51 protein-coding genes, 2 tRNA genes, 1 other RNA gene and 1 pseudogene (1 of these 55 running past the window's edge) are annotated in these 57671 nt (G+C 71.5%); 12 read left to right on the top strand and 43 right to left on the bottom strand.

The window, feature by feature from the left end:
• Positions 1 to 88: the end of a tetratricopeptide repeat protein gene (locus VE614_RS33295; protein ID WP_324946020.1), read on the top strand. It extends 1340 nt beyond the left edge of the window; only the last 88 of its 1428 coding nucleotides appear in the window; its start codon lies beyond the left edge, outside the window; the stop codon is at positions 86 to 88.
• Between the two features lie 34 nt (positions 89 to 122).
• On the opposite strand, the gene hppD is transcribed toward VE614_RS33295, so the two are convergent.
• A complete protein-coding gene (gene hppD, locus VE614_RS33290; RefSeq protein WP_324946017.1) occupies positions 123 to 1268 on the bottom strand; it encodes a 4-hydroxyphenylpyruvate dioxygenase in 1146 nt (381 codons plus the stop codon).
• A gap of 122 nt (positions 1269 to 1390) precedes the next feature.
• Between hppD and VE614_RS33285 the strand changes: the two genes are divergently transcribed.
• The 5 genes from VE614_RS33285 to VE614_RS33265 are packed head-to-tail and all read left to right on the top strand — an operon-like array spanning position 1391 to position 5592.
• On the top strand, positions 1391 to 1876 hold the full coding sequence (locus VE614_RS33285; RefSeq protein ID WP_324946014.1) for an Lrp/AsnC family transcriptional regulator: 486 nt from the start codon (positions 1391 to 1393) through the stop codon (positions 1874 to 1876).
• Positions 1877 to 1894: 18 nt separating this feature from the next.
• Positions 1895 to 2542, top strand: a complete 648-nt coding sequence (locus tag VE614_RS33280; RefSeq protein ID WP_324946011.1) for an ABC transporter permease — start codon at positions 1895 to 1897, stop codon at positions 2540 to 2542.
• The gene (locus VE614_RS33275; RefSeq protein ID WP_324946009.1) at positions 2535 to 3776 is read left to right on the top strand and encodes a betaine/proline/choline family ABC transporter ATP-binding protein; all 1242 of its coding nucleotides are present in this window, start codon (positions 2535 to 2537) and stop codon (positions 3774 to 3776) included. The genes VE614_RS33280 and VE614_RS33275 overlap by 8 nt, the downstream gene beginning before the upstream one ends.
• On the top strand, positions 3773 to 4633 hold the full coding sequence (locus VE614_RS33270; protein WP_324946006.1) for an ABC transporter permease: 861 nt from the start codon (positions 3773 to 3775) through the stop codon (positions 4631 to 4633). Before VE614_RS33275 ends, VE614_RS33270 begins: the two co-directional genes overlap by 4 nt.
• Positions 4630 to 5592 (top strand): glycine betaine ABC transporter substrate-binding protein, encoded by a 963-nt coding sequence (locus VE614_RS33265; protein WP_324946003.1) that lies wholly within the window; start codon positions 4630 to 4632, stop codon positions 5590 to 5592. The genes VE614_RS33270 and VE614_RS33265 overlap by 4 nt, the downstream gene beginning before the upstream one ends.
• Before the next feature lie 5 nt (positions 5593 to 5597).
• Here the strand turns inward: VE614_RS33265 and VE614_RS33260 are convergent, their stop codons facing one another.
• The 4 genes from VE614_RS33260 to VE614_RS33245 form a co-directional block, all read right to left on the bottom strand.
• The gene (locus VE614_RS33260) at positions 5598 to 6386 is read right to left on the bottom strand and encodes a S16 family serine protease (protein WP_324946000.1); all 789 of its coding nucleotides are present in this window, start codon (positions 6384 to 6386) and stop codon (positions 5598 to 5600) included.
• A 75-nt stretch (positions 6387 to 6461) separates the two neighbouring features.
• Positions 6462 to 7103: an IclR family transcriptional regulator gene (locus VE614_RS33255; protein ID WP_324945998.1), complete on the bottom strand. Its 642-nt coding sequence runs from the start codon at positions 7101 to 7103 to the stop codon at positions 6462 to 6464.
• Between the two features lie 304 nt (positions 7104 to 7407).
• Entirely contained in the window at positions 7408 to 9207 is a 1800-nt protein-coding gene (locus VE614_RS33250) for a DEAD/DEAH box helicase (protein WP_324945995.1), read from the bottom strand.
• A gap of 148 nt (positions 9208 to 9355) precedes the next feature.
• Positions 9356 to 10813, bottom strand: coding sequence for an MFS transporter (locus VE614_RS33245; protein WP_324945992.1), 1458 nt, complete (start codon positions 10811 to 10813; stop codon positions 9356 to 9358).
• 195 nt (positions 10814 to 11008) lie between these two features.
• Here VE614_RS33245 and VE614_RS33240 point away from each other — a divergent pair.
• Both VE614_RS33240 and VE614_RS33235 read left to right on the top strand, forming a co-directional pair.
• A tRNA-OTHER gene (locus VE614_RS33240) sits at positions 11009 to 11106 on the top strand.
• Positions 11107 to 11124: 18 nt separating this feature from the next.
• Positions 11125 to 11199: transfer RNA gene (locus VE614_RS33235), tRNA-Cys, on the top strand.
• Positions 11200 to 11255: 56 nt separating this feature from the next.
• Here the strand turns inward: VE614_RS33235 and VE614_RS33230 are convergent.
• From VE614_RS33230 to VE614_RS33180, 11 genes and pseudogenes are all read right to left on the bottom strand, one after another.
• Positions 11256 to 12023, bottom strand: coding sequence for a hypothetical protein (locus tag VE614_RS33230; RefSeq protein WP_324945989.1), 768 nt, complete (start codon positions 12021 to 12023; stop codon positions 11256 to 11258).
• A 173-nt stretch (positions 12024 to 12196) separates the two neighbouring features.
• Positions 12197 to 12679 (bottom strand): annotated as a pseudogene (locus tag VE614_RS33225) (SUKH-4 family immunity protein); the annotation flags it as partial.
• A gap of 96 nt (positions 12680 to 12775) precedes the next feature.
• A complete protein-coding gene (locus tag VE614_RS33220) occupies positions 12776 to 15100 on the bottom strand; it encodes a xanthine dehydrogenase family protein molybdopterin-binding subunit (RefSeq protein WP_324945986.1) in 2325 nt (774 codons plus the stop codon).
• Positions 15097 to 16818 carry a 2Fe-2S iron-sulfur cluster-binding protein gene (locus VE614_RS33215; RefSeq protein WP_324945983.1) on the bottom strand — a complete coding sequence of 574 codons (1722 nt, stop codon included), beginning with the start codon at positions 16816 to 16818 and terminating at the stop codon, positions 15097 to 15099. The genes VE614_RS33220 and VE614_RS33215 overlap by 4 nt, the downstream gene beginning before the upstream one ends.
• The gene (locus VE614_RS33210; RefSeq protein ID WP_324945978.1) at positions 16815 to 17708 is read right to left on the bottom strand and encodes an FAD binding domain-containing protein; all 894 of its coding nucleotides are present in this window, start codon (positions 17706 to 17708) and stop codon (positions 16815 to 16817) included. The genes VE614_RS33215 and VE614_RS33210 overlap by 4 nt, the downstream gene beginning before the upstream one ends.
• A gap of 301 nt (positions 17709 to 18009) precedes the next feature.
• The gene (locus tag VE614_RS33205; protein WP_324945975.1) at positions 18010 to 19638 is read right to left on the bottom strand and encodes a beta-N-acetylhexosaminidase; all 1629 of its coding nucleotides are present in this window, start codon (positions 19636 to 19638) and stop codon (positions 18010 to 18012) included.
• A 1-nt stretch (position 19639) separates the two neighbouring features.
• On the bottom strand, positions 19640 to 20491 hold the full coding sequence (locus tag VE614_RS33200) for a carbohydrate ABC transporter permease (protein WP_324945972.1): 852 nt from the start codon (positions 20489 to 20491) through the stop codon (positions 19640 to 19642).
• Complete coding sequence (locus tag VE614_RS33195; RefSeq protein ID WP_324945969.1) at positions 20488 to 21405, bottom strand: sugar ABC transporter permease; 918 nt, start codon at positions 21403 to 21405, stop codon at positions 20488 to 20490. Before VE614_RS33195 ends, VE614_RS33200 begins: the two co-directional genes overlap by 4 nt.
• Before the next feature lie 41 nt (positions 21406 to 21446).
• Positions 21447 to 22739 (bottom strand): extracellular solute-binding protein, encoded by a 1293-nt coding sequence (locus VE614_RS33190; RefSeq protein WP_324945966.1) that lies wholly within the window; start codon positions 22737 to 22739, stop codon positions 21447 to 21449.
• A gap of 199 nt (positions 22740 to 22938) precedes the next feature.
• Positions 22939 to 23226: a DUF3039 domain-containing protein gene (locus tag VE614_RS33185; RefSeq protein WP_274239322.1), complete on the bottom strand. Its 288-nt coding sequence runs from the start codon at positions 23224 to 23226 to the stop codon at positions 22939 to 22941.
• A 30-nt stretch (positions 23227 to 23256) separates the two neighbouring features.
• Positions 23257 to 23829, bottom strand: coding sequence for a YqgE/AlgH family protein (locus VE614_RS33180; protein WP_324945960.1), 573 nt, complete (start codon positions 23827 to 23829; stop codon positions 23257 to 23259).
• Between the two features lie 299 nt (positions 23830 to 24128).
• On the opposite strand from VE614_RS33180, the gene murA reads away from it, so the two are divergent.
• Entirely contained in the window at positions 24129 to 25469 is a 1341-nt protein-coding gene (murA, locus tag VE614_RS33175; protein ID WP_324945957.1) for a UDP-N-acetylglucosamine 1-carboxyvinyltransferase, read from the top strand.
• Positions 25470 to 25632: 163 nt separating this feature from the next.
• On the opposite strand, the gene VE614_RS33170 is transcribed toward murA, so the two are convergent.
• The 20 genes from VE614_RS33170 to VE614_RS33075 form a co-directional block, all read right to left on the bottom strand.
• Positions 25633 to 25914: an HU family DNA-binding protein gene (locus VE614_RS33170; protein ID WP_003990598.1), complete on the bottom strand. Its 282-nt coding sequence runs from the start codon at positions 25912 to 25914 to the stop codon at positions 25633 to 25635.
• 382 nt (positions 25915 to 26296) lie between these two features.
• Complete coding sequence (locus tag VE614_RS33165) at positions 26297 to 27712, bottom strand: NAD-dependent malic enzyme (RefSeq protein WP_324945953.1); 1416 nt, start codon at positions 27710 to 27712, stop codon at positions 26297 to 26299.
• Between the two features lie 378 nt (positions 27713 to 28090).
• Positions 28091 to 30409: a HelD family protein gene (locus VE614_RS33160; protein WP_324945950.1), complete on the bottom strand. Its 2319-nt coding sequence runs from the start codon at positions 30407 to 30409 to the stop codon at positions 28091 to 28093.
• Positions 30410 to 30627: 218 nt separating this feature from the next.
• Complete coding sequence (locus VE614_RS33155; RefSeq protein ID WP_324945945.1) at positions 30628 to 31413, bottom strand: zf-HC2 domain-containing protein; 786 nt, start codon at positions 31411 to 31413, stop codon at positions 30628 to 30630.
• 50 nt (positions 31414 to 31463) lie between these two features.
• Positions 31464 to 31988, bottom strand: coding sequence for a sigma-70 family RNA polymerase sigma factor (locus VE614_RS33150; protein WP_318275539.1), 525 nt, complete (start codon positions 31986 to 31988; stop codon positions 31464 to 31466).
• 276 nt (positions 31989 to 32264) lie between these two features.
• The gene (locus tag VE614_RS33145; protein ID WP_324945938.1) at positions 32265 to 32876 is read right to left on the bottom strand and encodes a CGNR zinc finger domain-containing protein; all 612 of its coding nucleotides are present in this window, start codon (positions 32874 to 32876) and stop codon (positions 32265 to 32267) included.
• A 200-nt stretch (positions 32877 to 33076) separates the two neighbouring features.
• The gene (locus VE614_RS33140) at positions 33077 to 34252 is read right to left on the bottom strand and encodes a uroporphyrinogen-III synthase (protein ID WP_324945934.1); all 1176 of its coding nucleotides are present in this window, start codon (positions 34250 to 34252) and stop codon (positions 33077 to 33079) included.
• Between the two features lie 99 nt (positions 34253 to 34351).
• Positions 34352 to 35761 carry a nitrate/nitrite transporter gene (locus VE614_RS33135; protein WP_324945931.1) on the bottom strand — a complete coding sequence of 470 codons (1410 nt, stop codon included), beginning with the start codon at positions 35759 to 35761 and terminating at the stop codon, positions 34352 to 34354.
• A gap of 147 nt (positions 35762 to 35908) precedes the next feature.
• Complete coding sequence (locus tag VE614_RS33130) at positions 35909 to 36697, bottom strand: hypothetical protein (protein ID WP_324945928.1); 789 nt, start codon at positions 36695 to 36697, stop codon at positions 35909 to 35911.
• Positions 36698 to 36775: 78 nt separating this feature from the next.
• Positions 36776 to 37459 carry a contact-dependent growth inhibition system immunity protein gene (locus VE614_RS33125; protein ID WP_324945924.1) on the bottom strand — a complete coding sequence of 228 codons (684 nt, stop codon included), beginning with the start codon at positions 37457 to 37459 and terminating at the stop codon, positions 36776 to 36778.
• 11 nt (positions 37460 to 37470) lie between these two features.
• The gene (locus VE614_RS33120; protein ID WP_324945921.1) at positions 37471 to 37776 is read right to left on the bottom strand and encodes an RNase A-like domain-containing protein; all 306 of its coding nucleotides are present in this window, start codon (positions 37774 to 37776) and stop codon (positions 37471 to 37473) included.
• Positions 37777 to 37804: 28 nt separating this feature from the next.
• Positions 37805 to 38476 (bottom strand): hypothetical protein, encoded by a 672-nt coding sequence (locus VE614_RS33115; protein ID WP_324945918.1) that lies wholly within the window; start codon positions 38474 to 38476, stop codon positions 37805 to 37807.
• Positions 38477 to 38528: 52 nt separating this feature from the next.
• A complete protein-coding gene (locus VE614_RS33110; protein WP_324945915.1) occupies positions 38529 to 40256 on the bottom strand; it encodes an RNase A-like domain-containing protein in 1728 nt (575 codons plus the stop codon).
• Positions 40256 to 40570 (bottom strand): WXG100 family type VII secretion target, encoded by a 315-nt coding sequence (locus tag VE614_RS33105; RefSeq protein WP_324945912.1) that lies wholly within the window; start codon positions 40568 to 40570, stop codon positions 40256 to 40258. The genes VE614_RS33110 and VE614_RS33105 overlap by 1 nt, the downstream gene beginning before the upstream one ends.
• A 59-nt stretch (positions 40571 to 40629) precedes the next feature.
• Positions 40630 to 41064, bottom strand: coding sequence for a WXG100 family type VII secretion target (locus VE614_RS33100; protein WP_414719684.1), 435 nt, complete (start codon positions 41062 to 41064; stop codon positions 40630 to 40632).
• A gap of 205 nt (positions 41065 to 41269) precedes the next feature.
• Positions 41270 to 42100, bottom strand: a complete 831-nt coding sequence (nadE, locus tag VE614_RS33095) for an ammonia-dependent NAD(+) synthetase (RefSeq protein WP_324945909.1) — start codon at positions 42098 to 42100, stop codon at positions 41270 to 41272.
• A gap of 308 nt (positions 42101 to 42408) precedes the next feature.
• Positions 42409 to 43695 (bottom strand): acyltransferase, encoded by a 1287-nt coding sequence (locus tag VE614_RS33090; RefSeq protein WP_324945905.1) that lies wholly within the window; start codon positions 43693 to 43695, stop codon positions 42409 to 42411.
• Positions 43692 to 45887 carry a glycosyltransferase gene (locus VE614_RS33085; protein ID WP_324945902.1) on the bottom strand — a complete coding sequence of 732 codons (2196 nt, stop codon included), beginning with the start codon at positions 45885 to 45887 and terminating at the stop codon, positions 43692 to 43694. The genes VE614_RS33090 and VE614_RS33085 overlap by 4 nt, the downstream gene beginning before the upstream one ends.
• Positions 45887 to 46675 (bottom strand): hypothetical protein, encoded by a 789-nt coding sequence (locus VE614_RS33080; RefSeq protein WP_324945899.1) that lies wholly within the window; start codon positions 46673 to 46675, stop codon positions 45887 to 45889. The genes VE614_RS33085 and VE614_RS33080 overlap by 1 nt, the downstream gene beginning before the upstream one ends.
• 733 nt (positions 46676 to 47408) lie before the next feature.
• Positions 47409 to 48431: a LysR family transcriptional regulator gene (locus VE614_RS33075; protein ID WP_324945897.1), complete on the bottom strand. Its 1023-nt coding sequence runs from the start codon at positions 48429 to 48431 to the stop codon at positions 47409 to 47411.
• A gap of 83 nt (positions 48432 to 48514) precedes the next feature.
• On the opposite strand from VE614_RS33075, the gene VE614_RS33070 reads away from it, so the two are divergent.
• Both VE614_RS33070 and VE614_RS33065 read left to right on the top strand, forming a co-directional pair.
• Positions 48515 to 49708, top strand: a complete 1194-nt coding sequence (locus VE614_RS33070; protein ID WP_324945894.1) for an MFS transporter — start codon at positions 48515 to 48517, stop codon at positions 49706 to 49708.
• Positions 49709 to 49841: 133 nt separating this feature from the next.
• Entirely contained in the window at positions 49842 to 50855 is a 1014-nt protein-coding gene (locus VE614_RS33065) for a LacI family DNA-binding transcriptional regulator (RefSeq protein ID WP_324945891.1), read from the top strand.
• Between the two features lie 117 nt (positions 50856 to 50972).
• Here VE614_RS33065 and ssrA read toward each other — a convergent pair.
• The 5 genes from ssrA to ftsE form a co-directional block, all read right to left on the bottom strand.
• Positions 50973 to 51372: a transfer-messenger RNA gene (ssrA, locus tag VE614_RS33060) on the bottom strand.
• 116 nt (positions 51373 to 51488) lie between these two features.
• Positions 51489 to 51968 carry an SsrA-binding protein SmpB gene (gene smpB, locus VE614_RS33055; RefSeq protein WP_324945887.1) on the bottom strand — a complete coding sequence of 160 codons (480 nt, stop codon included), beginning with the start codon at positions 51966 to 51968 and terminating at the stop codon, positions 51489 to 51491.
• A gap of 84 nt (positions 51969 to 52052) precedes the next feature.
• On the bottom strand, positions 52053 to 53213 hold the full coding sequence (locus VE614_RS33050) for a S41 family peptidase (protein WP_324945883.1): 1161 nt from the start codon (positions 53211 to 53213) through the stop codon (positions 52053 to 52055).
• A 68-nt stretch (positions 53214 to 53281) separates the two neighbouring features.
• Complete coding sequence (ftsX, locus tag VE614_RS33045) at positions 53282 to 54199, bottom strand: permease-like cell division protein FtsX (protein WP_086171127.1); 918 nt, start codon at positions 54197 to 54199, stop codon at positions 53282 to 53284.
• Positions 54200 to 54231: 32 nt separating this feature from the next.
• Positions 54232 to 54921: a cell division ATP-binding protein FtsE gene (gene ftsE, locus VE614_RS33040; RefSeq protein WP_086171128.1), complete on the bottom strand. Its 690-nt coding sequence runs from the start codon at positions 54919 to 54921 to the stop codon at positions 54232 to 54234.
• A 304-nt stretch (positions 54922 to 55225) separates the two neighbouring features.
• Between ftsE and VE614_RS33035 the strand changes: the two genes are divergently transcribed.
• Positions 55226 to 55417, top strand: coding sequence for a hypothetical protein (locus tag VE614_RS33035; RefSeq protein WP_324945879.1), 192 nt, complete (start codon positions 55226 to 55228; stop codon positions 55415 to 55417).
• An 85-nt stretch (positions 55418 to 55502) separates the two neighbouring features.
• Here VE614_RS33035 and VE614_RS33030 read toward each other — a convergent pair whose 3' ends face one another.
• On the bottom strand, positions 55503 to 56156 hold the full coding sequence (locus VE614_RS33030; protein WP_324945876.1) for an LPXTG cell wall anchor domain-containing protein: 654 nt from the start codon (positions 56154 to 56156) through the stop codon (positions 55503 to 55505).
• Positions 56157 to 56437: 281 nt separating this feature from the next.
• Entirely contained in the window at positions 56438 to 57556 is a 1119-nt protein-coding gene (prfB, locus tag VE614_RS33025) for a peptide chain release factor 2 (protein ID WP_324945873.1), read from the bottom strand.
• Positions 57557 to 57671: the final 115 nt, after the last annotated feature.

The raw sequence follows: 57671 nt of genomic DNA, 5'->3' as shown, positions 1-57671 counted from the left end.
GCTGCACGCCCCGCTCGCCCGGGCCGCGCTGAAGCGGCTGGGCGAGCCGTCGGACCGGCTGCCGCGCGGAGTGCGGGCGCCGGACTGATCCGGGCCGGGGGTTCCTGGCCGGAGGCCCCGGGTCAGAGGTTGCCGCGCTTGGCCTGCTCGCGTTCGATCGCCTCGAACAGGGCCTTGAAGTTGCCCTTGCCGAAGCCCATCGAGCCATGGCGCTCGATGATCTCGAAGAACACGGTCGGGCGGTCCTGGACCGGCTTGGTGAAGATCTGCAGCAGGTAGCCGTCCTCGTCGCGGTCGGCGAGGATCTTCAGCTCGCGCAGCGTCTCGATCGGCACCCGGGTGTCGCCGACCCACTCGCCGAGGGTGTCGTAGTACGAGTCCGGGGTGTCCAGGAACCGCACACCGGCCGCGCGCATGGTGCGCACGGTGGCCACGATGTCGTTGGTGTTCAGCGCGATGTGCTGGACGCCGGCGCCGCCGTAGAACTCCAGGTACTCGTCGATCTGCGACTTCTTCTTGGCGATCGCGGGCTCGTTGATCGGGAACTTGACCTTCAGCGTGCCGTCGGCCACCACCTTCGACATCAGCGCGCTGTACTCGGTCGCGATGTCGTCGCCCACGAACTCCTTCATGTTCGTGAAGCCCATGACCTTGTTGTAGAAGCCGACCCACTCGTTCATCCGGCCGAGTTCCACGTTGCCGACGCAGTGGTCGATGGCCTGGAAGGTGCGCTGGGCGGGCGGCTCGACGATCGGGTCGGCGGCGACGTAGCCGGGCAGGTAGGGGCCGTCGTAGCCGGTGCGCTCGACGAGGGTGTGGCGGGTCTCGCCGTAGGTGGCGATCGCGGCGAGGACGACCGTGCCGTGCTCGTCCTTCACCTCGTACGGCTCGGCGACCGAGCGCGCCCCGTGCTCGACGGCGTAGGCGTACGCCGCCCGCGCGTCCGGCACCTCGATGGCGAGGTCGATGACGCCGTCGCCGTGCTGGGCCACGTGCTCGGCCAGGAAGTGGCCCCAGTCGGTGGCGGGCTTGATGACGGAGGTGAGGACGAAGCGCGCGGAGCCGTTCTCCAGGACGTAGCTGGCGGTCTCGCGGCTGCCGTTCTCCGGTCCGGAGTAGGCGACCAGCTTCATGCCGAAGGCGGTGGAGTAGTAGTGCGCCGCCTGCTTGGCGTTGCCCACGGCGAAGACGACCGCGTCCATTCCCTTGACCGGGAAGGGGTCGGCCTGCCGGGCGGTGTCGGGAGTGTGGTGTGTGGTCTGCGTCATAGCCGAAGCGTGGCTCCGCTCTGCAAGGTGCGCAATAGTTTGGGTTTCTGCTGGGCAATGTGACCAGTGCAGGGTCCGTTTCTGCGGGCTGTCTGTACAGGATGACCACTGGAGGAGCCGCCGTGGCGATCGATCATCTGGACGGCCGCATCATCGTGCTGCTCGCGCGCGAGCCACGCATCGGCGTGCTGGAGATGTCCCGGCGCCTCGGCGTCGCGCGCGGCACCGTGCAGGCCCGCCTGGACCGGCTTCAGTCGAACGGAGTCATCCGCGGATTCGGTCCGCAGGTGGATCCCGCGGCCCTCGGCTACCCCGTGACCGCCTTCGCCACGCTGGAGATCCGGCAGGGCCAAGGAGCCGACGTACGGGCCCACTTGGCGACCGTGCCGGAGGTGCTGGAACTGCACACCACCACCGGCACCAACGACATGCTGTGCCGCCTGGTGGCCCGCTCCAACGCCGATCTCCAGCGGGTGATCGACCGGGTTGTCGGTTTTGATGGCATCGTCCGGGCCTCCACCGCGATCGTCATGGAGAACCCCGTTCCGCTGCGGATCATCCCGCTGGTGGAGCAGGCGGCGCAGGAGGACCCCCGAGGGATGACCTAGCCGTTGGGATGAGGCGATGTGAACTTCTGGGAGTACCTGGGCAATCGCCACCAGCAGCTGCTCACCGACGCCGGGCAGCACGCCAGCGCCGTCTTCCAGTGCATGGTCGTGGCCACCGTCCTCGGTGTGCTGATCGGTGTCGTCACCTATCGCACCGAGTGGGCCGGCAACCTGGCCACCACCGCCACCTCCACCATCCTCACCATCCCGTCGCTGGCCATGATCGGTCTGCTCGTCCCGATCGTCGGCCTGGGCGTGCCGCCGACGGTCATCGCCCTCACCCTCTACGGGCTGCTGCCGATCGTGCGGAACTCGATCGTCGGCCTGCGCGGTGTCGATCCCGCGCTGGTCGACGCCGCGACCGGCATCGGCATGTCCCGGCTGTCCCGGCTGGTGCGGGTGGAGCTGCCGCTGGCCTGGCCGCCGATCCTCACCGGCATCCGGGTCTCGACGCAGATGCTGATGGGCATCGCCGCCATCGCCGCCTACGCCTCCGGACCCGGCCTCGGCAACGAGATCTTCCGCGGGATCGCCTCCCTGGGCAGCAAGAACGCGCTGAACCAGGTGCTCGCGGGCACCCTCGGGATCATCGTCCTCGCCCTGCTCTTCGATGCCGCGTACGTCCTGATCGGACGGCTGACCATCCCGAGGGGGATCCGTGCCTGAGAACACCGTGAGCGGCGGCGCGACGATCGAGCTGGAGAACCTGACCAAGCGCTACCCCGGCAACCCCGCCCCGTCCGTGGACAACGTCAGCATGGAGATCGGCGCGGGCGAGACGGTGATCTTCGTGGGGCCGTCCGGCTGCGGCAAGTCGACCACCCTGAAGATGATCAATCGGCTGATCGAGCCGACCAGCGGCCGGATCCGCATCAACGGCGAGGACGTCACCGACATCGACCCGGTGAAACTGCGCCGCAAGGTCGGCTACGCCATCCAGTCCGCCGGACTCTTCCCGCACATGACCGTCGCCCAGAACATCGGCATCGTCCCGAAGATGGTCGGCTGGTCCACGTCGCGGATCCGCGACCGGGTCGAGGAACTGCTCGACCTCGTCGGCCTGGACCCCGGCGAGTTCCAGGGCCGCTACCCGCGCCAGCTCTCCGGCGGCCAGCAGCAGCGCGTCGGTGTGGCCCGGGCACTGGCCGCCGACCCGCCCGTACTGCTGATGGACGAGCCGTTCGGCGCGGTCGACCCGATCACCCGCGACCACCTCCAGGACGAGCTGATCCGGCTCCAGCACGAGCTGCACAAGACGATCGTGTTCGTCACCCACGACTTCGACGAGGCGATCAAGCTCGGCGACCGGATCGCCGTACTGCGCGAACGCTCGCACATCGCCCAGTTCGACACCCCGGAGGCGATCCTCACCAACCCGGCGGACGACTTCGTCTCCGGCTTCGTCGGCGCGGGCGCCGCGCTGAAACGCCTCAACCTCACCCGGGTGCGGGACGTGGAGATCACCGACTATCCGACGGTGACCGTCGACGACCCGCTCCAGGACATCTTCGACAGGCTGCGCCGCAGCGGCACCAACGAGATCCTGCTGCTGGACAAGCGGGGCCGCCCCTACAAGTGGCTGCGCCGTGGCGACCTGATGCGGGCCAAGGGCTCCCTGGCCCGCGCCGGCACCCTGGTGCACGACACGGTGACCCGGGAGGCCACCCTGCGCGACGCCCTGGAGGCGGTGCTCACCGACAACGCCGGGCGGGTCGCGGTGACCGGCCGGCGCGGCGAGTACACCGGCGTCGTCGACATGGAGACCCTGATGAACTCCGTGCACGAGCTGCTGGAGGCCGACCGGCTCGACGCGATGGAGCACCGGCACGAACTGGAGGAGGCCCGCGAAGAGCTGACCCACGCCGAGCAGGAGGGCCACGAAGGGGAGGCGAAGGCGTGACGACCGCACCCGACCGCGGGCCCCGCCCGGAGGGCGAGCACGAGGTCAGAGGGCTGCCCTTCCGGGACGACGGCGAGGCCGAACTGGAGCCGGTGCCGCATCTGCGGCCCGCGCGGCCCCGCCGGATCGGCTGGCGCAAGCTGACCATCGTGCCCGCCTTCCTGGTGGCCATGCTGCTGGCGACCTGGCTCTGGTTCGACCAGGCCGACCTCGACACCATCTCCGAGAACGCCCTGTCCGGCGGCCAGGTCTCCCAAGCGCTCTGGCAGCACGTCCAGCTGACGGTGATCTCCACCTTCTTCGTGCTGATCATCGCCATCCCGCTGGGCGTCCTGCTGACCCGGAAGGCCTTCCGCAAGGGCGCCCCGGTGGCGATGGCGCTGGCCAACATCGGCCAGGCCACCCCCGCGATCGGCCTGCTCGCGCTGCTGGTGATCTGGCTCGGCATCGGCCGCCGGTCGGCCCTGATCGGCATCATCGTCTACGCCGTGCTGCCGGTCCTCTCCAACACCATCGCCGGTCTCAAGGCGAACGACCCGACGCTGCTGGAGGCGGCCCGCGGCATCGGCATGTCCCCGCTGGGCGTGCTCGTCAGGGTGGAACTCCCGCTCGCCGTCCCGCTGATCCTGGCGGGCGTGCGCACCGCCCTCGTGCTGAACGTGGGCACGGCGACCCTGGCGACGTTCGGGGGCGGCGGCGGCCTCGGCGTCCTGATCACCACCGGCATCACCAACCAGCGCATGCCGGTGCTGCTGCTGGGCTCGATCCTCACCATCGCCCTGGCCCTGCTGGTGGACTGGCTGGCCTCCCTGGCCGAGCTGCTGCTGCGGCCCCGGGGCCTGGAGGTGGGCACATGAGACGGCCCTGCCTCCTGCTCGCCGGACTGCTGGTGGCCGCCTCCGGATGCGGTCTGACCAGTGGCTCCCCCATGGTCGACGACGTACGGCCCGGCTCCATCGGGCAGGGCGAGCCCCTCAAGGGCGCCGATCTCACCGTGACGTCCAAGTCGTTCACCGAACAGCTCATCCTCGGCGCGATCATCGGCATCGCCTTCCAGGCGGCCGGCGCGGAGGTCCTCGACCGGACGGGCATCCAGGGCTCCATCGGCTCCCGCGAGGCCGTGCGCGGCGGTGACGCGGACGCCGTGTACGAGTACACCGGCACCGCCTGGATCACCTACCTCGGCAACAAGGAGCCCATCCCCGACCCGCGGCAGCAGTGGCGGGCGGTGCGCGACGCCGACCGGAAGAACGGCCTGACCTGGCTGGCCCCGTCCTCCCTCAACAACACGTACGCCCTGGCGATGAACCAGGCCAACTTCGAGAAGTACGGCACGAAGACGCTCTCGGACGTGGCCGCGCTGGCGAAGAAGGACCCCGGCGCGGTGACCCTGTGCGTCGAGGGCGAGTTCGCCAACCGGGCGGACGGGCTGCCGGGCATGCAGAAGGAGTACGGGATGAGCGTCCCGGCCGGCCGCATCACCCAGATGGACACCGGCATCATCTACACCCAGGCCGCCAAGGGCAGTTGCACCTACGGCGAGGTCTTCACCACCGACGGGCGGGTCAAGTCCATGAACCTGGTGGTGATGGAGGACGACAAGAAGTTCTTCCCCAACTACAACGCGGCCCCGGTGATCAACACCAGGACGCTGAAGGAGTGGCCCGCGATCGCGGACATCCTCGACCCGATCACGGAGAAGCTGAACAACGACGTGGCGCAGACCCTCAACGCCAAGGTCGACGTGGACGGCGAGGACCCCCACCAGGTCGCGCTGGACTGGCTGGTGGCGGAGGGGTTCGTGAAGGAGGGCTGACGGTTTCAGCAGGAGGGGACGGGCCGGCCGGACTCCAGCGCGACGAGGGACTGCACGGCGCCCTTCAGCGTGGTCACCGGAATCAGCCGCAGCCCCTTCGGCAACTCCGCCTGCGCGTCCGAGCACTCGGCCTCCGGCACCAGGAACACGGTCGCGCCGTCCCGCCGCGCGGCCTGTGTCTTGAGCGCCACCCCGCCCACCGCGCCGACCTCGCCGTCCGCGGTGATGGTGCCGGTGCCGGCGATCGTACGGCCGCCGGTGAGGTCGCCGCCGCGGCCGTTGCCGTCCAGCTTGTCGACGATGCCCAGCGAGAACAGCAGACCCGCGCTGGGCCCGCCGACGTCCTTCAGCTCCAGTTCCACCTCGATGCCGTCGTCGGCGCGGCCGAGATAGTTCAGCGCGGCGGCGGTCGCCGCGTCCTGCGACTCCCTCATCTGCTCCGCGTTGTACTTCTCGATCTCCTTGACGCTGTCACCGCTCGGATAGACCGCGTCCAGCGGCATCACGGCCCGGTCGGCCCGGAACCACCCGTCGACCACGTCCCCCAGCGACACCCGCGCGTCCGGGCCGGTCGCCACGATGGTCGTCATCCGCAGCTCACCCCGCGTGTCCCGGCTGGGCGCCCCCGAGATGGTGATCACCGGGGTCCCCTTGTCCTTCCCCAGCACATCCGCGGTCGTCCCCGGCTGCGCCACCGAGAACGGCAACGGCGCGAACACCGCCGTGGCGACAAGCCCCACCACCGGCAGAGCACAGACAGCGAGGGCCTGGGGGCGCGAGAGACGAGAGAGCACGGAGCCAATCTAACCTGCGTCACCCGCGTCGCCCGCGGGCGGTGGCGCCGCCTGGGGCGGCACCGGCCGGCACGGCTACCGCAGCGCCTCCGCGACCTCCCGGGCCGCCTCGACGACCCGTGTCCCGACCCGCTCGGGCACGGCGTCGGCGAGCATCACGACACCCACGCTCCCCTCCACCCCGGTGACGCCGAGCAACGGCGCCGCCGCCCCACTCGCCCCGGCCTCCAGCTCGCCGTGCGTCAACGTGTACCCGGGATCCCCGGCCGGCTTCGCCCGCGCGGACAGGATCGCCTTCCCCGCGGCCCCCCGGTCCAGCGGATGCCGGAACCCGGCCCGATACGCCACGTGATAATCCGTCCACGTCGGCTCCACCACCGCGACGGCCAGCGCCTCCGCCCCGTCGACCAGCGTCAGATGCGCCGTCGCCCCGATGTCCTCCGCCAGCGACCGCAGCGCCGGCAGCGCCGCCTCCCGCACCAGCGGGTGCACCTGCCGGCCCAGCCCCAGCACACCCAGCCCCACCCGGGCACGCCCGCCCAGGTCACGTCGTACGAGTGCGTGCTGCTCCAGCGTGGCCAGCAACCGGTATACCACCGTCCGGTTCACACCCAGTTTGGTGGACAGCTCGGTGACGGTCAGCCCGTGGTCCGTGTCGGCCAGCAGCTTGAGGACCCGCAGTCCCCGGTCGAGCGTCTGAGAGGTCTCCGCGGTCACGACGCCCACTCCTTAAGTGGTGAGGTCGGCAGCCCCCTCGCGGCGGATGCGTCGCCGAGTCCCGTCAGCGACGCGCTTCAGAGGCTGCCGATCGGCCGGCGGCCCGGCCTGTACCGAGCCGCGTCGCTTCACGGCTGCGCTCCGCGGCGGCGCTGCCACGGGGCGTGTGCGTAGCGGGACAGTAGCGAGCCGGTTCGCTGAGCGGAAGGCTCCGTCCAGAATCCGGGCAGTGGCCGATATGACCTGCCGCGATATGTCCCGATTCGTACGGCGTGCGGGAGAACCTCTCAAGCCCCCGGCGGGGCTACCGCATCCGCGTGGCCCACTCCTGCACCTTGGCGATCCGCTGCCGCAGCTGCCCGGCCGTCGCCTCCGCGGCCGGCGGCCCGCCGCAGACCCGGCGCAGCTCGGTGTGGATCACCCCGTGCGGCTTGCCGCTCTGATGGACGTACGCGCCGACCATCGTGTTGAGCTGCCGCCGCAGCTCCATCATCTCCTTGTGGGAGACCACGGGCCGCCGCTCGGCGGGCAGCTCCAGCAGGTCCGCCTCGGTGTCCGGCTTCTTCTTGCTGTGCGCGATCTGCCGCGCCTGCCGCTTCTGCAGCAGCAACTGCACCTGCTCGGGTTCGAGGAGCCCCGGAATACCGAGGTAGTCCTGCTCCTCCTCGCTGCCCGGGTGGGCCTGCATGCCGAACTCGGCGCCGTTGTACATGACCCGGTCGAAGACGGCGTCGGACTCCAGCGCCTCGAAGGGCAGCATGTCCTGCTCGCCGGTGTCCTCGTCCTGCTGCTTCTCCGCCTCCTGGAGGAGCTTCTCCTCCTCGGCGTACGGGTCCTCCTCGCCGTCCTTCTTCGGCTTGTCGAGGACGTGGTCGCGCTCGCGCTCCATCTCGTTGGCGAAGCCGAGGAGGTCGGGCACGGTCGGCAGGAACACCGACGCGGTCTCGCCGCGGCGGCGCGACCGCACGAAGCGTCCGACGGCCTGGGCGAAGAACAGCGGTGTGGAGATCGTCGTCGCGTACACGCCGACCGCGAGGCGCGGCACGTCGACGCCCTCGGACACCATCCGGACGGCGACCATCCACCGGTCGGTGCTGTTGCTGAACTCGTCGATCCGGCTGGACGCGCCCGCGTCGTCGGAGAGGACGAGGGTCGCCTTGTGGCCGGTGATGTCCCGGATGAGCTTGGCGTAGGCGCGGGCCGACTCCTGGTCGGAGGCGATGACGAGGGCGCCCGCGTCCGGGATCGCCTTCCTGACCTCGGTGAGGCGCTGGTCGGCGGCGCGCAGGACGGCCGGCATCCAGTCACCGCGCGGATCCAGCGCCGTGCGCCAGGCCTGGCTGATCGCGTCCTTGGTCATCGGCTCGCCGAGCCGCGCCTCGATCTCGTCGCCGGCCTTGGTCCGCCAGCGCATGTTGCCGCTGTAGGAGAGGAAGATGACGGGGCGGACGACGCCGTCGGCGAGCGCGGAGCCGTAGCCGTACGTGTAGTCGGCCGACGACCGGCGGATACCGTCCGCCCCCTCCTCGTACGTCACGAAGGGGATCGGGTTGGTGTCGGAGCGGAACGGCGTACCGGTCAGCGCCAGGCGCCGGGTCGCCGGCTCGAACGCCTCCAGGCACGCCTCGCCCCAGGACTTGCTGTCACCGGCGTGGTGGATCTCGTCGAGGATGACGAGGGTCTTGCGCTGCTCGACCCGGTTGCGGTGCAGCATGGGCCGCACTCCCACACCGGCATACGTCACGGCCACGCCGTGGTACTCCCGGCCCAGCGGGCCCGCGCTGTACTCCGGGTCCAGCTTGATCCCTATCCGCGCGGCGGCCTCGGCCCACTGCTTCTTCAGATGCTCGGTGGGGGCGACCACGGTCACCTGCTGCACGACGTGGTGGTGCAGCAGCCAGGACGCCAGCGTCAGCGCGAAGGTCGTCTTGCCGGCGCCCGGGGTGGCGACCGCCAGGAAGTCACGCGGCTGCTCCTGGACGTACTTCTCCATCGCCCCCTGCTGCCAGGCACGCAGCTTGCTGGCGGTGCCCCAGGGGGCGCGGCCGGGAAAGGCAGGTGAGAGGTGGTGCGAGGAGGAGGACGAGGCGGCGGTGGTAGTCACGGTCTCCGGGGTGGGGGTAGGACGGCTCGGCTACGTATGACAACCGGGCCACCCTACCGGCGGCCCGGCACCGTCAACGCGCGAACGAGGCCGGGTCGCCCGAGGGTGGGACCCACGTCACAACACCCTCGGTGACACCGCCTGTCACTCACCGCTCCCGCAGCCGTGTCGTCACCCACGCGCCCGCCAGCGCCACCCCCGCCATGGGCAGGAAGACCGCGGCGAACGCGGCCGGATGGGAGGCCGCGCCGGCGGCCCCGGCGGTGGCGTGGGCGACCGTGCCGCCGCCCAGCGCGGCGAAGGCGGCGCCGCCGATCGCGAGGAGGATCACATTCGACAGGCCGTCGGAGATCTGGAGGGCGGCGGAGTTGGTGCCCGCCTCCTCGGGGGCGGACAGCTGCAGCAGCAGCACACTGGTGGAGGAGATCACCAGGCCCATGCCGAAGCAGCCGAAACCCCAGGCGACGGCGACCGTCCACACCGGCACCGCGTCGATCAGCACGCTCGGCGCGCTCGCGATGGCCGCCGCCGCCAGCACCATGCCCAGCGTCATCAGCCGCTCCCGGTACGGCTCCACGCGGGGTCGCGACTGAACCCAGGAGCCGAGCGCCCAAGTGGCTCCGCCCGCCGCCAGCGAGAACCCGGCGAGCGTCGGCGACAGGCCGCGCTGGGTGACCAGCATCAGCGGCACGAAGGAGTCCGCCGCGATGAACGAGCCCGCCGCGACACCGCGCAGCAGCACCACCGAGGGCAGCCCGCGCGCCGCCCGGTAGGTGCCGCGCGGCAGCAGTCCGAGCGCCGCCGGGACCAGCAGCGCGGCACCGACGGCGCCGGGCAGCAGGGAGAACCAGCGCAGGTCCTGGGCGGCGTACTGGAGGAGTCCGGCGCCCAGCGAGATGCCGAGCGCCAGCCGGATGCGGCGGCCGTCGGAGGAGGCGTCCCGGTCCGGGCCGCCGACCGGGCCGGACGCCAGGCGCCGGATCTGCGGCAGCGCGAGCGCCAGCGGCAGCACGACGAGGACCGGCATGCCGAGGAACACCCAGCGCCAGCCGAGGTGCTCGGTGACCGCGCCGGCGGCCAGCGGCCCGACGACCGACGGCACGACCCAGCTCGCGGCGAACGCGGCCATGATCGCGGGTCGCAGCCGCTCGGGGTAGGCGCGGCTGACGATCACATACAGCGCGACGATCACCAGTCCGCCGCCGAGGCCCTGCACGGCCCGCCCGAGGATGAACAGCCACATCGCCCCGGACGTCCCGGACAGCAGCAGCCCCACCGCGAAACCGGTGATACCACAGGTCAGCGGGGCCAGTGGGCCGCGCCGGTCGGACCACTGACCGGCGAGCACCATCGCGAACAGGCTGGTCGTGAAGTATCCGGAGAACGCGAACGCGTACAGCGACACCCCGTCCAGCTCGCGCGCCGCGACCGGCATCGCGGTCCCGACTGCGGTCGCCTCGAAGGCGATCAGCAGGGTGACGGAGACGATGCCGATGCTCAGCGCCCGATACGGCCGGCCGAGCACGCCGTCGGTCGGCGACTGCGGTATGTCGACGGGGTCTGCTGCGTCCGCGACGTCGGAGTCGCGTGGATTCGGGGCGGCCATGCCCGCCAGGGTAAGGGGCTCGGCGGCAGTTGACCCCTGTCGGGAGACGGTGATCTCCTCCGCCGTTGGTCCTACGCCCCCTGCCACCGCCTCCCGTCACGCCCCCGCGTGAACGGCGTATGGCAGTCATGTTGCGGCCCCCGGCGAACCCTTGAGCCCTTTGCCGCCCCGCCCGTACGGTCGAGTCAACACGTTGGCCGTGTGCCCGAGTGGTTCAGGGACTCGCCTGCACCGCGTACATCAGCGAGCTCCGCTCGCGGGGAGTTACGCGGGTTCGATTCCCGCCACGGCCACGTGAGTGAGTTGGTCATGGCCGTGTGCCCGAGTGGTTCAGGGACTCGCCTGCAAAGCGAGTTACGCGGGTTCGATTCCCGCCACGGCCTCCACGAAAGTCAGGCAGGCAGGGGCGACACGCATGAGTGCCGCCCCTTTCACCGGTCTGTCAGCTGGTGTATCCGCTGACCTGCCTCAGCCTGTAGCCCTGTTCGACAAGCTCATTGAACTTCCCTTGGTATCCCGATGGATCGAGACCGTGGAAGGCAACGAACGGCGGTCCCTCACGCTGCTCGAACACCCCCGCATAACGAACCCCACCCCCATCCCCGTAACCACTCACATGCGTCGGCCGGAACCCCTGCCCCACAAGCTCATCGAACCGCGCCTGATACCCCGCCGGATCGAGACCGTGGAAGGCAAACCATGAGGGGCCTACAGCGCGTTCCCAGACTCCTGCGAACCGATCACCCTCCACGGACACCGCGCTCGATGTCGTGCAGGCGATACCTTCGTCGCCGACCGTGCAGTACCCGTTCTCCAGCGTGTACGTGACTTCCGCGTCTCCCCCCTCTCCCCCGGTGTGCAGAATGGTGAAACCGGTCAAGGGGAACGGTGTCGCGGCTGGCGTCACGTTCTCGTGGTACTCGTTACTGCCGCTGAACGGGTTGTTCCAGTGGACGTAGATGTCACCGATGCGTACGCCGTCTATGTCCTCGATCTGGTACCGGACCCGCCCCTCGGTGCCTGTCAGGAGACCGTTGGATTCGGACTCCCACTCACCGAAGTCTCCGATCATCAGCGGAGGCTTGGTGACCCACTCCCCGTGCTCGAGCTCCATCGAGGTACGCCTGAGGTTCAGGGGTTCCGCACGATCGGGCATCCACCACAGAAGAGCGCGATTCACCAACCTGACCCGCGTGGACCTGGCGGCCATGATGAGCACCTTCTTCCAGGACGTTCCACTGATTCCAACCTACGCTTCAGGGAACGCACTCGCTCGCCGGAGACCGCCTGCCTCCGGCGAGCTGGTTGAAGTTGCGACTTTCCGGCGGATCCGGGGCGGATCGGAAAGAGCGCCGCCCTCCGGCACCCTTACGCGGGTTCGATTCCCGCCACGGCCTCCAGTCCTTCCCTTGTCTCCGTGCCGTTGGTGCGCAACAGGCAGAGGGCCAGGACCAGTTCGGAGACATCCCGGTTCAGGGGGTCCAGGCGGGCCTCCGGTTCGGTCCAGCGGAGGATCTCGCCGGACGTGCCGTCCACCACCAGGCCCGCGTCGCCGATCAGGCGGCCGAGGCGTATCAACCGGTCCGCGTCCCGCGGGAGTCGGTCCAGGGGGAAGCCGCCCGTGTACTCCTCGTCCGTGTAGTACTCGGTGAGCGTCGGCAGCGGCAGGTCCGTGTCCAGGGAGAACAGGACCTCGTCCGCGGGCAGGCCCGTCTCGCGGAGGAAGCGGCGGGTCGGTTCATGGGTGAGCGTCGCGGGGAAGTCGACGTCCTCGAAGCGAGCCACGCGGCCCCGGCCGAACTCCTGGTCCAGCAGGCGCGAGGACAGGTCGAGGGCGAGGCCCGATGCGGTGGCCGGGGTGCTGATCGCCGTGACGACGGCGCCGGTCGTGCTCATGGGAAGAACCCTACGCGGCGCCACTGACAACGCCCCCGACCAGGCCGAATCCGGCGTATCCGGGGCTTACTGCGCCATCACGACCGCCGCCTGCGGCCGGATCGGCAGCCGGTTCACCGGGCGGCCCGTCGCCGCCCGTACCGCCGACGCGATCGCCGCCGGCGACGCCACCACCGGCACCGCGCTGACCGCCTTCGCGCCGAACGGCGCGACCACGTCCCGCTCCTCGACCAGTTTCACGATCCGGATGTCCGGCGCGTCCAGAGCCGTCGGCAGGGCGTAGCCGGTGAGATCGGGGTGCCGTATCACCCCGCGCGGGGTGCGCAGGTTCTCGGTGAGCGCGATGCCGACGCCCTGGGTGACGCCCGCCTCGATCCGGGCCGCCAGCTGGGCGGGGTTCAGCACCCGGCCGACATCCTGGGCGACCGCCAGCTCCACCACCCGGACGGCGCCCAGCTCGATGTCGACGTCGACCACCGCGCGGATCGCGCAGAAGGCGAGGCCCACGAAGGCATCGCCCTGCCCGGCGTCGTCCAGCGGCTCGGTGGGGTGCGGGCGGCACTGCGCGGTCGCCCACAGCTCCTTGCCGTCCAGGGCCTCGGTGACGGTGGTCGACAGGACCCCGTCATACGAGGTGATCTTGCCGTCGGCGATCTGCAGCAGCTCGGTGGACATGCCGAACTTCTGGGCCAGCGGCTGGAGCAGCTGGGCGCGGACCATCTTGGCGGCCCGCTCCACCGCGCCGCCCGACACCCAGGTGTGACGGCCCCGGCAGCCCGCCCCGGCAGGTGGCTGGTCGGTGTCCACCGGCGCCACGTGCACGTCGTCGACGCCCAGGATCTCCTGGACGATCTGCCGGGCCAGGGTGGTGAAGCCCTGGCCGGTCTCGACGGCCGCGCAGAGCACGGTCGCCACCCCGTCCTGGACCTTGACCGTGGCCGTGGAGACCTCGTCGGCGCCCTCCGCGCCGAGCATGTGCACCATGCCCAGGCCGTACCCCACGCCCCGCCGCACGGCGCCCGGTTCGCCCGCGCCCTCGGGGCCGCCGGGCAGCAGCCACTCCTCCTCGGGAGTGTCCTTCGGCAGCGGCGGGAGCGGGAAGTCGCGGACCGCCTGGAGGAGTTCGGCGACCGGCGCGGGACAGGTCACGGTCTGGCCGGTGGGCAGCACGTCGCCGGTCGCCATGACGTTGCGCAGCCGCAGCTCCGCCGGTTCGATGCCGAGCTTCTTGGCGAGCTTGTCCATCTGCGCCTCGTACGCCGCGCAGACCTGCATCGCGCCCTCGCCGCGCACATGGCCGGAGGGCGGGTTGTTGGTGCGCACGGCCCAGCCCTCGATGAAGGCGTTGGGGACGACGTAGGGGCCGCAGGCGAACGACACGGCCGCCGCCAGCGCGTCCGCCGAGGTGTCCGCGTACGCGCCCGCGTCCAGCAGGATCTGCGCCTCGACCTTCACCAGCCGGCCCTCGGCGTCCGCGTGGTGGCGGTAGCGCAGCAGGGTGGGGTGCCGGTGGACGTGGCCCAGGAAGGACTCCTCCCGCGTGGCGGTCAGTTTCACCGGGCAGCCGGTCTTCAGGGCGAGCAGCCCGAGCGGCAGCTGGAAGCCCTGGTCCTCGCGGTCGGCGGTGGCGCCGGGAACGCCGGTGACGACGACCTTGACGCGCTCGGGCTCCAGGCCGAAGGCGGCGGCGGCCGTGTCGCGGTCGCCGTGCGGGTCGGTGGAGGCCACGTACAGCTCGACGCCGCCGTCCGGGCGCGGCACGGCGAGGCCCGCCTCGGCTCCGATGGGCGCGGGGTCCTGGCGGCCGATGCGGTACAGGCCCTCGACGACGACCTCGCCGGCCGCCTCCGGGTCGCCGTGGCGCAGCGGGATGTGCCGGATCAGATTGCCGTCGGGGTGCAGCGGCTCGGCCTCGAAGGCCTGCTCCGGGTCGGTCACCGGGTCGAGCAGCTCGTACTCGACGATGACGGCCGCGGCGGCCATCCGCGCGGTGTCCGGGTGGTCGGCGGCGACGGCGGCGATGGGCTCGCCGTGGTGGCGGACGACCTCGGAGGCGAAGACCGGGCGGTCGGCCTTGCCCCGGCCGTACAGCGGGCTGCCGGGCACGTCCTCGTGGGTGACGACCGCGCGGACGCCGGGCATCGCGCGCGCGTGCGTGGTGTCGATGGACGTGATCCTCGCGCGCGCGTGCGGGGCGCGCAGCACGGCCGCCCACAGCAGGCCCTCGGCCCACAGGTCGGCCGCGTACGGGAAGGTGCCCTCGGTCTTCGCGCGCGCGTCGGCGGCGGGCAGGGAAGAGCCGAGGCCGTGCGGGATCGGCTCCGGGGCGGGGCCGCCCTCCGCGGTGCCGGCCGCGGTGGCGGTGGTCGCGGTGGCGGCTTCGTTGCTCACGCCTGGCCTCCGTCCTGCGGGTCGTACGGCTGGTTCTGCTGCTGGTTGTGCGGCTTCTCGCGCGGCTCGAACGCCGAGGGGTGGACGCCGCCGGCGCCCGGGCCCGCCTGGTGCGGGATACGGGCCTCGTCGGCGCCGGGCTCGCCCGGGTCACCCGCGGTGTGCGCGTCGCGCTCGGCGACGACCTCCTGGACGGCGTCGACGACGGCCCGGTAGCCGGAGCAGCGGCACAGGTTGCCGCACAGCGCCTGGCGGGTCTCCAGCTCGGTCGGTGCCGGGTTGCCCTCCAGCAGGTCGTGCACGGTCATCGCCATGCCGGGCACGCAGAACCCGCACTGCACCGCGCCGCACCGGGCGAGCGCCCGCTGCACGTCCGAGGGCTGCCCGTCGACGGCCAGGCCCTCGACGGTGCGCACCTCGCTGCCGGCGGCGGTCACGGCGGGCACCAGACAGGAGGCCACGAGCCGCCCGTCGACCTGGACGTTGCACGCTCCGCACTCGCCCTGCGAGCAGCCGTCCTTGGCGCCCGCGAGGCCGAGCCGTTCGCGCAGCACGTACAGCAGCGACTCGCCGATCCACGCGTCGGTGACGGGCCGGTCGCTGCCGTTGACGCGCAGCACGTAGGAGGCGAGGGGGTGTTCGTCGTGCGGCGGGGCGGGGGGTTCCTCGGCGGGCCCGGCGGAATCCTGTCCGGCTGCCCGGTCCCGCGCCGCGGCGTCGGGCTCGGCGGACGACGGGGTGTCCTCCGCGGACGCGGCCTCCGGCCGCTCCTCGGCTTCCGCCGCCCGTCCGGCCTCCGGGGGCGCCTCCGCAGAGCCCTCAGCCGGGCCCTCGGCGCCCGTGGAGGCCTCCACGGCGCCTCGGGGGCCTTCGGCATCCTCGGAAGCCTTAACGGCCCCGGAAGCCGCCTCCACGGCCTCCGTGGCCGCCATGGGCTCCACGGGCTCCACGGGCTCCGCGGCGTACGTCCCCTGCGCGGGTGTCGGCTCCGGGTGCGCGAACTCCGGGTGCGCGGACTCGGGGTGGTTCTGCTCCGGGTGGGTCCGCTCGCCGTAGGCCTGCTCGGGCAGCTCCGGCTCGTGCGGCGCCGGCCCGGGCTGCGGTCCCGTGGCCTGGCGGGCCCACGCCTGCCCCGCGCCTTCCGTCGCCCAGGGCGCGGGGGCGCCGCCGGGCAGGGTCGCGGGCGGGGTGCCGCCCCACTGCTCGACCAGGGCGGAGGTGGTGAACTCGCCGGACTCGTCCGGAAGGTCGCCCCCCGCGACGGGGATCGACCACTGGCCGGTGACGTCGTGGCCGGGTGCGGACGGCGCCGCGGCCGCCGGAGCGGTCCCGGCCGTGTCCTCGTACGTCTCGTACGTCCACTGCCCGGTCGCCCCGGGGTCGTACGTGAACCGGTCGTGCCCGGCGTCCTGCTGCCGCGCCGTGTTCGGGTCGGGCCACTGGGCGCCGACCGCGGGCATGCTCCAGGTGCCGGTGGCCGCCGGGTCGGTGCCCGCGGTGGTGGCCGGGGTGACCGTTATGGGCGGCGGCACATAGCCGTGCCCGGGTGCGGCGAGCGGGCTCTCGGAGGAGGCGAGCAGCGCGTCGATGCCGCCTTCGGGGAGCTTCACGAACGCGGTGGCGCCGTCGTCGTAGTCACCCTGGGGCAGCGGGTCCCAGCGGCCGCCGCCCTGGGGGGCGCCCTGTCCGTGCCGGTCTCCGTGCTGGTCGTCGGTCACGACAGCGCCCTCCCCAGTGCTCGTCGGGCCAGCGCGGCGACGGTGCGCCGCAGGTGCAGTACGGCGGGCGGCAGCGGCTGGACGGTGCCGTCCTCGGTGGGTGCCGGATCGGGGATGCAGGCCGCGGCGACGTACTCGCCGAAGGCCCGCAGCGCCTCGGGCACGATCGCCCGGTCGTTGTCCCAGTCGATGAGCTGGGCGACCCACTGCTCGGCCTCCAGGGGCCGCAGCGGCATCGGCGCTATGGCGCCCACGGCGCAACGGACTCCGCGCCGCGCGGGGTCGAGGACCAGGGCGACGGAGGCGACGGCCCGGCCGGGGCCGGTGCGGCCGGTCGCCTTCAGGAAGACCTGCGGGGCGTGCAGCAGCGGCACGCGCACGTAGCCGATGAGTTCCCCGCCGCGCAGCATGTCCATCCCGGCCAGCAGGTGCGACACCGGGATCTCCCGGCGGGCCCCGCCCGGACCGGCGATGATCAGGGTCGCCTCCAGGGCGGCCAGCACCGGCAGCGCGTCGCCGGTGGGGGCGGCGGAGGCGATGTTGCCGCCCAGGGTGCCCGCGTTGCGGATGTGCGGCGGGCCCGCGGCGCGCGCGGCGGCGGCGAGCGCGGGGATGAGGGCGGCGAAGTCGGGGCGGCCCATGCGCGCGTGCGTGAGGCCCGCGCCGAGCAGGGCGTGACCGTCCAGGTACTGCCAGCCGCGGATCTCGCTGATCCGGCCGAGGCCGACCAGTCCGGCGGGCCTGAGCTGACCGGAGTTGACGGCGGTCATCAGGTCGGTGCCGCCCGCCACCGGGACCGCGGCGGGCATCGCGCTGAGCGCCGCCACGGCCTCGTCGAGTGTGGCGGGCAGGGTGACGGCCTGCGCCGCCTGCGGTGCGTGCGTGGTCAAACCGGCTGCCCCTTCCCGCTGCCCACCTGGTCCCGCCTGTGCTGCCGTACGGTACGTGCTGACAGGGCGGACGTGGCAACTCTGGCACATCTTCGCAGGGCCCGAACGCGGGGGTCCGCTAGGAGGCATTCGCCCACCTCACCAGGGAGATGCCCCGTTTTCAGGCAGCTGATCCGGTGTGCGCGAATTGCCCCTCTTCGGTGAAGCCGTCGGCGTTTTCCCATTTATCTGTTCGGGGCGGCCCGTCTGCTGTTCGGGGCGGGCCGCCCACCTGTTCGGGAGCCCGGGCGGGGCCGGGCGGCTACCTGTTGGGAGGCGGGCCGTCGATCGGGCGCCCGAGCACGCCCGGCCGCCGTTGCCACGGCCGCGGCCCGGTGGGCGGCCGGTAGGCCACGCCGAGGGCGTCGAGCCGCCGGTAGTGGGCGGTCATCCGCCGCTCGAAACCGGCGAAGTCCCGCTCGGGCGGGGCGGGCAGCGTGCTCCAGGCGACCTCGGCGAAGGCGGCGAGCCTCGGGAAGGCCTGGTAGTCCACGCGCGCGGCGTCCTCCATCACCTCGGTCCACACGTTGGCCTGGGTGCCCAGCACATGCCGGGCCTCCTCGGGCGTCAACTCCGGGGGGACCGGCTCGAACCGGAAGACGTCCTCCAGGGTGCGGACGTACCCGATGGGGACCGGCTCGTCGGCGCCCGCGTCCTGCCGGTGGTCCAGGTAGACGTGCTGCTCCGGGCACATGACCACGTCATGTCCCGCGCGCGCGGCCGTCACCCCGCCCGCGTAGCCGCGCCACGACGACACGGCCGCCCCCGGCGCGAGTCCGCCCTCCAGGATCTCGTCCCAGCCGATGAGCCGGCGCCCCCGCGCGGTCAGCCACCGGTCGAAATGGCCGATGAACCACGCCTGGAGCCCCTCCTCCCCGGCCAGCCCGAGTTCCTTCACGCGCGCCCGCGCGACGGCCGACCGCCGCCACTGGTCCTTGGGGCATTCGTCACCCCCGACATGAATGAACCGCGAGGGGAACAGCTCCAGCACTTCCTCGAAGACCCCTTCGTAGAAGCGCAGGGTGTTGTCGGTGGGGGCGAGGACGTGGGGAGAGATCCCCCAGTCGTCCCAGACGGAGAGCGCGGTGGTGTCGATGACATCGGTGTTCCCGAGTTCCGGATACGCGGCGATGGCGGCCTGCGAGTGGCCCGGCACGTCGATTTCCGGGACGACGGTGATATGCCGCTCGGCGGCGTAGGCGACGATCTCCCGGATGTCGTCCTGGGTGTAGTGGCCACCGTGCGGCTTCTCCTCCCACAGCGGTGAGGCCCGGTGACCGAATTTCGTCCGCGCCCGCCAGGCGCCGACCTCGGTCAGCCGGGGGTACTCGCGGATCTCGATCCGCCAGCCCTGGTCGTCGGTCAAGTGGAAGTGGAGGACGTTGAGTTTGTGCGCGGCCATCAGATCGAGGTAGCGCAGCACACCGTCCTTCGGCAGAAAGTGCCGGGCGACGTCGAGCATCAGGCCGCGCCAGCGGAAACGGGGGGCGTCCTCGATCACGACCATGGGCACGTCCCACTCCCGGCGAGCCGGATCGACCGGCGCCCGCCGGAAGGCGTCGGGGCCCAGCAGCTGACGGAAGGTCTGCGCGCCCCAGAAGACACCGGCCGCGCTGCCGCCGTCGACGCGGATCGCGTGCCCGTCGACGACCAGGCGGTACGCCTCGGGTGCCAGCTCCGGGTCCACGCGCAGCACGATGCCGTTGTCGTCGCGGCCCTCGGCGAACGGCAGTCCGGTGGCGGCGCCCACGGTGCCCCGCAGCCAGCGCGCCACCCCCTCGGTGCCGGGCTCCGCGCGCAGCACGGTCTCCTCGTCCAGCGGGAACGCCCCCCGCGCGGGCGGCACCCAGCGGCCCTTACGGGGAGCCGGGATCAGATCCTCGAAGCCCATGTCAGTCCTTCACCGCTCCGCCCAGTCCGGAGACCAGCCGTCGCTGTACGAGTACGAAGAAGATCAGCACCGGAATCGTCATCACCGTGGACGCCGCCATCACGCCGCCCCAGTCGGGATCGTCCGGCTTGTAGAAGACCAGCAGGGCCATCGGCAGCGTCGACTGCGAGGTGTCGCTGATGATGAACGACTTGGCGAACAGGAAGTCGTTCCAGGCCGAGATGAAGGAGAACACACTGGTGGCCACGAGCCCCGGGAAGACGAGCGGGAAAAGAATCCGCCACATGAATCGCGCCCGGCTCGCCCCGTCGATGTACGCGGCCTCCTCCAGCGCCTCCGGGACCGCCTTCACAAACCCCCGCAGCATCCAGATCGCGAACGGCAGCGAGAAGGCGATGTGGGGCAGGATCAGTGACCCGAGAGTGTTCAACTGACCGGCGTCCCGCATGAGGAAGAACAGGGGGATGGTGAGCGCTTCCACGGGCACCATCTGGGCCACCAGAAACATGATCAGCAAGGTGGTCCGGAAGCGGAACCGGAATCGTGTCACGGCGGTCGCCGCGAGAAACGCGATCAACGCCGAGGCGATCACCACGGTGCCGGCGACGAGCAGACTGTTGAGGAAGTAACGGCCGAATTCCTGCTGTCCGAAGACCCGCCGGAAGGAATCCAGCGAGGGCGCGAGCGTCCAGGGACGCGGCTCGCTCGACTCGATCTCCCCGGCCGGCCGGAAGGCGCTCAGCACCATCCAGTACAGCGGGAACGCCACCACGGCCGCCACCAGCAGCGCCGACGCCTCGGCGGCCAGCCGCCAGGGACGCCGTACGCGTACGAGAACTCTCGCGGAATTCACAGCTTCTCCCCCTGCCCGCGCAGCAGCCGCAGATACCCGAGCGTCACCGCGAGCAGGATCAGCAGCATCACCACGCCGATCGCCGAACCGAGGCTGTACTCGGAGGAGGCGAACGCCCGCTGGTAGGCGTAGACGTTGAGCACCAGGTTCTGCCCGGCGATACCGCCGCCGTTCGTCATCACGTAGATCTGGGTGAAGACCTTGAAGTCCCAGATGACCGACTGGATGGTCACGATCGCCAGGATCGGCCGGAGCATCGGCGCGAGCACCGACCGCCAGATCCGCCACTGGGAGGCACCGTCCAGCGCGGCGGCCTCCAGCACCTCGGACGGCACCGCGCGGATGCCCGCGTACACCGTCACCATCACGAACGGGAAGGAACACCACACCACTTCGAGCAGCACCAGCAGGAACGCGCTGTAGCGGCCGTACGTCCAGGAGTGGCCGCCGAGCCCGAGCACCCGGTTCACCGGCCCGAAGTCCGGGTCGAACAGCAGCAGCCACACCGTCGACCCGGTCACCGCCGGGGTGGCCCACGCCCCCAGCGCGGCCAGCATCAGCACCAGCCGGGGCAGCGCCCGCACCCGGGTGAGCAGCACGGCGAGCGCACAGCCCACGGCGAGCGTGCACACCACACAGGCGGCGGCGAACAGCACGGTCGCCAGCAGCACGCGCCAGAACTGCTCGTCGCGGAACAGGGCGCGGTAGTTGCCCAGCCCCCGGAAGGAGGTCGGCTCCCCTCCACTGACCTGCGCCTGCGTGTACTCCAGCAGCGAAATCAGCCCGAGCTGGCAGACGGGGTAGACGAGCAACCCACCGAGAACCACGAGCGCGGGCGCCAGATACAGCCACGGCACGCTCCCACCCGCCCAGGGACGCGCGGAACTGCGCGACGAGCCACTGCGGGGCCGCACGCGCCGACGCACAGCACCCCCCACCGCCGTAGGCACACCCCTCACCCCGCGGAGCCGAACGCGTCGTTCATCCTCTTCGCCGCGTCCCGGGACGCGGCCCCCACGTCCTTCCGCCCGCTGACGATCTCCTGGAACATCGTCGGCAGCACCAGCGAGGAGTCGATCCGCGCCCAGGCGGGCGAGACGGGCACGAACTTCGCCCCGGCGGCCAGCGTCGCCACGAAGGGCTTCACGAACGGCTCCCTGGCCGCCGCCTCCCGCCGTACGTCGGTGAAGGTCGGCAGGAAGCCCATCGCGTCGAAGAGTTCGCCCTGGGTCCGCTTGGACGCGAGCCGTTTCATCAGGTCGACGGCGAGGGTGCGGTGCGAGGTGCTCTTCAGGACGCCGATGTTGTTGCCGCCCGCGAAGGCGGGCGCGATCTCCCCGGATTTCACTCCGGGGAGCGGTACGACGGCGTACTTGCCCTTGACGGCGCCCGCCTCGACGGCCGCGTGGCTGAAGTCCCCGCCGATCGCCATGCCCGCCTTGCCGGCGGCGAAGGCGGTGATCGTGTCGTTGCCGGTCATGCCGGCGCACTTGGCGGCGGGGCAGTTGTGGTCGCCGAAGAGGGAGGTGTAGGCCGTGATGCCGCGCCGCGCGGCGGGGCTGTCGACGGCGGCGGTGTACGAGCCGCCCGTGCCGGCGGCGAGTTCGCCGCCGTGGGCCCAGAGGAACGGCAGGGCGCCGTAGGTGTACGCGCCGCCGACGACGAGACCGTACAGATCCGGCCGGGCGGCCCGGATCCGCCGCGCTGTGCCGGCCAGCTCGTCCAGGGTCCTGGGCACTTCGAGACCGAGGCCGGCGAAGACGTCCGTGCGGTAGTAGAGCGCGCGGACGCCGACGAAGAACGGGGCGCCGTAGACCTTGCCATCGACCGTCACCGACTGCCGGGCGGCCGGGTCGGTGTCCCTCGCCTCGTCCCAGGCGGTCACGTCCCGGGTGACGTCGGCCAGTCCGCCGTCCCGTACGTATCCGGCGGTGTCGGTGTTGCCGTACTCGATGACGTCGGGGGCGGACGCGGGGTCGTTGAAGGCGGCCTTGACGCGCTGGGCCCGGGTCTCGACGGGGATGTACTCGACCTGGACCTCGACGCCGTCGTGGGCCTTCTCGAAGCGGTTCACGACCGCGTCGACGACCCGTTCCTTGGGCCGGTTGTCGACCTCCTGGAAGAGCCAGACCCGCAGGGTGCCGGTCTTCTCGTCCTCCCCGGAGGCGGAGGTGCCGGTGGTCTGTGGGGCGCAGGCGGTGGCGGCCAGGACGGCGAGGAGCACGGCCAGCCGGGCGGGGAGCTTCATGCAGCAGCCTCCGAGCGTTGCAACATATGCAATGGATGTTTCGCTCTGCACAACATCAGGGAGGGTAAGGAGTACATGAACATGCCGACAAGAGGTCTCCACCACTTCGTGACACACGTCGACACGCACGAAGGCCCCCGGAGCACGCCTCAGCGCACCCGGGGGCCTCGCGGAACGTCAGCAGGACCAGGCGGACGGGTTACTTGTCGCCCTTGCCCTTGCCCTTGTCGTCGCCACCGGCGCCCATGGACTCGTAGATCTCCTTGCACATGGGACACACGGGGTACTTCTTCGGGTCGCGGCCCGGCACCCACACCTTGCCGCACAGCGCCACGACGGGGGTGCCGTCGAGGGCGCTCGCCATGATCTTGTCCTTCTGGACGTAGTGGGCGAAGCGCTCGTGATCACCGTCGCCGTGCGACACCTGCGGCGTCGGCTCTACGAGGGTCCCCGTACCAGTCCCGCGCTCGGGCTCGAGAGTGCTCATGGAACCCAAGAGTACTGAAGCTCACATGCTTCAGTTGAGCGACGGGTCGTCCGGATACGTGGCCACCATCGCCAGTTCGTTGCGCTGGCGGCGCAGCACCTCCCGCCAGAGTCTCTCCGGGGCAGGGGAGGACACGTCCCCCGGCTCCGACTCGACCACGTACCAGGCGCCCTCCACCAGCTCGTCCTCCAGCTGGCCGGGGCCCCAGCCCGCGTACCCGGCGAAGATCCGCAGCGAGCCGAGAGCGGAGGCGAGCAGCTCCGGCGGCGCCTCCAGGTCGACCAGGCCGATCGCCCCGTGCACCCGGCGCCAGCCCAGTGGGGCGGCGTCCCCGGAGGCCCCGCCCGGGACGACGGCGACCCCGAGGGCCGAGTCCAGTGACACCGGGCCGCCCTGGAAGACCACACCGGGCTCGCCGGCCAGGTCCGCCCAGCCCTCCAGGATGTCGCCCACGCCCACCGGCGTCGGACGGTTGAGGACGACACCGAGGGAGCCCTCCTCGTCGTGGTCGAGAAGGAGCACCACCGCACGGTCGAAGTTCGGGTCCGCCAGGGCGGGCGTGGCCACGAGCAGCCGCCCTGTGAGCGAGGACACCTCGGTCATGCCAGACATGATCCCGCATCTTCCCCCTGCGTGGGGAGGCAATCCGGACGCCCGGATGAGGGCAGCCAGGGCGCACCGGCGCGCCCCGCGCGCACGGTGGCGTCCACGGCCCCCGGGGTCCCTGCCCCGGCCGCCCGCGCCCCACCGCGCCGGTGACCCCATGTGCCCGGCGGGGAACGGTTCGTGTTGTGACACAGCTATGACGTACCGGGGCGGCACTTGGGCTTACAGGAGTGGGGTCCGCGGCGATTACTCTGTCTCTCCTGCCCTGCCTCCCACTCCAACGGAACGCGAGATTCATGACCGTCAACGACGATGTCCTGCTTGTCCACGGCGGAACCCCGCTGCAGGGCGAGATCCGTGTCCGCGGCGCGAAGAACCTCGTGCCGAAGGCCATGGTCGCCGCGCTGCTGGGCAGCGCTCCCAGCCGGCTGCGCAACGTTCCGGACATCCGCGACGTGCGCGTCGTCCGCGGGCTGCTGCAGCTGCACGGGGTGACGGTCCGGCCGGGCGAGGAGCCGGGCGAGCTGGTGCTCGACCCGACGCACGTCGAGAGCGCCAACGTGGCTGACATCGATGCCCACGCCGGTTCCAGCCGCATCCCGATCCTCTTCTGCGGCCCGCTCCTGCACCGCCTCGGCCACGCCTTCATCCCGGGCCTGGGCGGCTGCGACATCGGCGGGCGGCCCATCGACTTCCACTTCGACGTGCTGCGCCAGTTCGGCGCGACGATCGAGAAGCGGGCCGACGGCCAGTACCTGGAGGCCCCGCAGCGGCTGCGCGGCACCAAGATCCGGCTGCCGTACCCGTCCGTCGGCGCGACCGAGCAGGTGCTGCTGACCGCGGTGCTCGCGGAAGGCGTGACGGAACTCTCGAACGCGGCCGTCGAGCCGGAGATCGAGGACCTGATCTGCGTCCTGCAGAAGATGGGCGCCATCATCGCGATGGACACCGACCGCACGATCCGCATCACCGGTGTGGACAAGCTGGGCGGCTACACCCACCGCGCCCTCCCGGACCGCCTGGAGGCCGCCTCCTGGGCGTCCGCGGCGCTGGCCACCGAGGGCGACATCTACGTCCGCGGCGCCCTGCAGCGCTCGATGATGACGTTCCTGAACACCTACCGGAAGGTGGGTGGCGCCTTCGAGATCGACGACGAGGGCATCCGCTTCTGGCACCCGGGCGGGCAGTTGAAGTCCATCGCCCTGGAGACGGACGTGCACCCCGGTTTCCAGACCGACTGGCAGCAGCCGCTGGTCGTCGCCCTCACCCAGGCCACGGGACTGTCCATCATCCACGAGACGGTCTACGAGTCCCGGCTCGGCTTCACCTCCGCGCTGAACCAGATGGGCGCCCACATCCAGCTCTACCGCGAGTGCCTGGGCGGCTCCGACTGCCGCTTCGGCCAGCGCAACTTCCTGCACTCCGCGGTCGTCTCCGGACCGACCCGGCTCCAGGGCGCCGACCTGGTCATCCCGGACCTGCGCGGCGGCTTCTCGTACCTGATCGCGGCCCTGGCCGCCCAGGGCACGTCCCGCGTCCACGGCATCGAGCTGATCAACCGCGGCTACGAGAACTTCATGGAGAAGCTCGTGGAACTGGGTGCGAAGGTCGAACTGCCGGGCAAGCCCCTCGGCTGACCCCACCAGCGCAAACGCCGATGGGGCGGTCACCCGGACTCCCGGGTGACCGCCCCATCGGCGTTTGCTACGAGGCCCCGAAAGGGGCGCGGGGAACTGCGCGACCAGCCAGAGGCGGCCGGCAGTCGCCCACGGCGCCCACCACAACGGCGCTCGGGCGGGCTTACTTGCCCTTGGCGGCTTCCTTCAGCTTGGAGCCCGCGGAGACCTTCACGCTGTAGCCGGCCGGAATCTGGATCGGCTCGCCGGTCTGCGGGTTGCGCGCGGTGCGAGCGGCACGGTGGGTGCGCTCGAAGGTCAGGAAGCCGGGGATGGTGACCTTCTCGTCGCCCTTGGAGACGATGTCGCCGACGACGTCGGCGAACGCGGCCAGCACGGCGTCGGCGTCCTTGCGGGTCACCTCGGCGCGGTCGGCCAGCGCGGCCACCAGCTCACTGCGGTTCATGTTGTTACTCCCGTGTTCTTCTTGCTGTTGGGGCGTGCCACGCGGCGGAGCCGCTGTCGGGCACAGCGAGGCCGATGCTGCCAGGGCCCTCGGACGGCCCCCGGACCCGGGTCCGCCGTAGGACACTCGCGACGCCTTGGGGGTGCCCCCTGGACGAAGTCCTTGGGGGAGCATCCTGCCCCTACCTGCGGCGGGAAAGCCAATCCGGCACCCGTAGGAGTCGTGAGAACACCCTTGGGAGTCACACGAAAAGCGCCACTGACCGGCCGTCCACCCGAGTGGGCGGCCGACGGCCCGCTCACCCTAGAGGGCGGCCGGGGCCGCGAGGTTCCACGACGCGCCGTGATCCCGGCGCATCGTGGCGATCCTCACAGCGGGAGGGTCAGGCGGTGGCGCCCGCCGCCTTCGCCGCGTCGCGCACCGCGCCCGCCACGGCGCCCGCGACCTTGTCGTTGAAGACGGACGGGATGATGTAGTTCGGGTTCAGCTCGTCCTCGGTGACGACGTCCGCGAGGGCCTTGGCGGCGGCGAGCATCATCTCGGTGTTCACCGTGCGGGACTGGGCGTCCAGCAGGCCGCGGAAGACGCCCGGGAAGACCAGCACGTTGTTGATCTGGTTCGGGAAGTCGGAGCGGCCGGTGGCCACAACTGCGGCCGTCTGGCGGGCGATTGCGGGGTCGACCTCGGGGTCGGGGTTCGCGAGCGCGAACACGATGGCGTCGTCGGCCATGGCGGCCACGTCGTCGCCGTCGAGGACGTTCGGGGCGGAGACGCCGATGAAGACGTCGGCGTCGCGCACGGCCTCCCTGAGGGTGCCGGTGATGCCCTCGGGGTTGGTGTTGTCGGCGATCCAGCGCAGCGCCGAGTCGGGGGCGGCGTCGACCAGGTCCTCGCGGCCGGCGTGCACCACGCCGTGGATGTCGGCGACGACGGCGTGCTTGACGCCGGCGGCGAGCAGCAGCTTGAGGATGGCCGTACCGGCCGCGCCGGCGCCGGACATGACGACGCGCACGTCGCCAACTCCCTTGCCCACCACGCGCAGTGCGTTGGTGAGGGCGGCGAGCACGACGATCGCGGTGCCGTGCTGGTCGTCGTGGAAGACGGGGATGTCGAGGGCCTCGCGCAGCCGGGCCTCGATCTCGAAGCAGCGGGGCGCGGAGATGTCCTCCAGGTTGATGCCGGCGAAGCCGGGGGCGATCGCCTTGACGATCTCGACGATGGCGTCGGTGTCCTGGGTGTCGAGGCAGATCGGCCAGGCGTCGATGCCGGCGAACCGCTTGAACAGGGCCGCCTTGCCCTCCATGACGGGCAGCGCGGCCTTGGGGCCGATGTTGCCCAGGCCCAGCACGGCGGAACCGTCCGTCACGACCGCAACGGAGTTGCGCTTGATGGTGAGGCGGCGGGCGTCCTCGGGGTTCTCGGCGATCGCCATGCAGACGCGGGCCACGCCCGGCGTGTAGACCATGGAGAGGTCGTCACGGTTGCGGATGGGGTGTTTCGACGCCATCTCGATCTTGCCGCCGAGGTGCATCAGGAACGTACGGTCGGAAACCTTGCCGAGCGTGACGCCCTCGATGCCGCGCAGCTGCTCGACGATCTGGTCGGCGTGCGCGGTCGACGTGGCGGCGATCGTCACGTCGATACGGAGCTTCTCGTGGCCGGACGCGGTGACGTCGAGGCCGGTCACCGAGCCTCCGGAGGACTCCACGGCGGTGGTGAGCTGCGAGACGGCGGTTCCGCTCGCGGGCACCTCCAGCCGGATGGTCATCGAGTAGGAGACGCTGGGCGCCGTTGCCATGGCCGACTTCCTCTGCTTTCACCGTGTCGCGAAGTTGTGCCGTCCGATCGTCGCACCTACCAACGAGTAGGCAGTAGTCACCCCGGATTGCGGACGTTTTGTTCACAGGGCGACGCGACTTTCGGAAAACATCTTCCACGATACGAGAATCGATCAGCCAGTGCCAGGGCAACAAAGAGGCCCACGTCACATCGGACGTGGGCCTCTTCGTACGTTCATGACACCGACCCGCCATGCTCGCCTCGCGGCAAGTGGTCGCTCGTAGCGACGAAGGTTGGGCCCGGGGGCTTGGATCGGGCCGGTGTCACATCCAGGCTAACAAACGATCCCGGACGGCCATTCCCCTCGCGGGGAAAACACTCCGCGCCCACCACAGGCTCAGTCCCGGAGCAGGTCCGGCACCCCCGTCGCGTCCGGCTCGTCGCGCTCCCCGGAGACCACCGTCAGCTGCTGGGTGGCCCGGGTCAGGGCCACGTAGAGCACCCTGAGGCCCGCCGGGGACTCGTCGGCGATCTCCGCCGGGGAGACGACCACCGTCGCGTCGTACTCCAGGCCCTTCGCCTCCAGGCTGCCGAGCGCCACCACCCGGTCGCCGAGCCCGGCCAGCCAGCGCCGCGCCTCCTCGCGCCGGTTCATGGCGACGACCACGCCGATCGTGCCGTCGACCCGCTCCAGCAGCCGCGCCGCCTCCTCGCGGACGGTCTCCCCCAGTGACTCCCGTACGACCGTGAAGCGCGGCTCCACGCCCGTCGAGCGCACGGCCGACGGCGACTGTGAGCCCGGCATCGCCAGCGCCAGCACCTTCGCCGCCAGCTCGGCGATCTCGGCCGGGTTGCGGTAGTTCACGGTGAGCCGGAAGCGGCGGCGCGGGCGGGTGCCCAGGGCCTCGTCACGGGCCGCGGCCGCCTCGTCCGGGTCGGACCAGGACGACTGCGCCGGGTCGCCGACGACCGTCCAGGTGGCGTGCCGGCCGCGGCGGCCGACCATGCGCCACTGCATCGGCGTGAGGTCCTGCGCCTCGTCGACGATGATGTGCGCGTACTCCACCCGCTCCTGCGCCAGCCGCTCGGCGCGCTCGCGCTGCGACTCCTCGCGCACCGGCATCAGCTCCTCCAGGCCGGTGAGCTGGTCCAGCGGGTCCAGCTCGCGCTTCTTCCGGGGGCGGGCCGGGGCGCCGAGGAGGGCGTTCAGCTCGTCGAGGAGCGCGATGTCGTGCACGGAGTGACCGTCCCGCCGCAGGGAGCGGGCGACCTTGCGGACCTCGCCGGGGTTCAGCACCCGCCGGGACCAGCGGCCCAGCCGCTTCTCGTCGGCCATCGCGGCCAGCACGCCGGCCGGGGTCAGCTCCGGCCACCAGGCGTCGAGGAAGCCGATGAAGGAGTCCTCGCTCGTCACGTCCTCGTCGAAGGAGGAGCGCAGCTCGGCGGCCAGCTCCGGATCGGTGTGCCGGCCGGCGGCGCCCGACTTCTGCCACAGGGCGTCGAGCAGCAGCTTGCGGGCGCGCGGGCGGAGCAGGTTGACGGGCGCCGTGCCGCCGAGGGCGGCCTGGCGGATCCGGCCCAGCTCCTCGGCCTCCAGCTCCAGCCGCCGGCCGAAGGCGACGACCCGGAGCCGGTCGGGCGAATCGTTCCGTTCCAGCGCGCCGCGCGCGGCCTTCCGCAGCACCTTGAGCATGCGGGAGGAGCCCTTGGCGCGGGCCACGGCCGGGGAGTCGTACACGGTCGCCTCGGCGCCGACGGCGTCCACGGCGAGGGAGCCGATGGCGCGGATCGCGACCTGGCCCTCCTCGCCCAGCGAGGGCAGCACGCCCTCGGTGTACGCCACCAGCAGCGGGGTCGGCGAGACGATCAGGATGCCGCCCGCGTACCGGCGCCGGTCCTGGTAGAGCAGGTAGGCGGCGCGGTGCAGCGCGACGGCGGTCTTCCCCGTTCCCGGGCCGCCCTCCACGTACGTCACCGAGGCGGCGGGGGCGCGGATCACCAGGTCCTGCTCGGCCTGGATGGAGGCGACGATGTCCCGCATGGTGTGGCTGCGGGCCTGGCCGAGCGCGGCCATCAGGGCGCCGTCGCCGATCACCGGCAGCTCGTGCCCGTCCAGGAACGCCTTCAGCTCGGGGCGCATCAGGTCGTCCTCGACACCGAGCACCCTGCGGCCCTTGGAGCGGATGACGCGGCGGCGTACGACCCGCCCCGGCTCCAGGGGGGTGGACCGGTAGAAGGGCGCGGCGGCCGGGGCCCGCCAGTCGATGACCAGCGGGGAGTAGTCCTCGTCGAGAACGCCGATCCGGCCGATGTGCAGGGTCTCGGCGATGTCGGCGGTGTTGTCGTGGCGTACCGCCCCCTCGGCGGGCTCCACCGAGGTGTACGCGCCGTCGGGACCCTTCTTGCCGTCCTTCCCGAGCAGCAGGTCGATCCGGCCGAACAGGAAGTCCTCGAACTCGTTGTTCAGCCGGTTGAGGTGGACGCCCGCGCGGAAGACCTGCGCGTCCCGCTCGGCGAGCGCGCCGGGCGTGCCGACCTGGCCGCGGCGGGCCGCGTCCTGCATGAGGAACTCCGCCTCGTGGATCTTCTCCTCCAGGCGGCGGTACACCTTGTCCAGGTGCTCCTGTTCGACGCAGATCTCGCGATCGCGTACGGAGTCGTGACCGGTGTCCTGAACCGGGTCGACCGCGGAAGTCTGCTGAGCCTGTGCGGCCACCGGGCCCCCTTCTGACGTGCTGGGCAGCCGTCCACCGTACGCGAAGGGGGTGGCCTTCGGCTACGGGGGCGCCTACCGAGGAGGGGGGTTCCGTCCGGCGGCGGGCGCGGGTGTGTCGTGGCTGGTCGCGCCCGCGCGGCGGAGCCGCACATCCCTACAGCCCCGCGCGCCCCTGGGGGGGCGCACCTGCGCGGACCGGCGACCAGCCGCACCCGGTGTTACGCGTCCACCTCCACCAACCGCTTGCCCTCGAAGGTCATGACCTCGAAGTGGTCGATCTCCTCCGGCGTGAACGCGGCGCCGCCGTGCACGTACAGCGGCTGCTTGGCCTGGTCGGTGGTGGCGCCCGGGATGCCGTAGCCCCAGTCCGGCACCGACCAGGAGGTGACCGTCTCGCGTTCGCCGTTCTTGCCGACGGCGATCAGGGAGCACTTCAGCGGGCCCTTGACGTTCTTCAGCTCCAGGACCGCGTGGGTGCCCCAGGCCTTCTTCTCCAGCGCCACGGTCGCGCTGACCTGGGTGCCGGGGTCGGTGGCGGTGACCTTGTCGTCGATCTCGTCGAAGGACGCCTTGGCGGGGCTGGTGGCGTGGGCGGAGACCGGCCGGCCGCCGCCGCCGTCGCCCCCGCTGGTCGCCACGGCGACGAACGGTCCGCCGACGATCAGCGCGGCCGCCGCCGCGACCATGTAGAAACCGCGCCGGCGCTTCTGCGCGCGGCGCTCGGCGACCTCGTCGACGAGTCTCTCCGCCAGCCGTGGGCTGGGCTTGGCGGAGAGGGACTCGCCAATCGCGGGCGTGCCGGCGCCGGGCAGGTCGGCGAGCGCCGCGAGCATCGGCTCCATCCCGGCCAGCTCGTCGAGCTGCTGGGCGCACCACTCGCAGGTCGCGAGATGCGCTTCGAAAGCGGTTGCTTCGGCGTCGTCGAGAATCCCGAGGGCGTAGGCGCCGACGGTCTCGTGTTCGTTCGGGCCCGTGGGTCCCTGTGGCCCCTGAGATCCCTGCATGGGGCCAGACATACCCGGACCCCCCGCGCCGTATCCCCCGTACCCACTCATCACGCCGTCACCCCCCGCTCCTCCAGTGCCAGCTTCATCGAACGCAGTGCGTAGAAGACCCGGGAGCGCACGGTGCCACTCGGTATCCCCAGGGTCTGAGCCGCCTCATTGACGGTACGCCCCTTGAAGTACGTCTCGACGAGCACCTCCCGGTGTGCCGGGGTCAGGTCGTCGAGCGCGTCCGACAGCGTCATCAGCCACAGCGCCTTGTCGATCTCGTCCTCCGCGGGGATGACCTCCAGCGGCGACGGGTCGACCTCCTGCGGCCGGGCCTGCCGGCTGCGGTGGCCGTCGATGACGATGCGCCGGGCGACCGTCACCAGCCAGGGGCGTACCGATCCGGTCGCTCGGTTGAGCTGACCGGCGTTCTTCCAGGCACGGATGAGCGTTTCCTGCACGACGTCCTCGGCGCGCTGCCGGTCTCCGGCGACCAGGCGCAGCACATAGGCGAGCAGGGGTCCGGCGTGCTCCCGGTACAGCGCGCGCATCAGCTCCTCGTCGGGCTCCGAGGGCTGCGCGGACATGCGATGTCGGGCCCTCGTTCCACGTTCCTTGGCCACGACGGAATCCTTGCGCACGCCCACCTCCGATGTCCGGGGGTTCCCCCAGCCGGTCGCTCAACGACGGGTACGCACGCGACGCGTGGGGTGTTCAAAGCGGGGCGACAGATTTCTGCGCGGTGCCGCGACGAGGCGGACATGCCGCCGCAATTCCCCCCTACGGCCTCTACATTTCCCCCACGCGGTCAAGGGCGGGCGGGGAGGGCCGTGTTGGCCCCGCGGGGGTCCGTGTCACGTGCGTCACTCCGGCAGCGGGGCACTGGTGAGCGCGGCCCGGCGCCGGTGCCGCGCCACCCGCTCGCGGTTCCCGCACACCTCGCTGGAGCACCAGCGCCTGCGCCGCCCGCGCGAGGTGTCGAGGTAGACGATCGGGCAGTTGTCGCCCGCGCACTGCCGCAGACAGGCCCGCGCGGCGGGGTCGGTGAGCAGTTCCACGGCGTCCCGGGCGACCGCCGCGAGCAGCGCGGGACATTCGGGCGGGCGGTCCAGCCGCCGCACGAGCGTGCCGTCCTCGGCGCGCACCGCGCGCGGGGCCGGCGGCGCGGCGCGGGCTGTCTCGTTGAGGCGGGCGAGCGCGCGGTCGTACCCGGTTCCGTTCCCTGCGGGCCGCAGCGCCCCGCGCACCAACGGATCGATCCGGGCGCGCAGTTCGCGGAAACACAGCAGCCAGGAGGCGTCCGCGTGCCCGAGCGGGGTGCCCGGCGGCACCAGTCCGGCCCCGGTGATCCAGGCGCGCAGCACGTCCACCGAGTCCAGCCGTTCGCCCGGATGCGTGGTCGCCAGCAGGTCGAGACAGCTCCGCCCGGCGTCGAACCGCAACTCGGGGGTGTCCGTGGCCGTACCCAGTGCCATGCGCCTGTCACCGCCTAGGGGTCACCTGGGTGTTCCCTCCTACAGTGCCTGCCCGCTTTCCCGGCCGGAACCCCTGAAGCGGCCACGGACCACACGCGGATGGGCGGATCGGACGCCGGGCGATGTACGGGCCGGACGCCGGGCGATGTACGGATCAGGCCCGGGCCGGTGCACGGATCAGGCGCCGGGCAGGGTACGGATCAGGCGTCCGCGTACTTGGCGTCGGCCGCCGGGTCGAGGGCCAGGCGGTAGCCGCGCTTGACGACGGTCTGGATCAGCTTCGGCGCGCCGAGGGCCGTGCGGAGGCGGGCCATCGCCGTCTCCACGGCATGCTCGTCGCGTCCGGCGCCGGGCAGCGCGCGCAGCAGGTCCGCGCGGGCCACCACCCAGCCCGGCCGCCGCGACAGGGCCCGCAGCAGGGACATCCCGGCGGGCGGCACCGGCCGTAGCGCGCCGTCGACCAGGACCGCGTGCCCGCGGATCTCCACCCGATGCCCGGCGACCGGCAACGCCCGGGAGCGGGCGGGCAGTTCCTGGCAGAGCAGCTGGACGAGCGGGCCCAGCCGGAAGCGTTCGGGCTGCACGGTCTCCACGCCGTGGGCCTGGAGCGGCAGCGCGGTGACCGGTCCGACGCAGGCCGGGAGGACGTCGTGCTGGAGCGCGGTCAGCAGTTCGGGCAGCAGCCCGCGCTCCTCGGCGCGGTTGAGCAGGGACTGGGCGGCCGGCGCGCTGGTGAAGGTGACCGCGTCCACGCCCCGCGAGACCGCGGCGTCCAGCAGCCGGTCCACGGGCGACAGGTCCTCCGGCGGCATCCACCGGTACACCGGCACCCCGACCACCTCGGCGCCCGCCGCCCGCAGCGACTCCACGAACCCGGGCAGCGGCTCACCGTGCAGCTGTACGGCGATCCGGCGCCCCTCGACTCCCTCTTCGAGCAGCCGGTCCAGCACCTCGGCCATCGACTCGGAGGACGGCGACCACTCCTCGGTCAGCCCGGCCGCCCGGATCGCGCCCTTCACCTTCGGCCCGCGGGCCAGCAGTTCCACACCCCGCAGCCGCTCCAGCAGCGACTCGCCCAGCCCCCAGCCGTCGGCGGCCTCGACCCACCCCCGGAAGCCGATGGCGGTGGTGGCCACCACCACGTCCGGTACCCGGCCGAGCAGATCCTTCGTGGCGGACAGCAGCTCGCTGTCGTCGGAGAGCGGCACGATCCGCAAGGCCGGGGCGTGCAGGACCGCTGCTCCGCGCCGCTGAAGCAGCGCCCCCAGCTCATCGGCCCGGCGCGCGGCCGTCACTCCCACGGTGAACCCGGCGAGGGGCCCGTGTTCGGCCCGCGTCCGGGTCCCGTTGTCCGGTCCCTGCTGTTCCTCGTACATAAACTCTCGTCCCGCACTCGAGTTGCCGCACCTACATGCCGCCGAGCCTGTCAACGCCGCGTGACAGGCTCGGTTCGGCTCGATGTCGCCGGTGTTACGTCACACCTCGGCGTAGCTGAGCTGCGGCTTCTTCTGGGTGGTCGCCTCCGACGCGGGGGTACGGCCCGCGGGGCGGCGAAGGTATACGGACCAGGTGACCACGAAGCAGGCCGCGTACCAGACCAGGAAGGCGACGAAGGCGCCGGTGCCGGTGCCGTAGGAGAGGAAGGACTGGCGGAAGGCCATGTTGATGCCGACCCCGCCCAGCGCGCCGACCGCGCCGATCAGGCCCATCGACGCCCCGGACAGCCGTCGCCCGTAGGCCGCGGCCTCCTCCCCGCGCAGCCCCCTGGCGAGGGCCTTGGCGTGGAAGATGCCGGGGATCATCTTGAAGGTGGACCCGTTCCCGAGCCCGCTGAGCACGAACAGCACCACGAACACGGGCACGAACAGCGCGAGTGTCTTCTGCATGCTGGCGTAGACGAGGACGGCGGTCGCGGCGCCCATGCCGACGTAGTTGCACAGGCTGATGCGGGCCCCGCCGTAGCGGTCGGCGAGCCAGCCGCCGAGCGGCCGGATCAGGGAGCCGAGCAGCGGGCCGATGAAGGTGAGATAGGCGGCCTGGAGCGGCGTACGCCCGAACTGGTTGGTGAGCACCTGCCCGAAGGCGAAGGAGTACCCGATGAACGACCCGAACGTCCCGATGTAGAGGAACGACATGATCCAGGTGTGCGCGTCCTTCGCGGCGTCCCTGGCGGCCCCGGTGTCGTTCTTCACCTTCTCCAGGTTGTCCATGAAGAGCGCGGCGAGGACGGCGGCGGCGAGGATGAGCGGGATGTAGATCCCCAGCAGCACGCGCGGCCCGCCGCTCGCCCCGATGATGGCGAGCGCGACGAGCTGGATGACCGGCACGCCGATGTTGCCGCCGCCCGCGTTCAGCCCGAGCGCCCATCCCTTCTTCCTGAGCGGGAAGAAGGCGTTGATGTTGGTCATGGAGGAGGCGAAGTTGCCGCCGCCGACACCGGCCAGCAGGCCGACGAGGAGGAAGGTGGAGAAGGAGGTCCCCGGCTCCATCACGGTGAACGCGGCGATCGTCGGGATGAGCAGCATGGCCGCCGAGATGACCGTCCAGTTGCGCCCGCCGAAGATCGCGACGGCGAAGGTGTAGGGAACGCGGACGACCGCTCCGACCAGGGTGACGACCGAGGTCAGCAGGAACTTGTCGGCCGGCGTGAGCCCGTACTCCGGGCCCATGAACAGCACCAGCACCGACCACATGGTCCAGATCGAGAACCCGATGTGCTCGGAGAGCACGGAGAAGAGCAGGTTCCGCCGGGCGATCCTCTCCCCCTTCTCCTTCCAGAAGGTCTCGTCCTCCGGATCCCACTCCTGGATCCAGCGCCCGCCCCTGCCGGGGGACGGACCCCTGCCGGGGGACGGGGGTGCGGGGGCTGAACTAGGGGCCGTCATGACGCCTCCACGGTGCTCCGGGCTGGGGTACGTCCCGAAGGTAGGGAGGGCGCGTTTCCGGACTGTGGCTGTGGGTGACCGGAAAGGAACTTTGCTCTCACCCCGGGGGGAGGGGGGATGAGAGGTCGTCTGCGGCGGGGGCGGTGATCAGTGGGCCGGGGGCTGCTGGGCGTACGGCGGGTGGGGCTGCTGGGGTGGGTAGGGCTGGTGGGCGTAAGGGCCGGGGGCGGCGTACGGCTGCTGCGGCGGGTGGGGCTGGCCGTACGGCTGCTGGGGCAAAGAGGACTGCCGGCCGTATGGCTGCTGAGGCGCGTAGGGCTGGGCGAACGGGTTCCCGTGCCCCGGCAGGTAGCCGCCCGGCGGCAGATACCGCACCCGCCCGCTCTCGTCGGTGACCGGCGTGAACCCGGCGGCCTGGAGCCGCGCCGCGAACTTCGCGTTGCGCCGCCGGTTGAAGAAGAACCCGAAACCGGTGACGCCCATGAGGACCGCCCAGAGGATCCCCGCCCACAGCAGCGCGCCGGACCCGTCCTGCACGCCGACGGCGACGGACCCGGCGGTGGCACCCAGGGCGGCGAGGAGCAGCCGCCTCTCGACGCCGTTCCCCGTGAGGTCGAAGTTGATCCGCGCCTTGAGCAGCTCCAGCGCGTCCGGCACGAACGGCGGCAGCGAGACCCCGTCCCCCGCGTTCGGGTACTGCGCCCAGTTCTGCGCGGCCCGCGTGCGGGCGTACGGCGACGGATCGGGCACGATCAGCATCACGAGGGCGCTGTTGTTGGCCCCGCCCTGCCGTACGTCGGCGTACTCGTAGCCGAACTGCTGGGCCACGAAGGCGAGCCGGGCGAGCTTCTTCACGGACGCCATGCCGCTCGTGACCTGGACGGGCTCTCCGCTCGCCATCAGCCGCAGCATGCTCTGTATCTGCCGCTTGCTCACCTGGACCCACTTCCCGCGCCACTTCGGTCACGCTGTTCACTTCCGCAACGCGGGGCAGTTTTCCACACGGGCACGCGACTACAGAACCGGCGGCCCGTACTCGGCGATCGGCTGCGCCAGCCGGTCAGCGGCATACGCCAGCCAGCCGCTCGGGGTGTACGGGGCAGGCGGGTCCACCTCCATGCCCAGCTCGCCGAGGGCCAGCGCATAGCTGGTCTCGTCGAGGTCGAGGGCGAGGAGCTCGTGCAGCTCACCGACGAGCCGGGCGACGACGCGCGGATCGGTGGCGGTCCTGTAGTCGGTGACCGCCGTGTCATGGTCCGCGAACTCGTCGGGCATGTCCTGCGAGAACCAGCCCCCGAGGAACTGGCCCAGCTCCGGGAAGCGGGCGTGCCACTCCCAGTGGGTGGCGGGCGGGGCGGGCGGCGGCACCTCGCCCTGCTCGACGCTGCGCCGGAGGTGGTCGGCGAGCGTGAACAGCCACTCCTGGACCTCGCCCTCCGGGAGGCCCACGTCGGGGATGGCGTAGAACTCGCCCAGCCGCAGCCGGAGCCGTCCGGGCGGGTTCTCGGCGTACTCCCGCACCTGGCGCTCGGCGACGGCCAGTGCCCAGGGCCGGGTGTGCCAGGTGTGCCGGAGATACGCCGTCAGGGCCTCACCGGGCGCCTCCGGGGTGTCGTCCGCCGGCTGCCCGGTGTACGCGCGGATCACCTGGTCCAGTTCGCCGTAGCGGCGGTCGTGTTCGAGAGGGCTGAGCGGCACGGGTCGGGCCTTCACAGGTAGACGGGGAACGTGGCGTGGACAACGAAGCCGTGCGGGGCCGAGGCGTCCCGCCGGAGCACGACCCGCGCGGCCCGCACGTCGACGGGCTCCCGCCCCGCCAGCATCATCGCCTGCAGCAGCACCCGGCCGACCGGCTCGGGCCGCGAGGGCCAGGACGCCTCGATGGTCAGGCGCGGGCGGGTGCCCTGGGCGAGCCAGCGGTGGATCAGCTGCTCGTTGGCGGTGACGACCTGCTGAGTGGCCCACTGGGCGGTTTCGCGGTCGGGATAGGTGGCGGACCGGTTCACGGACGGCATGGCGGACGGACCTCTGGTGGATGTCGGGTCAGGGCAGGGCGACGTGTTCCCGCCGCATGTGGTCGTCGACGGCCTGGAGCAGCTGACGCAGCGCCTGGGGGGTCGCCCAGCCGACGACCGGAGACAGGCCGTCCTGCATGGCCCGCTCTCCCGGGAAGAGTACGAGGGCCGACTGGGCCTCCGCGGCGAGCGGGGCCAGGAACTCACCGCAGTAGGGATGTTCCGAATCGATCGCCGCTTCCAGGGATTCCGCCAGGGTCGGGAATTCTCCCCCGTACACCCAGTTGACTCCGAATCCGGAGAGCTGGGCAAATCTCACGTCGATCTCCCAGCGGGACAAAGGAAGCTCGTCGTAGTCGTCCTCCAGACCCTGTTCCAGGGTCCGGATTTTCGACGCCAGCGAGTGCAGGTACGCGGCGGCGTCAGTTCCGGCTCCGGCCCGTTCCAGAAGCTGCCAGAAATTCTCGGGCGGGCTTTCCCGGCCGCTGTCGCAGAGACCGGCGGTGTGGTCGAGCAGCGCGGCCACGGTGGCGATCGGGCACAACCAGTCCGTCGCGACGGTCGCGCGCGTGGTCCGGATGAGACGCCGCAGCTCGGCATCGAGGGACAGCGCTCCCCCCGAGTCCCTCACCAGGGCTGCGATTTCCAGGACCCTGCGCATCGGGCCGTCGACGAAGAGCCGCGCGGTGTGCGGGATCAAGCTGTCACCGTCCTCTTTCCACGAACATGCGTCACCTGGGACCGGCGGTGCGCTAAGGACTGACAGGGTACGACGTGATCACGACGAAGGGCGGGTCGATGCCCTCCTTGTACTTCAGCGCGACCTGAACCGAATGCACATCGCTCGCCGAGGCGTTCATCCCTTGCGAGGCATAGGCGCCGCGGTCCACGGTACGTCCGGTCACCTCATTCACGCTGAGTGTGAGAGGCGGGCTGATGCTGGAGTTGTCGGGATTCCAGGTTGGATTGTTCGCCTTGCGCCGCTCCACCCGCTCGATCCATTTCTCGACGCGATCGGCGTTGCCGATGTCGTCGAGTGCGAGCTGCGTCAGGCGCTGGGCGGAGTTCAGATCCTTGTAGGAGGAGGCGGAGGGGGCGTTGCCCTGGTCCCGCAGTCGCTGCTTCAGCTGGTCGTCGGTGAGCCCGATGTGCTTGTCGACACCGTGGCTGCCGTGGATGCCCTCCTGGCTGGCCAGGTCCAGCGGGTAGAAGTGGTCCTTGGGGTCCTCGCCCGGTACCAGGTACTGGTGCTCGGTCTTGAAATCGTTGAGCGCCCGGGCTCCGAAGGCCTGCGCGCGGGCCTCCTCCGCGTGGAAGGACGGGGCGCTGCGGTAGGCCTCGTCCAGTGGCCCGATCAGCGCGTCGAGCCGCGGCACCAGCGCGTTCACCCGCCGGTTGTACTCGTTGACGATCGCGTTGAGCTTGGCCGTGTCGATGTTGAGGACGATGCCCGCGCCGAGCTGGCTCGCCCCCTTCGCGACCCCCTTCACCACGCCCTTGACGAGCCCCTTGAGGTCGTCCATGCCGACGCCGTCCTTGAGGTTGACCTCGACCTTGGGGATGGCGTCCTTGATCGCCTCCACGTAGACGTCCCACACCTCGCCGTTGACGTAGACGGCCGCCTCGGCGAACTCGTACAGCAGGTCGCTGACCTTCTGAGCGGTGTCGAAGAGCACGGTCATCACCGGGTGCGAGGCGGTCCTCGATGACGCGGAGTCGTGCTTCCACTCGTAACCCTCGCGACTGGTGCCCCAGGCGGTGGTCCCCCACAGCGAGCTGCAGAACTGCCGCATGGCGTCGTGCCACTCGCTGTTGCTCTGCTGGGTGATGCTGCTGACGTTGCCGGTCAGGGCGGACTCGGACATCGAAAGCGTGGTGGTCATCGCCATCCACGCCTTGGACAGCGAGTTGAGGTAGTGCTGCTGCGGGTAGGGGTAGACCTCCGCGACCTTCCCCATCCGGAAGGCGTGCTTCACGATCGGGCGCAGGACCTCTCTGACCGGCTCGGGCACCCACTCCAGCACGGACCGGAGGAAGTCGTCGCCGCCGTCGTCGTCACCCCATTTGAGGTTGGGGACCGGGCCGTAGACCGGCGCCTTGTCGATGACCTGCGGGGGTGCCTGGGTGACCGCCCTGGTCGCGCCCGAGGGGTCGTTGGCGGCTTCCGCCTTCGCGTAGTTGTTGGCTGTGGTGGTGAAGCCGACCGCCGCGCCGCCGATACTCGCGACGCTCTTGGCCCACACTTCGAGGAAGCGGTTGCCGACCTTGACGTACGAGGTCGCGAACGCCTGCGGCGCGGTTCCGTAGCCACCCGCGTCCGGATACTTGTTCAGTTCCTCGAGCAGGGTCTTGGCACCCTTGTCCATGGGTGTCTGCTGAGCGGCGACCCCACTCGACACCCGGAACAGATCGGACGGTTTGACGTCGATCGTGCCGTTCTGCCCGCCCGGGCCGGGCGCCGCCGGCTGCGGGCCCGCCATCAGCGCGCTCCCCAGCCCCGCAGCACGGCCTGGTGCGCAGCGGCGTAGTTGACGTGGCTGGTGGTGGCGCACTCGTGCAGCCATTTCTGCGCGGCCTGCAGGTCCTGCGCCGAGCGGTCCCACTCGTCGAGTTTGTCGACGAAGACCTCACGGGCTTCGCCCTTCCAGGAGAGCACGACCGGAACGACGCGGTCGTAGAGGTCGTCGAGCCGCTCATTGAGCTGTTTGAGGATGTCCTCGAGGTCTCCGGCGAGTTCGGCGAGTGTGCCGAGGGAGACGGTTATGTGGTCGTCGCCGTTGCTGCCCGTAGCCATGCTGGCCCCCGTTCATACGCTTTCGCGCGTTTCATGCTCATTCGGACGACGTGGAGAGGTCAGAAGGAGTCGAAGCTGCTGCGCGGCTGCCCCGACGTGCCCGCGGGCCCCGTCTCCGCGTTCGGCGTCGACAGCTTGTCGACCTCGCTGTCGATGTCCACCTCGATCCTCCGCATCTGCCGCATGACGTCCAGCTCTCGCTGCGTGAACCCGTCCCGGCTCATGCGCACGGCCTTCTCAAGATGGCGCATGACGTCGCGGATCCGCACGGCGTCCTCGGCGGCGGCCCGGTGGAACCCGCGGTACGCCGTCCCGGCCGGACCGCGCCAACCCGCCTCGATCCGGTCGACGATCGCGTCCATGCGCCTGAACTGCTTGTCCAGGTGGTCCTGCATGTCATCGAGATCGTTCGCGAGCTTGGTGAGGTCCTCGTCGGACGCCTTGAGATCGGCCCCACCGGCCTCCCCCGCCCCGGCTCTGTCACGTATGCCCACGCGCTGTCACCCCAGCCCCCGTCGCTTCGGCATCGCGCGCACGTACCCCATACGCGCGTACGGAGATCATATTGCGCCCAGTGGGACAGCCGCGGCTGCCACGCGGGCGACTCCAGGAAGTCGGGCCTGCCCCGCCTCCTCGCGGCCGGTCGGTACGACGACTACGGCCGCGGCGGCGAGGAAGGCCGGTTCGGGCGCATGCCGCTCAGGGAGCGATCGGCAGCTGCCGCTTGTGCTCGGTGAGCCGGTAGCGGCGGACGATCGCCTCGAAGGCGGACTCGGCGACCGGCTTGCCCTCCAGGAAGTCGTCGATGTCGTCGTACGTCACCCCGAGCGCGTCCTCGTCGGGCTTGCCCGGGTCGAGGGTCTCCAGATCGGCGGTCGGCGTCTTCCACACCAGCGAGTCCGGCGCCCCCAGCTCGGCGGCGACGGCCCGCACCCGCCGCTTGGTGAGCCCGGTCAGCGGCACGACGTCGGCGGCCCCGTCCCCGAACTTGGTGAAGAACCCGGAGACGGCCTCGGCGGCGTGATCGGTCCCGACGACGAGCCCGTCGTGTGCCCCCGCCACCGCGTACTGCGCGACCATCCGCTGCCGCGCCTTGATGTTCCCGTGCACGAAGTCCTGGTGATGCGCGTCGCGGAACACGGTCCCGCCGGCGATCACGGCCTCCAGGGCGGCGTCACTGGCGGGCTTCACATCGGCGGTGAGCACCTGGTCGGGCCTGATGAACTCCAGCGCCCGCTGCGCGTCCGCCTCGTCCGCCTGCACCCCGTACGGCAGCCGCATCGCGAAGAACGTCGCCTCGCCCCCGCCCTCCCGCACCCGCTCCACCGCGAGCTGGCACAGCCGCCCGGCGGTCGAGGAGTCCACGCCCCCACTGATGCCGAGCACGAGCGCCCGCAGCCCCGTGGACGTCAGCCGCTCGGCGAGGAACGCCACCCGCCGCTCGATCTCCTCCCGCGCGTCGAAGGACTCGCTCACCTCCAGTTCACGGGCGATCTCCTGCTGGAGGGCTATGGGCGCCGGGTCGGTCATGCGTGCTCCTCGATCGAGCCTGCGGCCGGGGCCACAGGGGCTGTGGGGACGCACAGAACTCTAGAACCCACCCCACCGGCCCGTCGGCCCGCACCCGCCGTTCCTACGGCCGGCTGTCCCCGTAGCGCTCCGGAGAGACGTGCGCGCTCGGCGCGCCGTAGACCGCGTCCTCATCGGCACGCCGACCCGTCGGCGCCGGACTCGACGGGCTCAGCACGGAGGTCCGGTCCCCGGCGAGGACGGCGTATCTTCTGGCCCGCCCCCTCGTTTTCGCCCGCCCCCTCGTTTTCGCCCGCCCCTCGGAGGAGTCAGCCGCGCCGCCGCCTGCCTCCCGCCCCCGCTGCTCCGGCGGGCCGGGTGCCGTTCGGCCACAGGCGGGGCTTGCGCTTGGCCGCCACGTCCTCGATCCAGCCGACCGCCGCGATCATCAGGCCGATGAGAGGCCAGACGAGGAAGAACATCCAGATGAGGTAGGTCGCGTCGAGGGCGGCGACCGCCTGGTCGTTCTGCATGAAGGGCAGTTCGTAGAGCGGGTCGAGGAGGGGGACGGTGGCCATGATGAGCATGTTGTGCCACAGGTAGATCGTGACCGCGCGGTTGTTGGACAGGGTGATCCACTTGTCCCAGCGGGCCAGGCGGCCTGGCAGGGTCTCCCAGGACGGCGAGTACTGGAGGAGGATCACGACGAAGCCGAAGGACCAGGTCGCCTGGGCCAGCGGGATGTCGTTCAGGTCCCAGCCGTCGGGGCCGAGGTGGCCCGAGGCCCACCACAGGCCGAAGGCCATCAGCAGGGCGGAGCAGGACACGGCCACATAGCGGGGGATCTGCTTGAGCAGGCCCTCCTGATGGGCGAAGCCCAGCACCCAGCAGCCGCCGTAGACCGCGAAGTCGGTGACCGCGTTGCCCGTCTCGCCGGGGATCTTCACCAGGCCGGTGCCGACGATCGCCGTCAGGCCGAGCGGGGCGAGGAGCGTGGGCCACGGAGCCTTGCGGAACGCCCAGAGCAGCAGCGGGGACGCCACCACGAACCACAGGTAGGCGCGCAGGTACCACAGCGGGCCGGCCGCCTGCACGGCCCAGGTGTCCTCGAGCAGGCCCGACTTGGAGCCGATGTGCCAGGGGAACGGCGGGGCGCCGATCGGGACGATGTAGTTGATCACCTCGACCACGCCCCAGGTGGGGCCGTCGGAGGACTCCTCGGCCGGGTTCCAGCCGCCCGCGAAGAGCAGCACCAGCACGACCGCGCTGAACGCCCACAGAGGCGGGAGCAGGCGCCGGACGCGGCCGCGGATCACGCTCAGCGCGGGGCGGTTCAGCGAGCGGGCCATCAGCGAGCCCGCCAGCGCGAACATGACGCCCATCGACGGGAACAGCACGGTCAGCCATGCCCAGCCGAAGAGGTGGTAGACGACGACGCGGACCAGGGCGATGGAGCGCAGCAGGTCCAGGTAGCGGTCGCGGGCCGGGCCCTTCTCCCGGCGCTCCCCCGTGGGGGCGGACGGTGGCTGCGGGGCCGGGTCCGTCGTGCGCTGCTGCGGAATGCCGTACGGCTGTTCCTGCCGTCCGGTGTCCGCCGGATATCCCTGACTGCTCATCCCACCGGCTTCCGGTCGTCGTTCCTGATCCCCTGTCGGGTCGGCACCGGTCCGCCCGGCGCCTCCACCACCCCGGTCCGCCGCAGCTTCTGCCATCGCAGCCGTCCGCCCGTCAGCGCGGTGATCCAGGACTGGAGCAGGACGACGTACATCAGCTGGCGGTAGAGGATCTGCTGGAGGGGCAGCGATATCAGGTGGGTCATGCGTTCGTGGTCCAGCCGGAAGGCGTACGCGGCGCAGAACGCCTGGATGGCGAGGACGCCCAGCCAGGCCGCGATGGTCTTCCCGGTGGGGCCGAAGACGAGGCCGTAGAGGAGGAAGACGTCGATCAAAGGGGCCAGGAGCGGGGCGAGGACCATGAAGAGGGAGACCAGGGGCAGGCCCACCCGGCCGAAGCGGCCGGAGGGGCCGCGCTCCACGAGGGCCCGGCGGTGCTTCCAGATCGCCTGCATGGTGCCGTACGACCAGCGGTAGCGCTGGGACCACAGCTGCTGGACGGTCTCGGGGGCCTCGGTCCAGGCGCGGGCGTTCTCCGCGTACACGACCTTCCAGCCGTCGCGGTGCAGGGCCATGGTGACGTCCGTGTCCTCGGCGAGGGTGTCGTCGCTCATGCCGCCGATCCGCTCCAGCGCCGAGCGGCGGAAGGCGCCGACCGCTCCGGGGATCGTCGGCATACAGCGCAGCACGTCGTACATCCGGCGGTCGAGGTTGAAGCCCATCACGTACTCGATGTGCTGCCAGGCGCCGATGAGCGTGTCGCGGTTGCCGACCTTGGCGTTGCCCGCGACGGCGCCGACGCGCGGGTCGCCGAAGGGCTGGACGAGTTCGCGGACCGTGGCCGGTTCGAAGACGGTGTCGCCGTCCATCATGACGACGATGTCGTAACGGGCGTTCGCCAGGCCGCGGTTGAGGGCGGCGGGCTTGCCCGCGTTGAGCTGGCGGACGACCCGGACGTTCGGCAGGCCCATGGCCTCCACGATGCGGGCCGTGCCGTCCGAGGAGCCGTCGTCGATGACCAGCACCTCGATGGGGTGCTCGCTCGCCATCAGCGACCGCACGGTGTTCTCGATGCACTTGGCCTCGTTGTACGCCGGGACCAGCACCGACACCGGTTCGGTGACCGGCGGCCCCCAGCGGAAGCCGCGGCGGCGGACCCGGCGGGCGTGCCAGCCGGAGAGCAGCAGCATCAGCACGAAGCGGCCGATGACCAGGCTGCCGATGATCGCGAGGCCGACGACCAGGCCGTCGGTGATGTTCTCCGAGGCCTGGACCAGGAAGATCCACGCCTTGCCCTTCCACAGGTCGAGGCCGGTGACCCGGGTGTGCGCGCTGGGCGCGTCGAGGGCCTCGGTGAGGTTCTGGAAGGCGTAGCCCTGTGCCTTGAGGTCGGGCAGGAACCGGTCCAGCGCCTGCACGGTCTGGTGGCGGTCGCCGCCGGAGTCGTGCATCAGGACGATGGCGCCCTTGCCGCCCTTCGGGGTGGCGCGGCGGATGATCTCGTCGACGCCGGGCTTGCGCCAGTCCTCGCTGTCGGTGTTGTTGACGACGGTGATGTATCCGCGGCTGCCGATGTACTCGGTGACCGGCCAGGACTCGTTGTCCATGGCGGCGGAGAAGGAGGAGTACGGCGGGCGGAACAGGGAGGTGCGGATGCCGGCCGCGCCGGATATCGCCAGCTGGTTCTGGGACAGCTCCCAGTCGATGCGCTGCTTCGACTGGTAGGAGAGGTCGGGGTGGTTGAAGGTGTGCAGGCCGATCTCGTGGCCCTCGTCCACCATGCGCTGGACCAGGTCCGGGTAGCGGGAGGCCATGGTGCCGGTAACGAAGAAGACGGCGTGCGCGTCGTGCTCCTTCAGCACGTCCAGGACCTTCGGGGTCCACACCGGGTCGGGGCCGTCGTCGAAGGTGAGGACCAGCCGGTGGTCCGGCATGGACAGCGTGGTGGCGCGGCCGCTGCGGGCGTCGATGACCGGGCCGCCCTTGAGGACGTTCTCCGGGACCCGGTCGGAGGCGGCCGGGGGGCGGACGCGGTGGTCGGCGAGGATCTCGCTGTGCACATAGCCGCGCAGCATCAGCATCGCCATCAGGGCGACGAGGACGAGCGCGGGCAGCAGGAAGCGCAGGGGCAGGCGGCGTTGCCGGGAGCCGTCACGGGCTCCGGTCGCCGCCCCACGGCGGGGGCGGGGTGCCATCAGAGGACGTGCTCCGGGGACGAGGCGTGGGCGGAGAGCGGGGAGACGACGGACGTGCGGTCGGAGCGCCGGTCCGTGCCGCGGCCGGTGTCCGGGTTGTCGCCGCCGGTGGCCGGGGAGGGGGCGGCGGACGGGCTGTCGTCGGTGGGGGTGGGGTCCGGCGCCGGGCCGGCGGGCGGCTGCGACGGGGCGGGGGCCCCGCTTCCGGTCGTGCCGGGACCGGGGCCGGTGGTGGCCACGGTGGCCGTCGGGGCCGGAACCTGTACGGCGGTGCCGGGCGCGCCGGGTCCGGTGGAGGCATCCGGTACGGCGTCGTCGGCGCCCGGCGCGGGGGCCGTGCCCGTACTCCCGTCGGGGGTCTCGCCGGAGACGGGAGCGGAGGGGTCCGCGGCCTCGGCGTCCAGCGGGGGGCTGTCGACCTGGCTGGCCGGCCGGTCGCCGTTCTGCTCCGGCACGGGCAGCGCCGGCGCCTCGGAGTCGCCGGAGAGGAGGGTGGCGACGGTGACGACCGCGAAGGCGGCACACACGAGTCCGACGGCCATGCCGAGGCGGCGGAAACGGCGGACGCGGCGGCCGGTCTCGTCGACGAACACCGGGCCGTCGGAGCCGTCCGCGGCACCGGCCGGACGCCCGGCCGCGGCCTGGCGGATCAGGCCGTCGCCGAGCTGGACGGCGTCGAGCTGGATGGTGACTTCGTGGGGGTCGTGGGTGGCGGCGCCGGCTCCCGACCCGGGAGCCGTACCGGTGCCCGCGCGAGGGCTCGCCCCGGCGGCCGTGCCGAGATTCATGCCCGCATCCGCCCCGGTAGCGGCATGACGCCCCCGGCCCGCACCCGGGCGGGGCACAGCGCCGGACCCCATGCCGGGGGCCGGGCCCGCGAAGCCGGGCTGCGCCCAGGGGTCGTCGAGTCCGGAGGGACCCGGCTGCCGGGGCAGCCGGACCTTCCGGAACGCCAGGGTGTCGGCCGCCGACGGTATCGCCCGGGTGTCAGCGGCCGGGGGCATCGCCTGAGGCTGTGCCGACCCCGGTATCGGCGGTATCGGCGCGGGTGCCACCCCGGGCTCCCCCGGGGGGCCGGCCACCGGAGGTATGAGCTGCGTCTCAGCCACCGGAGGTATGAGCTGCGTCTCAGCCACCGGAGGTATGAGCAGTGGCTCGGCCACCGGAGGTATGAGCAGTGGCTCGGCCACCGGAGGGATCATCTGAGTCTCCATCACCATCGGTAGCACCTGCGTCTCGGCGGCGTCCGACGGGAGTCGGCTCTCGGGGTCGGCGGACAGGGACCTGGCTTCCGGAAAGGCCTGTGTACCGGTCCTCGGTTCCCCCGCCGGGGACGCGACCTCGGGCCACTCCGGTTGGGCGTCTTCTCGCCACTTGTTCACGCGCGCACTTCCCCCCACGGGACGGGTACGGGTGCGCCTACGACCCTGAGCACCCCGTCGGCCGAACCAGGCCCCCACCCGGCCCGAGCGCCCCGTTTACCACACGGTACTCAGGCCAAGAATGTAGCGCACGCGCGAGTCATGTGTTCGCCACGTGCGCGTTGTGGGCATTCATCAGCGCTTTGTCCATGGCTGGAATCCATCCCTCGGCAGGCCATCGAAGCCACCCCTCCTCGGTGGCCGTTTCCCCCGCGGCCCGCCGCAGCGCGTCCAGTCCGGGATGCACAAGCCCTTTCCGCCACACCAGCGACACGGGTGACAACGGAACGGGGTCGACGAGCGGACGCAGCACGCAGCCGGGCATGGCCGGAAAGCTCACGACGGCGAGCACCGGGCTCCCTGATTTGGCCATGATCCTCTGGAACTCTTCGGCCCCGACGGCCAGCGGAGCGGGCGAGGCGACCTCGATCCCGCGACCCTCGAACAGGCGATGCGCGAGATCGGTCCACTCCGGCGTCCGGGGGTTCCCGGCGCCGGCGTACACCGTCTCCCCCGCCAGTTCGGCCAGCGGCACGGTCTCCCGGGAGGCGAGCCGATGCCCCTCGGGCAGCACGATCGCCATCGGCTCCCACCGCACCGGCTGGTGCGCCAGCTGACTGCGCAGCGCCGGCGCGAGTCCCGCGTACCGCCCGAACGACGCGTCCAGCCGCCCCGCGACCAGCTCCGTCGCGGCACCGGTGAGCCCGCTCTCGTAACGGGCCATCAGCTCCAGTTCGGGGGCGAGTTCACGGGCCCGGTGCAGGACCCGGCGCGGGGTGCCCAGGCCCGGGGAGTTCAGGTCGACCAGCAGGGGCCGGGCCTGCCCGAAGGCGGCGAGCAGTTCGTCCTGCGCCTGGAGCACCCGGCGCGCGTGCGGCAGCAGCCGCTCGCCGTCGCCGGTCAGGGTCACCTGGCGGGTGGTGCGGACGAACAGCTCGGCGCCCAACTCCCGTTCGAGCCGCCGTACGTCCCTGCTCAGCGCCTGCTGGGCGACGTAGAGCCGGGCCGCGGCGCGGGTGAAGTGCAGTTCCTCGGCGACGGTGACGAAGGCGCGCAGCAGCCGGGGTTCTATGAAGGAGGGGGATGAGGGCGAGGGCGAGGGCGAGGACATGGGCGCGGGCATCGGGGGAATTTACAACACGGGTGCGTCAATCGGCGCCGAACCGGTGTTGGACCCCTTGATCACTGCCGGGCGACGGTGGACCCATGCCGTACCGCCACCTCTTCGCCCACCCGGGCGCCAAGGCCTTCACCGCCGGAAACCTCATAGCCCGGCTGCCGATGGGCATGTTCAGCGTGAGCGCGGTCGTGATGATCGCCGGCGCACGCGACTCGTACGCCCTGGCCGGCGCGGTCACCGCGACCGGTCTCGCGGCGACCGCGCTGGTCGCCCCGTGGACCGCCCGGCTCGTGGACCGGTACGGCCAGGCCCGGATCGCCGTGCCCGCCACCCTGGTCGCCGCCCTCGGCAGCCTCGCCCTGATCCTCTGCGTCCGCCACGACACCCCCGGCTGGACCCTGTTCGCCTCGTACGCCGCCACCGCCACCACCCCCAACACCGGCGGCATGTCCCGCGCCCGCTGGGCCCATCTGCTGAAGGGCGACCAGGCCGCGCTGCACACCGCGAACGCCTTCGAGCAGGCCGCCGACGAGCTGTGCTTCATGCTGGGCCCGGTCCTCGCGGCCTTCCTGTGCGGGGCGGTCTTCCCCGAGGCGGGCACCCTCGTCGGCGTGGTGCTGCTGGTGACCGGGGTCCTGCTGTTCGCCGCCCAGCGGGCCACCGAGCCGCCCGTGCGGCCGGGCGCCCGGGGGACGTCACCGATCCGCGCGCCGGGCATCCCGCCGCTGCTCGCGGTCTGCCTCGCCATGGGCACGGTGTTCGGGGCGATGGAGGTCGTCACCCTCGCGTTCGCGGACGCCCACGGGCACCGGACGGCGGCCGGGCTGGTGCTCGGCCTCCAGGCCGCCGGGTCCTGCGCGGCCGGGCTGCTGTACGGCCGGTTCCGGCCGACCGGACCGGCCGAGGCCCGGTACGCCCGGTGCATCGCCGCCATGACCGCGCTGCTCACCCTGCCGCTGCTCGCGGCGGCGCTCACCGGCTCGCTGCTCGTCCTCGGGGGCGCGCTGCTGGTCGCCGGGATGGCGACCGCGCCGACGATGGTGACCGGGATGGCCCTGGTGCAGGAACGCACTCCCGAGGGGCGGCTCAACGAGGGGATGACACTCGCGGTGACCGGTCTGCTCGGCGGGATCGCCTGCGGCAGCGCGCTGGGCGGCTGGACGGCGGAGCAGCTGTCGGCGACGGCCGGGTACGGGGTGCCGGTCGCGGCGGCGGGGGCGGCCCTGCTGCTCACCCTGGCCACGCTCCGCCCCGTCCGGGTCGTCGAACCGCTCCGCTGATCCGGCGGATCCGTCCGGCTCAACCCATTGACGTCCCCCTGCGCCCCACATACCTTCGCCCGTCGAAGCGCTTCGACGAGTCGGCCGTTCTCCCCCGCCTTCCCCTTACCGCCATACTCCCCCTGAGGACCTGATGGCCAAGATCACGGACGTGGCCCGGCACGCGGGCGTCTCCCCCAGCACCGTTTCGTACGTGCTCAGCGGCAAGCGCCCGATCTCCGAGGAGACCCGGCGCCGCGTCCAGGCCTCCATCCGCGCCCTCGGCTACCGCCCGCACGCCGGCGCCCGTGCCCACCCGGCCGGCGGCAGGGCGAACGTACTGGCGCTGGTGACGCCGTTGTGGGCGGGCGTCCACGCCCCGGTGGCGATGCGGTTCGCGGCGTCGGTGCTGACCGCGGCCCGGTCGTACGGCCAGGACGTGCTGGTCCTCACCCGGGACGAGGGCGAGGAGGGCCTGCGCCGGGCAGCGGACACGGCGCCGGTGGACGGGCTGATCGTGATGGACGTACGGCTGGGCGACCCCCGGCTGCCGCTGCTGCGGGACCTGGACCGGCCCTCGGTGCTGATCGGTTTCCCGGCCGACCGGGCCGGGCTCACCTGTGTGGACCTCGACTTCAGGGCGGCGGGCGAGGCGTGTGTGGACCACCTGGCGGGCCTGGGCCATCGGGTGGTGGCCCTGGTGGGCTCGCCGCCGGAGGTCTACGTCCGCCGGACCGCCCACGCCCAGTACGTGCTCCAGGGCTTCACCGCCGCCGCCCACCGGCACGGGCTGGCCTCCGCCGTCCACCCCTGCGAGGCGACCCCGGCGGCGGCGCGCGCGACCGCGGAACGGCTGCTGCGGGAACACCCGGCGCTGACCGGGGTCGTCGTGCACAACGAGGCGGTCCTGGAGCCGTTGACCGAGGCCTTCGAACACCTGGGCCTGCGCGTCCCCGACGACCTCTCCGTCACCGCGATCTGCCCCGCCGACCTGGCGGAGTCCGCCCGCGTACCGCTGACCTCGGTCGCCCTGCCGGCCGCGGAGATCGCCCTGCGCGCGGTGGAACTGCTGATGCGCAAGCTGGCCGGCGAGCCGGTCCCGGCGGCCACACCGCTGGCGCCGGCCCTGACGGTACGGGCGAGCACGGCACGGCGGACGGTCGGGTGAGGTGTCCGGGCAGCGCGGTGGGCGCGCAGGCGCACGACAGCCGAGGCGCATGACAGCCGAGGCGCATGACAAAGGCCCCGGCGCTCGTAAGCGACGGGGCCTGTGCCCACATGGGGTAAGTGGAGATGGCGGGAATCGAACCCGCGTCCAACGGTGCGGAATCAGGGCTTCTCCGTGTGCAGTCCGCTCTGATTTTCTCGGCCCCGGAGATCACGCGGACAAGTCTCCGACGGGCTCAGTCACTGTGTGATTTCCCTCTTCACCCCGTGACCGGGATCGAGGTTTAGTCCCCTAGCTGATGCCAGGAACCGGGTCGGGAACAGCCCCGGGCTGACACTCCCTTAGTAGGAGGCTCGCTCCGCTACCTGAGATCAGGCAGCGAGGGCGAAGGCCTGCTGGGAGGAATCGCGCTTGGTGTTGGCGATTATTTTTTTCGGCCTGTGGTTTACGAGATCATGGCCGCTTCCTCGACACGCTTCCCCTGCTTCGACAGCCGCTGTCGAAACCGATCATCCCCATGTTGATTTTTCAAGACCCGGTTTCCCGGGCCGCGCGCACCGGCTTGGCCGGTACTGGTGCCATCGTACGGGATCAACGCCAGCCGATGCCACCGTATTCCCGTGCGGTCACGGCTCAGGCGCGCTGCTTGCGCCGCACCGCCGAGATCACCCGCTCGGCCTCGCGCCGGTCCTGCTTCTCGCGCAGGGTCTGCCGCTTGTCGTACTCCTTCTTGCCCTTCGCCAGCGCGATCTCGATCTTCGCCCGGCCGTCCTTGAAGTACAGGGACAGGGGCACGATCGTGTGGCCCGTCTCCTGGGACTTGGACTCCAGCTTGTCGATCTCCTCGCGGTGCAGCAGCAGCTTGCGCTTGCGGCGGGCGCTGTGGTTGGTCCAGGTGCCCTGGCTGTACTCCGGCACGTGCACGTTGTAGAGCCACGCCTCGTGGCCGTCCAGCTGCACGAACCCGTCGACCAGCGAGGCGCGCCCCTGACGCAGTGACTTCACCTCGGTACCGGTGAGGACGAGACCGGCCTCGTAGGTGTCGATGATGAGGTAGTCGTGCCGCGCCTTCTTGTTCTGCGCGATCAGCTTGCGTCCTTTTTCCTTAGCCATAGTGCCGACCATTTTCGCACTACGGAGGAGGTGTGCGGGAAGTCATTAAGCGGCGCGGCCGTCCGGCGGGGCGGTCAGTGGCGGTCAGTCCCCCAGACCCTCCAGCACCGTCTCCGCGCGCCGCAGCGCGTCCTCGTCCGCCTCCAGGTCGGGGGTGATGCCCCGCCCGTCCACCCCGCGCCCGGAGGGGGTGCGGTAGTGCCCGACGGTCAGCTCGGCGACCGAGCCGTCGGGCAGCCGGCTCGGCATCTGGACCGAGCCCTTGCCGAAGGTGCGGGAGCCCACGACGACCGCCCGGCCCCGGTCCTTCAGGGCCCCGGTCAGCAGCTCGGCCGCACTCATCGTGCCCCCGTCGACGAGCGCGACCAGGGGTCTGGCGGTGTCGCCGCCGGGCTGGGCGTGCAGCGCGCGCTGCCGGCCGTCGACGTCGTAGGTGGCGACGAGCCCGCCGTCGAGGAAGGCGGCGGCGGTCGTGACGGCCTCGGTGACCAGGCCGCCGGAGTTGCCGCGCAGATCGAGGACGACCCCGGCGCCGTCCGGGGCCCGCCGGACGGCGTCCCGGACGGCGTCGCCGGAGCCCTTGGTGAAGGCGCCGATCTTGATGAGGGTGTCCCCGCCGGGGAGGGTGTGGACGGTCACCGAGTCCGTGGAGAGCCGGGCCCGGCGCAGCGTGAGGCTCCACGCGCGCGTGCCGCGCTCCAGGCCCAGCCGGACCGGCGTTCCGGCGGGCGCGTCGGTGGCGTCACCGCGCAGTAAGGAGACCACTTCGGTGACCGGCCGTCCGTCGACCGGCCGTCCGTCGACGCTGCGCAGGCGGTCGCCCGCGCGGATCCCGGCGTCGGCCGCTGGCGATCCGGCGGCCACCTTGGTCACCTCGATCCGCCCGGCGCGCTCCCGCCGCGCCCACAGCCCGACACCCGTGTAGGCGCCGTCCAGGGCCTCCTCGAACTCCTCGTACTCCCCCGGCGAGTACACGGCGTCCCAGCGGTCCCCGCTGCGACTGACGGCACGCTCGGCGGCCTTCAGCGGCGAGGTGCCCTCGGCCATGGCCCGGGCGGCGGCCGCCGTGACCGCGTCGGGGCGGGCCGCCGAGGGCGTCCGGGACGGGCCGGGCGCGGGGCCCCGCTCGGCGCCGGGCAGCGAGCCCGTGGCGGCACCGGCGACGAGCACGCTCGCGAACACCAGGGTCAGGGCGGTCCCGCGGCGTGCACGAGGGGGCTGACAGAACAGGTCACGACCTGACATGGCGGTGAGTCTAGGACAACGCGAAGGGCCGTACGGTCCGTTGACCGTACGGCCCCTCTTGGCATGCGTCACACCTTCAAGTACTTGCGCAGCGCGAAGAACGCGGCCAACGCGGGCATCAGCAGGCTCGTGGCGAGGATGAGCGGCAGCTTCGTCAGGACGGCGTCCCAGCCGATGAAGTTGATCAGCTCCAGCTGGTCGGCCAGGGCGAGTCCGTGGTCGATGAGGAAGTACCGGGCGGTCACCAGGAACGCGCACGCAACCGCGCCGCCGATCAGTCCGGCGACCGCGGCCTCCATGATGAACGGGGCCTGGATGTAGAAGCCGGAGGCGCCGACCAGGCGCATGATCCCGGTCTCGCGGCGCCGGCTGAACGCGGAGACGCGCACCGTGTTGACGATCAGCATCAGCGCCACGACCAGCATCAGCGCCATCACCGCGCGCGCGGCCCAGTTCATGCCCTCCAGCAGCTTGAACAGGTTGTCCAGGGTTTCCTTCTGGTCCTGCACGGACTGCACGCCGTCCCGGCCGTTGAAGGCGGTCGCGATGACCTGGTACTTCTCCGGGTCCTTCAGCTTGATGCGGTACGACTCCTGCATCTGATCCGGCGTCAGCGAGCTGGCCAGCGGTGAGTCGCCGAACTGCTCCTTGTAGTGCTTGTACGCCTCGTCCTGCGACTCGTACGTCACGGTGTCGACGACCGGCATCTTCTGCAGGTCGGACTTGATCTGCTGCTTCTGCTCCTCGGTCACCGCGCCCGTGGCGCAGGCGGGGTCGGACTCGGCGTCGCTCTTGTTGCAGAGGAAGATCGAGACGTTGACCTTGTCGTACCAGAAGCCCTTCATGGTGTTCACCTGGTCGCTCATCAGCAGCGAACCGCCGAACAGGGCCAGGGACAGGGCGACGGAGACGACGACCGCGAAGGTCATCGTCAGATTGCGGCGGAGACCGACACCGATCTCCGACAGAACGAACTGGGCGCGCATGGCGTCTGGTTAAGCCTTTCCGTCGTGGATCGTCAGTGCTGGTAGCCGTAGACGCCGCGGGCCTGGTCGCGGACGAGGCGGCCCTTCTCCAGCTCGATGACGCGCTTGCGCATCTGGTCCACGATGTTCTGGTCGTGCGTGGCCATCACGACGGTCGTACCGGTGCGGTTGATCCGGTCGAGCAGCTTCATGATGCCGACGGAGGTCTGCGGGTCGAGGTTGCCGGTGGGCTCGTCGGCGATCAGGAGCTTGGGCCGGTTCACGAAGGCCCGCGCGATGGCCACGCGCTGCTGCTCACCACCGGACAGCTCGCCCGGCATCCGGTCCTCCTTGCCGCCGAGCCCGACCAGTTCGAGCACCTGCGGCACGGATTTGCGGATTTCGCCGCGGGACTTGCCGATGACCTCCTGGGCGAAGGCCACGTTCTCGGCGACGGTCTTGTTCGGCAGCAGCCGGAAGTCCTGGAACACCGTGCCCAGCTGGCGGCGCATGTGCGGCACCTTCCAGTTGGAGAGGCGGGCGAGGTCCTTGCCCAGCACGTGCACCTGCCCGTGGCTGGCCCGCTCCTCGCGGAGGACCAGCCGCAGGAAGGTGGACTTTCCGGAGCCGGAGGACCCCACGAGGAACACGAACTCGCCCTTCTCGACCTCCAGGGAGACGTCCCTGAGGGCCGGGCGGGTCTGCTTGGGGTAGACCTTGGAGACATTGTCGAATCGGATCACGGATGCACCACGGGTCGCCGGGGGTAGATGAGCGTGACCATACGCGAACCGGGTAGGTGACCGCAGTCACCGGTCACCGTTGCGCGCGGGTTGTGCGCATTTATACCGAGGGCGAGCGCACTCTGCTCAGGGGCGCGAGGAACTGCGCGATCAGCCCCCACGGCCCGCGGCCCCGCGACCACGGAAGCCGCCCCCTTGGAAGGGGCCCCGCGCACCCTCCGGAGGAACCTGGCACAGTGGAGGGGGAACGTTCTCACCCCCGAGGGCGTTGTTCAACGAGAACCGGCACTAGGAGGGCGAGCACATGACGTACGACCGGCTGGTGTGCGCGAACTGTGCCGCGCCCGTCAGCGAGGGCCGCTGCCCCGTGTGCCGGGCCAACCGTGAGCGGCTCCAGCAGGAGAATCCGCTGGCCGCCCTGAATCCCATGACGCTGATCGCCCTGCTGGCGGTGCTGATCGCGGCGCTGGCGCTGCTGGCACACCAGACGGCGTGACGAGAAGGGCCCGGAGCGTAGCGCTCCGGGCCCTTTCGACTACGGCCGGCTATTCCGGCCGACCGCTACGGCCGGCTCGACTGCCTCAGGCAGCCGCACCGCCACGGCCGCCCACGAGACGCGGCAGCACGCGGAAGCCGATACCGCCGGCGATCATCGTCGCGGCACCGATCAGCAGGAACGTGGTCTCCGCGGCACCGGTCTCGGCCAGCTCGTCGCCACCGCCCTGGGCGGAGGGGTCGGAGGCCGGGACGTCGGCACCGGTGTCGGTCAGGGCCGACGAGCCCGCGTTCTGAGCGGAGTCGCCGGAGCCGCCGTCGGGGTTGGTGTTGTTGCCGCCACCGTTGCCGTTGCCGTTGCCATTGCCGTTCCCGTCGCCCGGGTTACCCGGGTTGCCCGGCTCCTCGGGCTCCTCCGGCTCGGTGGGCTCCTCGGTCGGGTCGGTCGGGGGCTCCTCCGTCGGAGGCTCCACGGTGGGCGGCTCCTGGGTCGGCGGCTCCTGGGTGGGCGGCTCCTGCGTGGGCGGGAGCACGGTGGGAACATCGGTCGGCAGCTCGGTCGGGACAGGCGGGGTCGGCTCCGGGTCGGGAGACGGGGTCTCGCACCCGATCCCCAGGAACCCGCAGTCGCCGTCACCCGGAGCGGCCGAGGCGACACCCGCGGCAGTCAGCGAGGCACCGGCGGCGATCACGGCGCCGGCCGCTATCCGCGCGACACGGATCCGCGTCTTCTTGGTCATGTGGTTGCTACCCCCAGTAGCTGATCGTCAATGAGGCGGCGCTCGGGGCCGTGATCAACGGAGATAGCTGTCTTGGATGAAGCCCCCCGGTTCACATGCGCCCCAGAGATACGCATGCCGCGCTTCACCCTTCCGATTTTTCAAAGCAACGTCAAGGCCGTTGCGCACGGTTATGCCCTATGCGCTGCGGTTTGCCGGGGACGACGCCTGTGAGTGTGATGTGAAACCTGGGCAAAGAACAACCGCCCCTGCGTGAGGGGCGGTTGACTTTGTCGACAAACTTACTTCTCCTGCTGCTTGCGCCAGCGAATTCCGGCTTCCAGGAACCCGTCGATCTCACCGTTGAACACGGCCTCGGGGTTGCCGACCTCGTACTCCGTGCGCAGGTCCTTGACCATCTGGTACGGGTGCAGGACGTAGGAGCGCATCTGGTTGCCCCAGCTCGAGCCGCCGTCGCCCTTGAGCGAGTCGAGCTCGGCCTGCCGCTCCTGACGGGCCCGCTCCAGCAGCTTGGCCTGGAGCACCCGCAGCGCCGCGGCCTTGTTCTGCAGCTGGGACTTCTCGTTCTGGCAGGTCACGACCACGCCGGTGGGGATGTGGGTGAGCCGGACGGCGGAGTCGGTGGTGTTCACGCTCTGCCCGCCCGGGCCGGACGAGCGGTACACGTCGACCCGGATGTCGTTCTCCGGGATCTCGATGTGGTCGGTCTCGGCGACGACCGGCAGCACCTCGACGCCGGCGAAGCTGGTCTGGCGCCGGCCCTGGTTGTCGAACGGGCTGATCCGCACCAGCCGGTGCGTGCCCTGCTCGACGGACAGGGTGCCGTAGGCGTACGGCACGCCGACCTTGAAGGTGGCCGACTTGATCCCCGCCTCCTCGGCGTAGGAGGTGTCGTAGACCTCGGTGGTGTAGCCGTGGCGCTCGGCCCAGCGCAGGTACATCCGCATCAGCATCTCGGCGAAGTCTGCGGCGTCGACCCCGCCGGCCTCGGAGCGGATCGTGACGAGGGCCTCGCGGGAGTCGTAGTCGCCGGAGAGCAGGGTCCGGACCTCCAGCTCGCCCAGCGCCTTGGTGACCGACGCCAGCTCCGCCTCCGCCTCGGCCTGCCCGTCCGCCGTCTCGGCGGCGTCGCTGCTCTCGCCCACCATCTCGACGAGCACCTCGAGATCGTCGATGCGGGAGGTCATCCGCTCCAGCCGCTCCACCTCCGACTGCAGGTGCGAGAGCTTGCTGGTGACCACCTGGGCGCGGTCCGGGTCGTCCCACAGGTCGGGGGCGGACGCCTGCTCGGACAGCTCGGCCACCTGCCTGCGCATCGCGGGCAGGTCGCTCACCTCGAGGATCGAGTCGAGCGTCTGGCGGAGCTGCTGGATCTGGACGGGGAAGTCGACGGCTGCCACGACGCTCCAGCTTACGCGCTGAGCCAGCCGGGCAGATCGCGGTGCCCGGAACGGCGGTCGCGGCGGCGCGCGTGGGCGTCGTGGTGGGCGTGCAGCACGGCGGCCAGGTCGCGGT

The organism is Streptomyces sp., assembly GCF_035645055.1.
Taxonomy (GTDB): Bacteria; Actinomycetota; Actinomycetes; order Streptomycetales; family Streptomycetaceae; genus Streptomyces.
The sequence above is the reverse complement of the archived record's forward strand: the minus strand, read 5'-3'. Positions and strand labels throughout refer to the sequence as shown.

Coding starts and splice junctions, on each gene's coding strand:
- hppD (WP_324946017.1), bottom strand. CDS start 1,268: ATGACGCAGACCACACACCACACTCCCGACACCGCCCGGCAGGCCGAC.
- VE614_RS33265 (WP_324946003.1), top strand. CDS start 4,630: ATGAGACGGCCCTGCCTCCTGCTCGCCGGACTGCTGGTGGCCGCCTCC.
- VE614_RS33245 (WP_324945992.1), bottom strand. CDS start 10,813: ATGGCCGCCCCGAATCCACGCGACTCCGACGTCGCGGACGCAGCAGAC.
- VE614_RS33230 (WP_324945989.1), bottom strand. CDS start 12,023: ATGGCCGCCAGGTCCACGCGGGTCAGGTTGGTGAATCGCGCTCTTCTG.
- VE614_RS33205 (WP_324945975.1), bottom strand. CDS start 19,638: ATGGGCTTCGAGGATCTGATCCCGGCTCCCCGTAAGGGCCGCTGGGTG.
- VE614_RS33190 (WP_324945966.1), bottom strand. CDS start 22,739: ATGAAGCTCCCCGCCCGGCTGGCCGTGCTCCTCGCCGTCCTGGCCGCC.
- VE614_RS33185 (WP_274239322.1), bottom strand. CDS start 23,226: ATGAGCACTCTCGAGCCCGAGCGCGGGACTGGTACGGGGACCCTCGTA.
- VE614_RS33180 (WP_324945960.1), bottom strand. CDS start 23,829: ATGACCGAGGTGTCCTCGCTCACAGGGCGGCTGCTCGTGGCCACGCCC.
- murA (WP_324945957.1), top strand. CDS start 24,129: ATGACCGTCAACGACGATGTCCTGCTTGTCCACGGCGGAACCCCGCTG.
- VE614_RS33170 (WP_003990598.1), bottom strand. CDS start 25,914: ATGAACCGCAGTGAGCTGGTGGCCGCGCTGGCCGACCGCGCCGAGGTG.
- VE614_RS33165 (WP_324945953.1), bottom strand. CDS start 27,712: ATGGCAACGGCGCCCAGCGTCTCCTACTCGATGACCATCCGGCTGGAG.
- VE614_RS33155 (WP_324945945.1), bottom strand. CDS start 31,413: ATGCAGGGATCTCAGGGGCCACAGGGACCCACGGGCCCGAACGAACAC.
- VE614_RS33150 (WP_318275539.1), bottom strand. CDS start 31,988: ATGTCCGCGCAGCCCTCGGAGCCCGACGAGGAGCTGATGCGCGCGCTG.
- VE614_RS33145 (WP_324945938.1), bottom strand. CDS start 32,876: ATGGCACTGGGTACGGCCACGGACACCCCCGAGTTGCGGTTCGACGCC.
- VE614_RS33140 (WP_324945934.1), bottom strand. CDS start 34,252: ATGTACGAGGAACAGCAGGGACCGGACAACGGGACCCGGACGCGGGCC.
- VE614_RS33135 (WP_324945931.1), bottom strand. CDS start 35,761: ATGACGGCCCCTAGTTCAGCCCCCGCACCCCCGTCCCCCGGCAGGGGT.
- VE614_RS33120 (WP_324945921.1), bottom strand. CDS start 37,776: ATGCCGTCCGTGAACCGGTCCGCCACCTATCCCGACCGCGAAACCGCC.
- VE614_RS33110 (WP_324945915.1), bottom strand. CDS start 40,256: ATGGCGGGCCCGCAGCCGGCGGCGCCCGGCCCGGGCGGGCAGAACGGC.
- VE614_RS33105 (WP_324945912.1), bottom strand. CDS start 40,570: ATGGCTACGGGCAGCAACGGCGACGACCACATAACCGTCTCCCTCGGC.
- nadE (WP_324945909.1), bottom strand. CDS start 42,100: ATGACCGACCCGGCGCCCATAGCCCTCCAGCAGGAGATCGCCCGTGAA.
- VE614_RS33090 (WP_324945905.1), bottom strand. CDS start 43,695: ATGAGCAGTCAGGGATATCCGGCGGACACCGGACGGCAGGAACAGCCG.
- VE614_RS33085 (WP_324945902.1), bottom strand. CDS start 45,887: ATGGCACCCCGCCCCCGCCGTGGGGCGGCGACCGGAGCCCGTGACGGC.
- VE614_RS33080 (WP_324945899.1), bottom strand. CDS start 46,675: ATGAATCTCGGCACGGCCGCCGGGGCGAGCCCTCGCGCGGGCACCGGT.
- VE614_RS33075 (WP_324945897.1), bottom strand. CDS start 48,431: ATGCCCGCGCCCATGTCCTCGCCCTCGCCCTCGCCCTCATCCCCCTCC.
- VE614_RS33070 (WP_324945894.1), top strand. CDS start 48,515: ATGCCGTACCGCCACCTCTTCGCCCACCCGGGCGCCAAGGCCTTCACC.
- VE614_RS33065 (WP_324945891.1), top strand. CDS start 49,842: ATGGCCAAGATCACGGACGTGGCCCGGCACGCGGGCGTCTCCCCCAGC.
- smpB (WP_324945887.1), bottom strand. CDS start 51,968: ATGGCTAAGGAAAAAGGACGCAAGCTGATCGCGCAGAACAAGAAGGCG.
- VE614_RS33050 (WP_324945883.1), bottom strand. CDS start 53,213: ATGTCAGGTCGTGACCTGTTCTGTCAGCCCCCTCGTGCACGCCGCGGG.
- ftsX (WP_086171127.1), bottom strand. CDS start 54,199: ATGCGCGCCCAGTTCGTTCTGTCGGAGATCGGTGTCGGTCTCCGCCGC.
- VE614_RS33035 (WP_324945879.1), top strand. CDS start 55,226: ATGACGTACGACCGGCTGGTGTGCGCGAACTGTGCCGCGCCCGTCAGC.
- VE614_RS33030 (WP_324945876.1), bottom strand. CDS start 56,156: ATGACCAAGAAGACGCGGATCCGTGTCGCGCGGATAGCGGCCGGCGCC.